Origin of the sequence: Thalassobius sp. Cn5-15 (assembly GCF_022347685.1) — a bacterium.
GTDB lineage: Bacteria > Pseudomonadota > Alphaproteobacteria > Rhodobacterales > Rhodobacteraceae > Thalassobius.
In genome coordinates, this window is the sequence record NZ_JAKRGF010000001.1 from 1 (window position 1) to 56,961 (window position 56,961).

Consider the following 56,961-nt stretch of genomic DNA (forward strand, 5'->3'; position numbering starts at 1 on the left):
CCGAAATCGGCCCCATCGCCGCGCCGGATCTGATCCAGTGGGCGCCCGGCCTGCCGAAAACCCGTTCCGGCAAGATCATGCGCCGCATCCTGCGCAAAATTGCCGAAGATGACTTTGGCGCACTTGGCGACACATCAACGCTGGCAGATCCAAGCGTCGTGGAGGAACTCATCAAAAACCGCATGAACCGGATGGATGACAGGGGGTAAGCGCGATGGATATTGCAGTTCAAACAACCCCTGCTGTCCTGATCCTGCTGGGCCCTCCGGGGGCCGGCAAGGGGACACAGGCCCGCATGCTGGAAGAGAAATTCGGGCTGGTGCAACTGTCCACCGGTGATCTGCTGCGCGATGCTGTGGCACGTCAAACCGATGCAGGTATGCGCGCCAAGGCGGCGATGGACAGCGGCGGATTGGTCAGCGACGACATCGTGATTGCCATCCTGCGGGACCGTCTTGCACAGGATGATTGCGCCAAGGGCGTGATCCTTGATGGTTTCCCGCGCACCACGGTTCAGGCAGAGGCGCTGGATACGCTGCTGGGGGAAACCGGCCAGCGCATCAATGCCGCCATCAGCCTGGAGGTGGATGATGCGGCGATGGTGGAACGTGTCTCTGGTCGTTACACATGTGGCGGCTGCGGTGAAGGCTATCATGACAGTTTCAAGCAGCCGAAAACGGCAGGTGTTTGTGACAAATGTGGTGGCAGCGATTTCAAACGTCGCGCCGATGACAATGCCGAAACCGTCGGTGCCCGTCTGGAGGCGTACCATGCCCAGACCGCGCCGCTGATCACCTATTATGACGCGAAAAGCGCCCTGCAACGCATTGATGCGATGGGGGATATCAGCGCTATCGCCAAAGGACTTGCCGCGATCGTCGAGGGGGCGACCGCGTAAGACACCTGCGCCGTGTCCGGCGCAGTGGAGGAGAGGAGGACCGCAATGGCGGAACAAACGACAACATCATCAAGCGCGCAGGCGTCTGACCAGAACTACTGGTCGGCCAACCTGCGTATCATTTTCATCAGCCTGATCATCTGGGCGCTGGTGTCCTTCGGATTCGGCATTCTGCTGCGTCCGATGCTGGCGGGTATCACCGTTGGCGGCACAGATCTGGGGTTCTGGTTTGCACAGCAAGGCAGCATTCTGGTCTTCTTGGCGCTGATCTTCAACTACGCCTGGCGCATGAACAAACTCGACCGTGAATACGGCGTGGAAGAGGACTAAGGCTTATGGATCAGTTTACCATCAACCTGCTGTTTGTGGGCGCCTCCTTTGCGCTTTACATCGGCATCGCGATCTGGGCCCGCGCGGGTTCCACATCTGAATTCTACGCCGCCGGCCGCGGCGTTCATCCTGTAACCAACGGTATGGCCACTGCGGCTGACTGGATGTCGGCAGCCTCGTTCATTTCGATGGCGGGTCTGATTGCGTTCACCGGCTACGACAACTCTACCTTCCTGATGGGGTGGACCGGCGGTTACGTTTTGCTGGCACTGTTGCTGGCGCCTTACCTGCGTAAATTTGGCAAGTTCACCGTGTCCGAGTTTATCGGCGACCGTTTCTACAGCCAGACTGCCCGTATCGTTGCGGTGATCTGCCTGATCGTTGCCTCCACCACCTACGTGATCGGTCAGATGACTGGTGTGGGCGTGGCCTTTGGTCGTTTCCTTGAGGTGTCTAACACTGCCGGTCTGCTGATCGGTGCCTGTGTGGTATTCGCCTATGCAGTGTTCGGCGGCATGAAAGGTGTGACTTACACGCAGGTTGCGCAGTACGTCGTTCTGATTATGGCCTACACCATCCCAGCGATCTTTATCTCGCTGCAGCTGACCGGCAACCCGATTCCGGGTCTGGGTCTGTTTGGTGATCACGCCGCATCCGGCGAGCCGCTTTTGCAGAAGCTGGACGCGATCGTGAAGGAACTGGGCTTCAACGAATACACCACTCACCATTCCGACACCTTCAACATGGTGCTGTTCACCCTGTCGCTGATGATCGGTACTGCGGGTCTGCCCCACGTGATCATGCGCTTCTTCACCGTTCCCAAAGTGTCTGATGCACGTTGGTCCGCTGGCTGGGCGCTGGTGTTCATTGCGCTGCTGTACCTGACGGCCCCGGCTGTTGGTGCGATGGCGCGTCTGAACATCACCGAAATGATGTGGCCGAACGGCGCATCGGGCGAGCCTGTGTCTGTTGAAACCATTGGGTCCGAACAGCAGTACAACTGGATGGCCACTTGGGAAAAAACCGGCCTTCTGGGGTGGGAAGACAAAAACGGCGACGGCAAAATTGCCTACTTCAATGACAAGGATGCTGACACCGTTGCCAAGATGGAGGCCGCAGGCTGGGGTTCGCAGAACGAACTGACCAAGTTCAACCGCGACATCCTGGTTCTGGCCAATCCCGAAATTGCTAACCTGCCGGGTTGGGTGATCGGTCTGGTCGCCGCTGGTGGTCTGGCAGCAGCGCTGTCCACCGCAGCCGGTCTGTTGCTGGCGATTTCGTCTGCTGTATCGCATGACCTGATCAAAGGCTCGATCAACCCGCAGATCAGCGAAAAAGGCGAGCTGCTGTCGGCGCGTATCGCGATGGCTGTTGCAATTGCTGTGGCGACCTATCTGGGCCTGAACCCTCCGGGCTTTGCCGCGCAAACTGTTGCTCTGGCCTTTGGTCTGGCGGCGGCGTCGATCTTCCCTGCACTGATGATGGGGATCTTCTCGAAGAAGATCAACAACACTGGCGCAGTGGCAGGTATGCTGGCCGGTCTGGTTGTGACCCTGATCTACATCTTCCTGCACAAGGGTTGGTTCTTCATCCCCGGCACCAACAGCTTCACCGATGCTGATCCGCTGCTGGGTACTGTGAAATCCACCTCCTTCGGGGCCATCGGCGCTGCAATTAACTTCGCGGTTGCTTACATCGTCACCGGCATGACCAAGGAGCTGCCGCAGGACATCAAAGATCTGGTCGAAAGCGTGCGAATCCCTCGCGGTGCCGGCGCTGCACAGGATCACTGATCCCCGAGAATGGGCGCAATCCCTCCCGTGGGCGCCCGTTCAAACTGCATCCCGCCTGAGACATCTGGGCGGGATGCTTTTTTGATTGACGCGGTCTGCCTGTTGCGCCGCGCTTTATTAATGAGAAATCCGACCGTTGTTGTTATGCGTCAAAGCACAGGGGGTAAAACCCTGCTAAGGCTTTGAAACCCTGATTGGAGAGCCGCATGACACAATCCCCGACCGCCGCCCCTTTGGCTGCCCTGCAAGAGGTTTCTGCATTGTCACCGGCTGATTTGCATCGTTTCCTAACCTCGCTACATCCTTATGACACCATGTCGGCAGAGGCGCTGGCGCCGTTGCTGGATGCATTTGAATGGCATCGCTTTGCTGCTGGTGAACAGATTTACCAGCGCGGTGAACAACAGATTGGCCTCTACGTGATCCACAAGGGTCAGGTGGAGGTGCGCGATGCCAATGACGTGCCGCTGTCGCTCTTGTCGGTGCGAAACTCTTTCGGTGAACGTGGTCTTTTGCGCGACGGGCTGGCACAAACCTCTGCCCGTGCGCTGGAAGATACCACTTGTCTGATCCTGCCTGCCGCTGAATTTGCCGCACTGATCGCAGGTAATGAACAGGCGCGCCGTTTCTTTGATCGTTCGCGCCAGCGGGTCCAGAAGGATGATCTGGCCTCCACCAGGGTGGCGGATCTGATGACCCGCAACCCGGTTTCTTGCGCCCCTGATGTGACCTTGCAGGCGGCGGCACATTTGATCCGTGAGAAGCGGATTTCGTCCCTTTGTGTGGTGGAGGACGTGCACCTCATCGGCATTGTCACCGTACGCGATATGGCTGGTGTTCTGGCTGATGCGCTGCCGCTGGACACGCCAGTGGCCGAGGTGATGACCCGCGACCCGCTGACACTGGCACCAACCGCGATCGGATCGGATGTTCTGCATGCGATGATGGAACGTCGCATCGGCCACATCCCGATTTGCGAAAGCGGCGCGTTGGTCGGCATGGTCAGCCAGACCGACCTGACCCGTTTTCAGGCTGTCAGCTCTGCTGAACTGGTGTCAGAGATCGCCCATGCCGATACGGCAGAGGACATGGCCGAAGTGACCGCACGTATCCCCCAGCTGCTGGTGCAACTGGTTGGTGCAGGCAACCGCCATGAGGTGGTGACGCGGCTGATTACCGATGTGGCTGACACAGCCACCCGTCGTCTGCTGTCGCTGGCCGAGGAAAAGCTGGGCCCGCCGCCGGTGCCCTATCTGTGGCTGGCCTGTGGCAGTCAGGGACGCCAGGAGCAAACCGGCGTTAGCGATCAGGACAATTGCCTGATCCTGCATGACGATGTGCGTGAGGATCAGATGGGCTATTTCGCTGATCTGGCGCAGTTTGTCTGCGATGGCCTCAACACCTGCGGCTATGTTTATTGCCCCGGTGATATGATGGCGACCAACCCGCGCTGGTGTCAGCCGCAACGCGTCTGGCGCAGCTATTTTGACCGCTGGATCAGCAGTCCCGATAATGAGGCGCAGATGCTGGCATCGGTCATGTTTGATTTGCGGCCCATCGGTGGGGCGACCGCCCTGTTTGAGGATATGCAAGAGGATACACTGGCGCGGGCGGCAAAAAACTCGATCTTTGTGGCACATATGGTTGGCAATTCGCTGAAACACACGCCGCCGTTGGGTCTGTTGCGCGGCTTTGCCACCATCCGGTCGGGCGAACATAAGAACACGCTGGATATGAAACACAACGGCGTGGTGCCTGTGGTGGATCTGGGCCGTGTTTACGCGCTGCAGGGGCAGATTGATCAGGCCAACACCCGCGCCCGTCTGGAACAGGCGGCGGGGGCAGGGGGGCTGTCGCCATCTGGCGCGCGCGATTTGCTGGATGCCTATGATTTGATCGCGGAAAACCGCCTCAGCCATCAGGCACGTCAGATCCAGCGCGGTGAAGCGCCGGACAACTATATGGCGCCATCAGAGCTGTCGGATCTGGAGCGTAGCCATCTGCGCAACGCTTTTGTGGTTATCAAATCGCTGCAATCGGTGCTGGGACATGGACGTGGGGCGTTGAGTTAAATCCGGGGCTGCGGTCCAGGAAAGGAACGAAAGTGCATGATTAAGGAGGGAAAATCATGTTTCTGGAATTGATCGCCACCTTTGTGGCAGGTCTGGCAGCGGCCGGGGGGATGCTGCTGCTGAACAAGATCCTGCGCGGCCGCCTGCCGCGTTGGTTGACCCCTGTTATGGCGGGTTTGGTGATGATCATCACTACCATCAGCAGTGAGTACAGCTGGTATGATCGCACCGTTTCAACCCTACCAGAAGGGCTTGTGGTTGCTAAAAAAGTAGAAAACCGTGCTTTTTATCGCCCTTGGACCTATCCTTTTCCATATGTCAGCCGTTTTATGGCTGTGGATACCCAATCGGTACGGACCCACGCTGCTTTCGAAGGTCAAAACATGGTGGATCTTGCGTTTTTCGGCCGCTGGCAACCGGTGCAACTGCGCCCGGTACTGGTGGACTGCACCCATGCGCGACAGGCGGCACTGGGGGCGGATGCGGCTTTCTCCGAGGCGGGTGAGATTGAAAATGTGACATGGGTAGACTTGGATCGGGGCGAGGGCCTCTATCAGATTGTCTGCGAAGGGAAACGGTAATGCTAGAGAACCTCAGCCTCCGCCTCAGAGTATTTTTGTTTTTTGCCCTGATGGGGCTGGGGGGAATGGTCTTGTTTGGTCTCGCCCTCTATTTCGGGTTCGAGACGGCGCAGAGCGGTGATCTGACGAGTGCTTTTTTACAGGCGGGTATCATCGCTGGCTTTGGGCTGTTGGGCATTGTGATGGGCATCTGGCTGCTGTTTGATGAAAACGTCGCCAAGCCAATTGAACGCGTCGCGGCACGGATGCGGGCTGGCGCCCATGCCGGGGTGAACCACCACATGGACATGGAGGCGGCCAAATACCTTGGCGATCTGGGACCCGCGGCGGAGGCGGTAACGCGCCAGTTGATCGAAGCGTCGATGAACACCGCGGGGGCCATCGCCACCAAAACCCAGAAACTGGAGCTGGAGAAGGAGCGCCTGACCAAACTGCTGACGGAAATCCCGCTGGCGATGATCCTTGTAAACTCCAACCATCAGATCGTTCTTTATGATGGGCAGGCGGCTGCGGTCTTGGCGCAGATCCAGACCCCGCGCCTGAACACTGATATTTTTGACTATTTCGATCGCAAGGCGGTAGAGGCCGCGTGGGAAACCCTGATGCAGACCGGCGAAGAGGTTAGCTTTCGCGCGCTGGGGGCAGCCAAACGGCAGAACTTTGAAATCCGGATGAAGCCTTTGGACAGCGGCACCGGTTATATGTTGATCATTGAATCCTCAGAGGTGGTGCTGGCGCCGGATGCGTCGCGCCCGCTGATCTATGATTTTGGCCTGTTGGAACAAAACGGCGGCACATCGGTGGATGATCTGAAACTGTCGGAGCTGACCTACTGTGTCTTTGACACTGAAACCACTGGCTTGTTGCCCCACAAGGATGAGGTGGTGCAAATTGGGGCCGTGCGCGTGGTGCGTAATTCGATCGTTGTGGGCGAAGAGATGTCATCGCTGGTGAATCCGCAGGTGCCGATCCCATCCGTGGCCACCAACGTGCATGGCATCACCGATGCGATGGTCGCTGCTGCGCCGTCGATTGAGGATGCAACGCGCGAGTTCCATGATTTCGCCCGCTCGACCGTGCTGGTAGCGCATAACGCACCCTTTGATATGGCGTTCATGCACCGTTACGGCAAACGGGTGAACCTTGATTGGCCACATCCCGTGTTGGATACGGTTTTGGCTTCGGCCGTGGTGTTTGGTGCCAGTGAGGAACACACCGTTGATGCGCTGTGTTATCGTCTGGGCGTGGAAATCCCGCCGTCGCAGCGCCATACGGCTCTGGGCGATGCACGGGCCACTGCAGAGGTGCTGTGCCGCCTGATCCCGATGCTGGAAGCGCGGGGCATCGAAACCTTCGGCGATCTGTTGACTCAAACCCGCAAACACGGCCGTATTTTGAAGGATCTCAACTGATCCAAAAGGATGTGTAGGGTGGCGCAAAAGCGTGGTTTCCCAGTTTTTGCACCACCGGCGCTGAAATACCGCCACATTTCACCGTTCTACTATCTGACAGAGCCAGCCCCAAAGCTACCCCCCCAAGGCTCCTCAGGATGAGTGGAAAGGACACGCCATGTTTCAGTTTGCTGCTTCCAGCTTTCAGCCCCGCCACGGTCGGTTGTTTGAACTGATCCGCCAGCAGAACCTGCAGGACCGCCGCCGCCGACTGAGTGAGGACGCGGTGTGCGAAACCACAGCGGACCGGATTATCCGCGTGGCTCAGGCAAGCGTCCTGCCGGCTCCCGGCTGGCAGAAGACCGCGCTTTGATCCCTATTCTCTGACTATGATGAAAGGCGGCCCCGCGGGCCGCTTTTTCTTTTGGCAAAGATCTTTGTTTCACGCCTGTTTTACGCCGAGGGCTGGAAAAGGCGGCAGGGGTGGATTATCAGGCGGCATTGGATTTTTTGGAGACCCGTGATGCCCAGCGATATGCCACAGCCCAGCTTTGTACTGGTGCGCCCGCAGATGGGAGAAAACATCGGTGCGGCGGCACGTGCGATGTGGAACTTTGGCCTCGACCGGATGCGCATTGTTGATCCGCGTGACGGCTGGCCGAACCAGCGCGCGGTTGCGCTGGCCTCTGGTGCGGGGCGTCTCTTGGATGAGGCGGGTGTGCATGCCACCGTGGCTGAGGCGCTGGATGATTGCACCTTTGTCTTTGCCACCACCGCCCGTGGTCGCGGCATGACCAAACCAGTTTATAGCCCCGAGGCCGCGATGGAGCTAGCGCGTCAGAAGATTGCTGCTGGTGAAAAGGTTGCCGTCATGTTCGGCCCCGAACGGTCGGGTCTGGAAAATGAGGATGTGGCGCGGGCCAACGCCATCATAACCGTGCCGGTGAACCCAGAGTTCTTTAGCCTGAACCTTGCCCAATGTGTGCTGTTGACCGCCTATGAATTCCGCCGTCAGTCGGTCGATATCGAAGGTGAACGAGTTGAGATGGCAGGGTCTGAGTGGGCGAGCACCATAGAGGTGGAGAAGCTGGCCGAACACTATGAAGACCGCTTGGAAGAGGCCGGGTTCTTCTTCCCGCCGGAAAAGGCCGAAGGGATGAAGGTCAACCTGCGAAACCTGTGGTCGCGTATGCGGCTGACCCGGTCAGATACGCAGATGCTGCACGGCGTCATGCGCCAGATGGTGCGCTGGAAAGAGCGCAGCGGCGATAAATAACCGCTGCCCGCAACCCTAGCCAAGACAAGTGGTCGCACAGGCATTGCCCTGCGCCCCATATACCCCATATCCTGCGCCGGAACCGGAGGGTGGAATGAGCCAGAAACGCAATATCTTTGAAGAGGTTGGTGAGCAAAGCGCCAGCAAACCCGCGCCCAAGGGCGGCATGATTGATCAAGGACGCGGCGGCGCGCGGCGCGGCATTCGCGCCTGGTTGATGGTGCTGTTTGCGATGGTCGTTGTGATGATCGTGGTGGGCGGTCTGACCCGTTTGACCGACAGCGGGTTGTCGATCACCGAATGGCGCCCCGTGACCGGTGCAATCCCACCTCTGTCCGAGGCGGACTGGCAGTCCGAGTTTGATAAATACAAACAGATCGACCAGTGGGCGATTGATAACCAGTGGATGACGCTGGATGATTTCAAATTCATCTACTGGTGGGAATGGGGCCATCGCCAGATCGGTCGCGTGATTGGTTTGGTCTGGGCTGTTGGCTTCTTCGGCTTTCTCGCCGCGCGAAAGATCCCCGTGGGCTGGACCGGACGACTGGCCTTTATCGGCGGCCTGGGCGGATTGCAGGGGGCTGTGGGCTGGTGGATGGTCGCCTCTGGCGTCACCTCGGGTGAGGGGGTGACAACGGTTGCCTCCTACCGTTTGGCCACCCATCTGGGTTTGGCCTTTCTGATCCTTGGCTGTATTGCATGGTACGTGATGCTCTTGGGGCGTGAAGAGCGGGAGTTGATGCAGGCACGTCGGCAAAAGGAAAAGCGCCAGTTCGGCGTCGCCACCGGCTGGCTGCATCTGACCGCTCTGCAAATCCTGATCGGTGCGTTGGTCGCCGGTATTGACGCCGGGCGCAGCTACAATGACTGGCCGCTGATGGCGGGGCAGTTCTTCCCGTCTGAATCCTTTGACATTGAACCGCTGTGGCGCAATTTCTTTGAGAATCCGGCATTGGTGCAGTTCATTCACCGTATCGTCGGCTATTTGCTGTTGGGTTATAGCGTGATGGCGTGGATGCGTGGGCGCAAATCTGCTCATTCAGCGACGCGTGCGGCTTTCACCGCCGCTTTCATTGCGGTTGTGGCGCAAATCGTGCTGGGTATCTACACTGTTGTGACCGCCGCACCCTGGAACATCGCGATTGTGCATCAGGTGTTTGGCATCCTTGTCTTTGTGTTGATCCTGCGGGCACGGTTCTTGTCGGCGCATCCGATTGTCGCCTCTCTGCGCGGGTGATCCGGGCAAACCTTTGGAGTGATGGAATGAGTAACTTTGAAAATCTGATGTCTTACGCACGCGACACGGCCGCTCTGGGGCAGGTTGCCGGGCGTCTGGGTTGGGATCAGGAAACAGTGATGCCGCGCGGCGCAACAGATCAGCGAGCCGAGGAGATGGCCGCGATGGAAAAGGTGCTGCATGCGCGGCGCACAGATCCCAAGGTTGGTGAATGGCTGGCGGCCATTGATCCCGCTACGCTGGATGAGGTGGGCCAAGCCCAGGTGCGTGAGATTTCCCGTGCCTTTGATCGCGCCAGTAAGGTGCCCGCCGATCTGGCAGTGGAGATCGCCAAAGTCACCAGCAAAGCCCAAGGGCAATGGGCACAGGCGCGCGCAGATGAAGATGTCGCGGCCTTCCTGCCTGTGCTGGAGCAGGTCGTTGCATTGAAACGCCGTGAGGGTGAGGCGCTGGCTGCAGGTGGTAACGTCTATGACGCGATGGTGGATGACTACGAACAGAACATGACGGGCGGTGAGCTGGCCGCAATGTTTGACACCATGCGTCCCCGTCTGGTTGCCCTGCGTGAGGCCGCACTGGCGGCTGAGGCACCGCAGAAACTGTCCGGCCATTTTGACGCCGCCAAACAGATGCAGCTGACCGAGAAGCTGGCGCTGGCCTTTGGTTACAACCTGACCCATGGCCGCATTGATAAGGCTGTGCACCCGTTCTCCTCCGGTTCAGGTCATGATGTGCGTATCACCACCCGCACCAATGAGCTGGATCCGTTCAATTGTTTCTATTCCACCATCCATGAGGTGGGGCATGCCTGCTACGAGCAGAACATCGATGATGCCTACCTACTGACGCCGATCGGCGGTGGGGTGTCGATGGGGGTGCATGAAAGTCAGAGTCGGATCTATGAAAACCAGCTGGGTCGCTCCGCCGCTTTCTCTGGCTGGGTTTATAGCCAGATGCGCGATGTGTTCGGGGACTTCGGGATCGCCAGCGCAGAGGAATTCTACCGCACCGTGAACCGCGTCAGCGACGGCTACATTCGCACAGAGGCGGATGAGGTGCAGTATAATCTGCATGTCATGCTGCGGTTCGACCTGGAACGCGCATTGATGCTGGGCGACCTGTCGGTGAATGATCTGGAGGCTGCGTGGAACGACCGGTTCAAGGCGGACTTTGGCTATGCCGTCGACAAACCCTCGAACGGGTGTTTGCAGGATGTGCACTGGTCGGTGGGGCTGTTTGGCTATTTCCCAACCTATTCCTTGGGCAATGTTTACGCGGGTTGCTTGCATCAGGCGTTGCGTCAGGCGGTGCCGGATCTGGATGCGCAGCTGGCAGTGGGGGACACTGCGGCGGCAACCGGTTGGTTGCAAGAGACCCTGCAACGTCACGGCAGTCTTTATGCGCCGCGTGATGTGGTGCGTCGCGCCAGCGGGATGGAACCGTCGGCAGAACCGCTGCTGGAGTATCTGGAGGCGAAGTTCAAAGGCATCTATGGCCTTTGACCCTACGCAAGCGTATGGAATTCAGCGGCGTCCCTTTGGGGCGCCGTTTTCTTTTCCGGGTCACGAAGTGAACCGGTTCGTGCCCGCCCCCAGGGCGGGTACGAAACTGCAACCGATTGGCAACGCAGACCGTTGCGATTGTTGAACTGAATTCGCGTGACTTAGGCCCGCCTTGGGATTGGTCACGCACCTTCCGTTTCACATCAAAAAGCCGCCCCGAAGGGCGGCTTTCAAGCTTTAGGATGCCTTTCAGATCAGCTCTCCGCCTGATCCTCTGCGCCGTCCTCATCGTCCTGCTCCACCACGCGGGCGACGGACACAACCGTCTCTCCCTTGCCAGTGTTGAACACCCGCACCCCACCAGCAGAGCGGGAGCGGAAGGAAATGCCATCCACAGGCACACGGATCGACTGCCCCTTGGAGGTCGCCAGCATCACCTGATCGTCCATTTCAACGGGGAAGGAGGCAATCAGTGCACCGCCGCGCATGGCCTTATCCATCGCTGCAACCCCAAGGCCGCCGCGCCCGCGCACAGGGTAGTCGTGACTGGAGCTTAGCTTGCCCGCGCCGCCTTCGGTGATGGTCAGGATCAGGTTTTCGACTGCCGACATTTCGGCGTAGCGTTCCTGAGACAGCTCACCCGCAGGCACGTCATCCTCATCACCACCTTCGGCATCGTCCGTCAGACCAGCGACCGCACGGCGCATTTTCAGATAGGCAGCGCGTTCCTCGGATGTGGCGTCGAAATGGCGGATCACCGACATCGACACGACCTCATCATCACCGTTTAGCTTGATGCCGCGCACACCTACTGATGCACGCGAGTTGAACACGCGCACCTCCGTGGTGGGGAAGCGGATCGCGCGGCCTGAATTGGTGACCAGCATCACATCGTCATCCTCGGAACAGATGCGGGCGTTGATCAGGCGGGTGTCGGCATGATCCTCTTCGAACTTCATTGCGATCTTGCCGTTTGATTTCACATTGGTGAAATCAGACAGCCGGTTGCGACGCACGGTGCCGGCTGATGTGGCGAAAACCACCTGCAGGTCGTTCCACTCATCCTCGGCCCGATCCACAGGCATGATCGCGGCAATCGACACACCGGTTGGGATCGGCAGGATGTTCACAATCGCCTTGCCCTTCGCGGTACGGCCACCCAGCGGCAGACGCCATGTCTTCAGCTTGTAGGCCATGCCATCGGTGGTGAAGAACAGCAGCTGCGTGTGGGTATTCGCAACAAAGAGGTTGGTGACAACATCCTCTTCCTTGGTCTGCATACCGCTGAGCCCCTTGCCACCGCGTTTTTGGGCGCGGAAATCGGCCAGTGGGGTGCGTTTGATGTAGCCGCCAGAGGTGACGGTGACGACCATATCCTCGCGCTCAATCAGATCCTCATCATCCATGTCACCGGACCAATCGACGATTTCGGTACGGCGGGGGACAGCGAATTGTTCCTTCACCTCAGCCAGTTCGGCGTTGATGATTGACAGGATGCGTTCGCGGGATGCCAGAATTTCCAGACATTCACGGATTTTTTCGGCCAGCTGTTGCAGTTCATCCGTGACTTCTTTGACGCCGATCTGGGTCAGACGTTGCAGGCGCAGTTCCAGAATGGCGCGGGCCTGAGTTTCGGACAGGTTATAGGTGCCGTCCTCATTCATCTTGTGGGTTGGATCGTCGATTAGCTGGATGTACTCCGCAATGTCATGGGCGGGCCAGCGGCGGGTCATCAGCTTTTCACGCGCCTCTGCTGCATCCGCGGAAGATCGGATGGTTGCAACAACTTCGTCCACGTTGGACACGGCCACTGCCAGACCACACAGGATGTGACTGCGCTCACGCGCTTTGCGCAGTTCAAAGGCGGTGCGGCGGGCCACCACATCTTCGCGGAAGTCAAGGAAACAGGTCAGGAACCGACGCAGGGTCAGTTGTTCGGGGCGGCCGCCGTTCAGGGCCAGCATGTTGCAGCCGAAAGATGTCTGCATGGGGGTGAAGCGGAACAGTTGGTTCAGCACCACATCAGGGGTGGCGTCACGCTTCAGCTCGATCACCACGCGCACACCGTTGCGGTCGGATTCATCCTGCACATGCGCCACGCCTTCGATGCGTTTTTCACGCACCTGTTCGGCGATCTTTTCGATCATCGAGGACTTGTTCACCTGATAGGGGATCTCGTCCACAACGATGGCATACCGATCCTTGCGGATCTCCTCGACGCGGGTTTTAGCGCGGGTGATGACACTGCCGCGACCTTCAAGGTAGGCTTTGCGCGCGCCAGACCGGCCCAGCATGATGCCACCAGTGGGGAAGTCAGGACCGGGCACGTATTGGATGAGCTGTTCACTGCTGAGGTCGGGATCCTCGATCAATGCCTGGCAGGCATCAATCACTTCGCCAAGATTATGCGGCGGAATGTTGGTGGCCATACCTACGGCAATACCACCTGCGCCGTTGACCAGCATGTTGGGAAAACGGGCGGGCAGAACCGTGGGCTCACGGTCCTTGCCATCGTAGTTGTCCTGAAAATCAACTGTCTCTTTTTCGATGTCGGCCAGCACGAAGGCTGCGGGTTTGTCCATCCGCACTTCGGTGTAACGCATCGCCGCCGGGTTGTCCCCGTCCATCGAGCCGAAGTTGCCCTGACCATCAAGCAGAGGCAGCGACATAGAGAAGTCCTGCGCCATCCGCACCAGCGCGTCATAGATCGCGCTGTCGCCGTGGGGGTGGTATTTACCCATCACGTCGCCAACGGGGCGGGCGGACTTGCGATAGGCCTTTTCGTGGGTGTTTCCGGTTTCATGCATCGCATACAAAATGCGGCGGTGAACCGGTTTCAGGCCATCGCGCAGATCGGGAATCGCCCGGCTGACGATCACGCTCATCGCGTAATCGAGGTAAGAATTGCGCATTTCATCAGTGATGGACACGCTGGGGCCGTCAAACGCCATGCGCTCGCGCGGGGTTTCTTCTTCGTTTTCAGGTGTTTGGGGCGTATCGCTCACGTGTCTGCCACTTTGCTTGTTTTGTCTATATTTTGTTGTCCTGACTATAACAGAGGCAGGATGTGGGCTGCAATGCTTGTGTCAAATGGGCTTGTATGGGGGATGGGCAGATTTGCGGGAAATTCCCACTATGAACGGGGCGCAGAGACGGCACTGTCACAAACAGCACATGCGCGTGAATGCACTTAAGCAGGGGTTTCCTTTGGTCTATTGTGCGATCATACAGGGTTTGCGTTGAAATTCCGTTAACCTGTGCCTTGAAAGGCGCTAACATCGTACATAATTTGATGTTAAGCTGATAAACATTACGCGAAGCCGTAAACATAAAACGAGTTGGAATAAGGATCATGAGCAACTACGCAAACCTCCCGGCGCCGAGCCCAGAAGGTGGCCTTAACCGCTACATGCAGGAAATCCGCAAATTTCCCATGCTGGAGCCGGAGGAAGAGTACATGCTGGCAAAACGCTGGGTGGAGGAGCAAGATAGCGCCTCGGCCCACAAGATGGTAACGTCGCACCTGCGCCTCGCGGCGAAGATCGCGATGGGCTATCGCGGCTACGGCCTGCCGCAGGGCGAAGTGATCTCTGAGGCGAACGTTGGCTTGATGCAGGCTGTGAAACGCTTTGATCCTGAAAAGGGCTTCCGTCTTGCGACCTATGCGATGTGGTGGATCCGTGCCTCGATTCAGGAATATATCCTGCGGTCTTGGTCTTTGGTGAAGCTGGGTACCACGTCGGCACAGAAGAAACTGTTCTTTAACCTGCGCAAAGCCAAGGCGCGTATCGGCGCGTTGGAAGAGGGAGATCTGCGTCCGGAAAATGTCGCGCAGATCGCCCACGATCTGGGGGTGAGTGAGGACGAAGTTGTCTCAATGAACCGTCGGATGTCCGGTGGTGATGCATCGCTCAACGCCCAAGTGGGTGCCGAAGGCGAAGGCAGTATGCAATGGCAGGATTGGCTGGAAGACGAAGACGCCGATCAGGCCGGTGACTATGCCGAACGGGATGAGCTGGAAGCACGCCGTGAACTGTTGTCTGAGGCGATGGATGTTCTGAACGAGCGTGAGCGTGATATTCTGGTGCAGCGTCGTCTGGCGGATGAAAATGTCACGCTGGAAGACCTGTCGACGCAATATGACGTCAGCCGCGAACGCATTCGCCAGATCGAAGTGCGCGCGTTTGAGAAGCTGCAAAAACGTATGCGTGATCTTGCATCGGAGCGTGGCATGTTGGCCAGTCGCTGACACGCTGCATCAAGCTGCATCAATAAGTTGATAAAATCCTCTGCTGGTTGAAAATCGCAGAGGATTTTTCATTGTTTGGACACGAAAATCGAATTTAAACACCCGAAAGACGATAGGTGAAACTCTCTTTCGCCTATCTATTCTTCTGACATGTTGCGCTTTGTATCTTGTTGGATACGCTCTTTTTAGTTGTGACTAGTTGGAGATTAATTTTGCAAAACGCGAAAAACGCCAGCTTGCCAGAAGGAGAACCGCAAGCTGTAGCTAAGTATATTCCCCCGCATGTCCCCCGCAAAGAGGAGGGCACGTTGCGGCGTGCTTCTGTTTTATGAGACGCGCGATTGTGCACCTGCCGCCGCAGAAGGCGGCGTTGGCGCATCCACGTGCCCCTGGGGTGGTGGGTGACATTTGTCAGGTGCTGCAACGCTGCGGCCTGGAACCGGATTTCGATACCAAATTTGATATCGCGGCGGGCGTCGACCTGGACCCGGATGTCTTTCACATCCTGCATGCCAGTAATTGCGTAAAAGCGATGCCGCGTGTCTATCCAAATGCGATCTATGCTGCGGCAGCGCCATTGCGGCAATTCTGGTATCTGGATCCGATGGGCGTCTCTGCCTATAGCTCGATCGCGGCAGATGAATTCATACCGTCAGCTTTGCCCGCGGATCGGGTTCAGACCTTCTTTGAACGGCTGCAGCGCCGTTTTGTCCGTGATGGGGTTTCCAAAATGCCCCAATCGCAAGAGCGCCGCGATTTCGGCAATGGCCATTTCGCTGTGTTCCTGAAAAGAGCCGGTCGCGACTATGCGGGTTGCACGGCAAACGAGGTGGAGATCGTGCAGGAGCTGCGCCGTCAGTTCCCGCAGACCCGCGTACTGGTCAACCGGAATCCAGCTGGCGGTGATGCCGAAACCGTTCAGGCGCTGACCGCGCTGGCGGCCGAAGATGCGGCGTTGCGGCTGGTCGATGCCAATGTGCACGATGTACTGGAGGGCGCGCGTGCCTGTATCAGCATTGCCGCTGCCGTAAGTGTCGAAGCGATGCTGCACCGTGTCCCTGCGGTGGTTTTTGCCCGCACGCTGTTTCATCACAATGTAACAACCCTGTCCGATGCCGCCGCCCTGCGTCCCGCGTTGGACGAACTGGCCGCTGAAGGCCCGCGCCCGGATGCAGAATATCTATTCTGGCTGTTGCGACAGAACTGTCTGGACCTGTCTGGTAAGGGCTGGAAGGACAAGGCGCAGAAACAGATTGAAACTGCGCTGCAAGACTGCGGTGTCTTGGTGGGCTGAGGGTGCCGTTTCGGGCCTGTATTTGGGCCTGTAATGTCTTGGCTCATAACGCCATACGCTTGCGAAGGGTGGCCCGTCGGGCCGCCCTGTTTACCGTTTGGATTTGCCAAATGCGGGCAGGCTGGGTCATAGTGAATGCCTCTGGCGACAGACATCAAGAGGATTGTATATGGCAGGTGGCTGGGCGCGCGATGGCGCGGTAGAGGAACAGATAGAAGCCTCGATCAGGGATGAATTGGCGCGGCTAAAATCCCAACGGGCCGAACCGCAGGGCGAAAGCCTGCGCTATTGCGCTGAATGCGAGGAAGAAATTCCAGAGGCCCGCCGTCTGGCTCGTCCCGGTGTGAAACTATGTATCGACTGCCAGCAGGACCGTGACAGCGCCTACAAGATGCGCGGCGGCATCAATCGGCGTGGCTCCAAGGACAGTCAGCTGAAATGAGGCTTGCATGACAGCGCGGTTGTGCAATAGCCTTTTCCCACATTCAGGAACCGCCAAATGAGGGAGGGTTGTATGCACATCAGACGCTATCACGACCGCACCCGCGGACCGGTCCTTGCCCTGCAAATCCGTTTGCAGGGCTGATCAAAGACAGGGTTTCTAAACGGTCCGCTGCTGGGGCAGCGGTGATGTAACACGTCTTTCGATTTGCCCAAATTGCAGCCGATGTGCTGCTGATCTGCGCATGAAAGACCTGAATTATGTCTCTGATTTCCTTAAATAAGGCTGCTGTGACCTTTGCCGCCCCGCTATTTCGCGACCTCTCTCTTACTCTCAACAAAGGCGATCGTCTGGCGCTGATCGCCGCCAATGGACGCGGCAAATCCACGGCTCTTGCGGCCCTTGCCGGTGATTTGGACCTGACAAGTGGCACGCGTACCACAGCGCGGGGTCTGCGCTGTGCCTTGGTCACGCAACATGTGCCGGCTGACCTCTTGCCGCTTAGTCTCTATGACGCGGCACTGTCTGCGCTTGATCCGACGATGGCGGAGTATGAAGGCTGGCGTGTGGAGGTTGCGCTGGCGGATCTGCTGGTGCCGTTTGACGTCTGGCATCGTCCTCTGTCAGAGTTGTCCGGCGGCTGGCAGCGCGTCGCCCTTTTAGCGCGCGCTTGGGTGACGGAACCGGACGTTTTGTTACTGGATGAGCCGACCAACCATCTGGATCTGCAACGCATTGGTATTCTGCAAAATTGGTTGGGCACTGTGGCGCGTCAAGCGGCCTGTGTGATCGTCAGCCATGACCGCGCTTTTCTGCAGGCGGTGTGCAATCGTTGCCTGTTCCTGCGATCAGAGGGATCACAGGACTATACGCTGCCGTATGGCGCTGCGCGTGCGGCATTGGATCAGCACGATCAAGCGTTGGCGCGGCAGTATGACAATGACATGGCCAAAGCGCAGCAGCTGCGCCGTCAGGCGGCGAAGCTGAAGAACACAGGTATCAACGCAGGATCGGATCTGTTGTTGACCAAAACCAAGCAACTCAGCGCCCGCGCCGATCAGTTGGAAGGGGCGGCGCGGCCCGCCTATCAGGATCGCAGTGCAGGTCGCATCCGGCTGGACAGTTCGACCATCGGCAGTCGGGCACTGGTGACGATTGAGCCGCAAGAGGTAAATAAGCCCGACGGAACCCAATTGTTCAGGCTGCCACAGCTTTGGATCAATCGCGGTGATCGGGTGGTTTTACTGGGCGAAAACGGTGCGGGAAAGACGACGTTTTTCACCCAGATTGTGCAGGCCATTCGCACGCCTGCAACCCCTATCCGTATCGCGCCATCAGTGGGGGCAGGTGTGTCAACGCAGGCCCTCGATCAATTGGCGCAGTTCCGCACGCCGATGCAGGCGGTGACGCACAGCACGAATATCGGCGACGATGCGGCGCGGCGTAGTTTGGCAGGGGCGGGAATCGCCCATCAACAGCAGGACCGCGGACTCAAAGAGCTGTCTGGTGGGCAGCGGGCGCGGCTGGCAATGCTGCTGTTGCGGCTGTCGCAGCCAAGCCTCTACCTGTTAGATGAGCCGACGAACCATCTGGATATCGAGGGGCAGGAGGCGCTGGAAGTTGAGTTGCAGGCACCGGATTTGACCGCGCTGATCGTCAGCCATGACCGATGTTTCGTGCGTACTGTGGGTACGCGATTCTGGCAGATTGTTCCGCACCCCACACGCGCAGACGCCCCTGGAACCCTGCGTGAGGTCGGGGATCCAGAGGCGTTCTTTACCGCTCAGATGGCGGCAGGGTCGGGCACTTAGGCGTCCAGAACAGATGGCCAGTTGGCTTCGGCTTTGGCGATGTTGCCGGGGACGTCTTGCAGCCAGACTTTCTGCACCGATTTTGAGAAGTTGAGGTACAGTTTGCCGTCTACAATGCGCCATGCCTCTGGCACGGTGGGGGCGGTGGCGCCTTTGGAGACCGCATAGGCGCAGTAGCCACCGAATTGCGGCGCATAAGCTGCGGGATTGGCGGCGAAGGCGTCGCGGTTTTCCACGCTGGCGAACTGCCATGTGGCGCCTTTCCAGTCATGGGTGATCGACGGTTTGCCTGTCACCGGCTTTCCTTCGGTGAAATAGGCCACCACGTCGGACCCATCCACGGCAATGCCGCCTTCGGTGTAAATTTCAGGTGTGCGGGCAAGCGCGGCGGTTGGCAGGCCAAGGCTGGCGGCAGCCGCGGCTGCAGGCAGGGCGAAAAGGAAAGTACGGCGGGGCAAGGTCATGATGTCGGTCTCCGGTCTGGTTATGACATCAATGTGGAGGAGGGGGCGCCGCAACGCTAGCGCCCTCACGTGGCTGTGAAGCGGTGTCAGTCATCAACGTTGGATGTTACAGAAAATCATGCGGAAAACGGTACGCAGTGGTCCGCGCGTGGGGGTCAGCGCCCCAATTCTTTCATCCCGCGCTCGATACCTTCAAGCGTCATCGGCACCATTCGGTCCTCAAAGATATCGCGGATCATCTGGATCGACTGGGTGTAAGGCCAATGGGTTTCCGGTGTCGGGTTGATCCAGACGTGGTCAGGCCACTGCTGGCGGGCACGTTCCAGCCATGTCTGACCGGCCTCTTCGTTCCAGTGCTCATTTGCGCCACCGGCATAGGCGATTTCATACGGTGACATAGAGGCGTCGCCGACAAAGATACATTTGTAATCCGACCCATAGGTGTGCAGCACGTCCCATGTCAGGGTTTGCTGATCCCAGCGGCGGCTGTTGTCTTTCCACACTCCTTCATAGAGGCAGTTGTGGAAGTAGAAGTGTTCCATGTGCTTAAATTCGGACTTGGCTGCGGAAAACAGCTCTTCCAGCACTTTGATATGGGGATCCATCGACCCGCCGATGTCCAGAAACAACAAAACCTTCACCGCGTTTCGCTTTTCAGGCCGTGTCTGCACATCCAGATAGCCGTGCTCTGCGGTGGCACGGATGGTGCCGTCCAGATCCAGCTCGTCATTAGCGCCGTCGCGCGCCCAGTTGCGCAGGCGTTTCAGCGCCACCTTGATATTGCGGGTGCCCAGTTCGACATCGCCATCAAGGTTGCGAAATTCGCGTTTGTCCCAGACCTTGACCGCGCGTTGATGGCGGCTTTCTTTCTGACCGATGCGCACGCCTTCGGGGTTGTAGCCGTATGCGCCAAAGGGCGAGGTGCCAGCGGTGCCGATCCATTTGTTGCCGCCCTGATGACGGCCTTCTTGTTCTTTCAGGCGCTCTTTCAGGGTTTCCATCAGCTTGTCGAAGCCGCCCATGGCCTCAATCTCGGCCTTCTCTTCTTCGCTTAGGTGCTTTTCTGCCAGCTTTTCCAGCCAGTCGCCTGGGATGTCCACGGCATTCAGCACATCGCCCAGCTGTATGTTTTCCAGCCCTGAAAAGGTAGCGGAAAAGGCGCGGTCGAATTTGTCGAGGTTGCGTTCATCCTTCACCATTGCAACACGGGCAAGGTAGTAGAACCCGTCCACATCATAGGTTACCACCCCTGCCTTCATTGCCTCCAGAAAGGCGAGGTATTCGCGCAAAGAGACAGGAATGCCCGCTTTGCGAAGGTTCTCAAAGAAGGGCAGGAACATCGCAACTTCCCCTTACACAGCAGCGCGGTGGATAAGGATGGTGATGAACAACCCGATGATGGAAAACAGGATCGCATAGGCCGCCGCGTATTGCAGTATGTCCTTGGTCTGGCCCTTGCGCCGTTTCGCCAGCGTTGCCCCGAAAAGAAGCCCCAGAACCAGTCCTGCAATTACGATCATAAGCGCCCGTTTCCTCTGTTGAGCGGGTTTAATGTCGCAATTTCCTGCGCCTTGGCCCGCACTGCCGCGTCTGAGCCAAATCCGTATCGTGCCCAGCCCAGACTGTCCAGCCTGACCAAGCGCGCTTCGGCCGTCAGGCCTTTGAGATCCAGCGCCTCTGCACGTAGCAGCAGAAGGGTCGAAAGCAAGGCCGCATTTTCGTGTTGGCGCACCACAGACAGGTGCGGATCAATCAGATCCAGCGCTGCCTGTGCCTGACCGTTGTGCAGGGCATAGGCGGCAAGATGTTGTGCCACTTGGGCGCGGTGTAATCCAGTGTCAGGGGTCTTGGCATAGTAGCGCTGCGCCGCCAAATAGTGGCTGAGCGAATAGTCCGGATCCTGATACTGCGTGACCCGTGCCAGTGCATAATGGGCATAGGCGCGGCGATGATCCTGCCACCCCTCTGCTGCGGCGATTGTAACAGCGCGTTGGGCGTGATCGCGTCGGGTGGTGGGGCTGATACCGGGGCCAAGGGCGCCGTGGATCGCATCAATCCAGTTGCGCGGGGTGTCGGGGCGGAAATGCGCGCCCTCACTGCGGCCGCCCGGATTCAGGCGCTTCAGAATGTTGGGTAGACGTTGGGCGACCTGCGCTTGTGTCATGCCGGTGCGCAATTCTGGCGCGTAGATCGCGCGCAGCACCAGCATGTCATATCCGGTCAGCACCGTATGAATGTTATCATCGTTAAACACGCTGTCAGGCAGGCGGTAGAGGTCGTTGAGCGGTCCCAAGGCCTGCGCCAGTTCTTCGTGTAGGCAGTCACGCATTTCTTGCGGGGGGGCATCGGCGGGGATAAAGATTGCCAGCCGCTGGCGCGATTGCAGCTGCCGCCAATCTGTGCGCGGGCTGCGTTTTGCGCGGCCAAACTCTGCAAGGCTGGACACATTGGGCGCAACAAAACACGCTGCTGCGGGCAGGTGACGACGAATCTGCGCGTGCGGTACCGCTTCAATTGTAATGTTGGCTGGGGTGTCGCCCGAGGTGACGCGCTTGATGTTGATCCCGGCCTCCCGGCGCAGACGAGTCAGCAGTTTGTCCAGTTCCATAGACAGGCTGACAGAGGTTTGACCTGCAAGGCGCACCGAAACCGGTCCCTCAACACGGGTGAAATGAGTCAGCGGAGCACCGGATTCCAATTTAAACGCCAGATCAATGATATCGCGCGCCAATTCGTTGTTCGAGACGCTGGGCCGGGCCGCAGGCAGGCTGCGGAATGTTTTCATCGGGGGAAGCATGGGCGCCGCAGCGGTCGCAGCCCGACTGGGCTGTTCAACGGTTGCGGGCGCCATGCAGGCCCCCAGGCCCAGACAAAGCGGGACGATAGACAGAAAACGGATCATGCAGCGATACCCCTAACAGGCCAGACCAAGGCCCAACTCATTACCAACTTACACCGTGCAGGCAGCATAACGGCACTCTCTTACGCACTAAATAGCAAACACTAAAATCTGTCGTCACGACTTTGCCGGGACAGTGTCAAACTAGAGGAGGTTTGGGGCAGAAATGCGGCTTTGGGGCGCTGGTTTGGAAACAATGAAAAGGGTTTGTTTACCAGTTTTGCGTCCCACGGCTGATTGGCACAAAACTTAGACAGGTCATAGATCGGGGCGTAAAATGCAAAGCGCCCCGTCAGGTGAGTAGGGCGCTTTGCGTTTTTTGCAGGGCTGTTTAGCGCTGACCACGCGCCATGAAGGCGAGGCGCTCAAACAGATGCACGTCCTGTTCGTTTTTCAGCAATGCGCCATGCAGTTTGGGGAGCGCATTGGCGCCATCACGACGCAGATCCTCTGCGTCCAGATCCTCTGCCAGCAAAAGCTTCAGCCAATCCAGAACCTCAGAGGTCGAAGGTTTCTTCTTCAGGCCACGGGTTTCGCGGATCTCATAGAACTGGGTTAGTGCGGTCGTCAGCAGCTGTTCCTTGACGCCGGGGTGATGGACCTCAACGATTTTGCGCATGGTGTCGGCGTCAGGGAACGAAATGTAGTGGAAGAAGCAGCGGCGCAGGAAAGCGTCAGGCAGTTCTTTTTCGTTGTTCGAGGTGATGATGATCACTGGCCGGTTTTTGGCCGCGACTGTTTCGCCGGTCTCGTAGACGTGGAACGCCATCTTATCCAGTTCCTGCAACAGATCGTTTGGGAATTCGATATCGGCCTTATCGATTTCATCAATCAGCAGGACCACTTTCTTGTCGGCTTCAAACGCCTGCCAGAGCTTGCCCTTCTTGATGTAGTTTTTCACATCATGCACACGCTCATCACCCAGCTGGCTGTCACGCAAACGGCTGACCGCATCGTATTCATAAAGGCCCTGTTGCGCCTTGGTGGTGGATTTGATGTTCCACTCGATCATCTCCAGACCCAATGCGCTGGCGACCTGTTTGGCCAGCTCGGTTTTGCCTGTCCCCGGTTCGCCCTTCACCAGCAGCGGTCGTTCCAGTGTGACGGCGGCGTTTACGGCAACGGTCAGGTCTTCGGTTGCCACATAGGCATCGGTTCCTTGGAATTTCATCCGGTCTGTTCCATCTTTGCTACTTCAGCGTTTCGCGTTGCGGCGACACTAGCGCCATGGCGGGGCCACTTCAATCTGGGGCGTTAAATGACGTGACATTCTCCCGCCTTTCAGTTAGACCGCGCATCGGGAGGCGCCATATGTCAAAGGATATCGCGTTGGCAAAGTTTGGCCTTGATGAGGGAATTGAGATGAAGGCGGAAACCTTTATTTCCGATGATTACCGTCCTGCAGAGGACGAACCATTTATGAATGACAAGCAGCTTGAGTATTTTCGGCGCAAGCTGCTGAATTGGAAAGCGGAACTGTTATCAGACACCCGCGACACGATCGAAGGTTTGCAGGATGGCACCCGCAACATCCCTGATGTTGCAGACCGCGCCAGCGAAGAAACGGATCGTGCACTGGAACTGCGCACCCGTGACCGTCAGCGCAAGCTGGTTGCCAAAATCGATTCCGCCCTGCGCCGGATCGACGAAGGTGAATACGGTTACTGCGACGTGACCGGTGAACCGATTAGCCTGAAACGCCTTGATGCACGGCCCATCGCCACGATGAGCCTTGAGGCACAGGAACGTCACGAACGCCGTGAAAAGGTACATCGCGACGATTGAGCTGACTTAAAGGCGGCAGGATATGATCTTGCACCGCGCGGCCCTGCAGATCCGGCAGGGTGCCAGGCACACAGATTGTAAACGCCGGGGCGTGGCCTCGGCGTTTGGCATTTCAAGGTGAAAACGATGAGCCTTCTGGGCATGAAAATTGTGGTGATCGGCGGTGGCATCGGCGGTCTGGCGGCGGCCCGCGCCTGTGCGTTGCGCGGTGCCTCGGTCACATTGCTGGAACAGGCCGACGCGATCCGCGAGGTGGGCGCCGGACTGCAGATCAGCCCGAACGGTTTTGCGGTTCTGCGCGGCCTTGGTCTGGGCGATGCATTGGCGCGCGACTCGGTGCAGGGGCAGGCAGTGTCTCTGCGTGACTACCAAAAGGGCGAAGTGCTGCGTCTGGACCTCACGCGGCTGGACGATCAACGCTACTTTTTTGTGCACCGCGCGGATTTGATCAACATTTTGGCTCAGGGTGCGCGCGACGCAGGGGTGAAAATCCGGCTGCTGCAAAAGGTGAAAACCGTGCATCCTGGGACTGTGGATCAGCCTGCGCGGGTGTGTTTCGCCACCCCCAGCCATCTGGAAGCAGACCTGATTATCGGCGCCGACGGTCTGCACTCCGTCGTGCGTCCGGTGTTGAACGGGGCTGACACACCCTTCTTCACCGGCCAAACTGCGTGGCGCGCAACCGTGCCCAACACGATGGGACGTGGTCCTGAGGCATGGCTGCATATGGCGCCCGGTCGTCATCTGGTCAGCTACCCGTTGCGCGGTGGTAAGTTGTTGAACCTTGTTGCCGTTCAGGAACGCACAGATTGGTCCGATGAGGGCTGGTCACACAAGGATGACCCCGAAAACCTGCGCAGTGCGTTTGCGGATTTCGGGCCAGAGGCGCAACAAATGCTGGCCGCGGTGGACGACGTTCACCTCTGGGGGCTGTTCCGCCATCCGGTGGCGCCGGTCTGGCAGCAGGGCAACTGTGCCCTTGTCGGCGATGCGGCTCATCCGACCCTGCCGTTTCTCGCCCAAGGCGCCTCTATGGCGCTGGAGGATGCGTGGGCTTTGGCGGATGAACTGGCCGCGTCAGAGGATGTGCCAGCCGCATTGGCGGCCTATCAGGCCCGCCGCCAGCCGCGTGCAACCAAGGTGATCAACGCCGCCAGCGGTAACGCTTGGAAGTACCACCTGCGCTTCCCACCTTTGCGTTTTGCGGCCCACACCGCGCTGCGTTTGGCGGGGCGTTTTGCACCTGACAAGATGCTGCGCCAGTTTGACTGGCTCTATACCTATGACGAAACCGCACGCGGCGGATCATTGTAGTTTTGTTAAGTATTTCCGAACACTGAAACCCTCTCAATGTTCCTTAAATACACAACGTAGCCGCCACGCTGATATTGAAAAAGCCGCCGAGGGGATCCCTTGGGCGGCCTTTATTTATGCACTGACAGAGGGGCTTAGTCCTCCATCGCCTCCAGTTCATCGATCATAGAGGAGATCATGCTGAGGCCCTTGTCCCAGAAGGTCGGGTCAGATGCATCGAGACCGAAGGGCGCCAGCAGGTCTTTGTGGTGTTTTGACCCGCCTGCTTTCAGCATGTCGAAATACTTGTCCTGGAAGCCTTCGGGGTTTTCTTCGTAGACCGCGTAAAGCGCATTCACCAGACCGTCGCCGAAGGCATAGGCATAGACGTAGAAAGGCGAATGCACGAAGTGCGGAATATAGGCCCAGAAGGTTTCATAACCTTCCATGAAATCAAACGCATCGCCCAGGCTTTCGGCCTGCACCGACATCCACAGATCGTTGATGTCATCAGGGGTCAGCTCGCCCTCGCGACGGGCAGCGTGCAGTTTGCATTCAAAATCATAGAACGCGATCTGGCGCACCACGGTGTTGATCATATCCTCGACCTTACCGGCCAGCAGAATCTTACGCTCTTCCTTGGTCTCTGCCTTTTCCAGCATCTTGCGGAAGGTCAGCATTTCCCCGAACACGGACGCGGTTTCTGCCAGCGTAAGCGGGGTGGAGGAGAGCATTTCGCCTTGTTCGGCCGCCAACACCTGATGCACACCGTGGCCCAGTTCGTGTGCCAGCGTCATCACGTCGCGCGGTTTGCCGAGGTAGTTCAGCATCACGTAAGGGTGCACCTCGGTCACGGTGGGGTGGGCAAAGGCGCCGGGCGCTTTGCCGGGTTTCACGCCTGCATCAATCCAGCCCTTGGTGAAGAAGGGTTCCGCGATATTGCCCATGCGGGGGTCAAAGGCATTATATGCCTCCATCACTGTGTTGGTCGCGGCGGACCAGTCTACGATCTTGGTGCTTTCCATCGGCAGGGGCGCGTTGCGGTCCCAGACCTGCATGCGCTCAAGGCCCAGCCATTTCCGCTTCAGCTCATAATAGCGGTGGCTGAGTTTCGGGTAGGCCTCCACAACAGCGTTGCGCAGCGCTTCGACCACCTCGGGCTCCACATGGTTCGACAGGTGGCGGCTTGTTTGGGCGGTGGGCATGTTGCGCCAGCGATCGACGATCTCTTTTTCCTTGGCCAGCGTGTTGTGTACACGGGCAAAGGTCTTGATGTTGGCGCCAAAGACAGTGGCCAGTTCGCGCGCCGCCGCTTCGCGTTTGCTGCGGTCTTGTTCGGTGAGGTAGTTCAGCGTGCCTTCGATATTGTGCGGCTCACCGTCCACCTCAAAGCCGAGGCCAGCGATGGTTTCGTCAAACAGCTTCTCCCACGCATCACCGGTGACCGAAAGGTCGTGCAGGAATTTTTCCAGCTCATCAGACAGTTGATAGGGCTTCATCGCGCGGATGCGGTCAAAGACGGGACGGTAGCGGGCCAGATCTGCGTTTTCCGCGAGCATGGCCTCCAGCGCGTCGTCTTCGATCCTATTCAGTTCCAGCGTGTAGAACACCAAAGGCGTGGTGAAGTTGGTGATCGCTTCCTGACAGTCGGACATGAACTTGGCGCGGTCGGCATCCACGGTCATCTGGTAGTAACGAAGGCCTGCGTAGGACATGACGCGGCCGGCTTTGGTGCTGATCATCTCGTTGCGCTGTACGCATTCCAACAGGCCCGCGGCATCCAGATCCGCCAGCTTGCCCTCATAGTCAGCGGCAAAAGCGGCGCATTCTTCTGCCAGCCAGTCCAGATCAGCCTGCAGTTCGGGTGCTTCGGGGGAAGGGTAGAGGTCGCTCAGATCCCAGACGGGCAGATCCCCCAGATCATTGGCGCCGGTGTCGGCGGTCACGTCACGTAGGGGGAAGGGAAGTTGAAACATGGGGAACCTCTTGGTGTCTGATGCACCAGACATATGCCGCTGGGCGTGGCGCCTCAAGAGGGGGGCACGTTATTGTGCATCGTGATTTGCAAGGCAGCCGTTGTTTTCCATTGCTTTCAGGTAATGGGTGATGATGGCTTTTGCGATCGGGGTGCGGATGTCGGTGCCTTCCATCAAGACCTCATGTTCGCCTTTGGGCACGATCACCAGTTCACCGTTTGACCATCTGGCCATGCGGTCGCGGATGCGCTGGGGGGAAACGATGCGTTCATTAGCGCCCAGATAGGTCAGGCAGGGCTGCGGCGGCGACGGCATGCGTGACAGTTGGCGCATTTCAGTCAACGCTTCATAGAGCCAGTTGAGACTGGGGCCGCCCAGTGACAGGCCGGGTTCGGCGCGCAGCTGGTCTCCCATCAGGTCCCACATCTCACGGTCAAGGGTCAGTGTGTTGTCGTCAAAGGGCGCATCCAGCACATAAGGCGTGGGGGCGGTGTTCGGGGCCATTTGGCCCGACAGGCCCAATGGGCGGCTCAGCCAGCTGGTCGCCCAGGCAAAGGGACGCAGGGCCGGTGCCAATTCGATGCCCCACATCGGCCCACTGAAACTGGCGGCAATCACCGGCAGCCCGTTGAGCATTGCCCGCAATCCAATGCAGCCGCCCATAGAGTGGCCGTGTAGCAGATAGGGTTCGGGCAGTTTCAGATCGCGCGCCGCCTTGAGTGTGGCCTGAACATCCAGTTGGAAATCGGCAAAGCGGCCAACATGGCCGGTCAGTGGTTGATCCAGCAGTCGGTCCGCAATGCCCTGACCGCGCCAGTCCACCGACAGCGTGGCAAAGCCATACGCGGCAAAATCTGCCGCAGTGGGGGCGTATTTTTCGATATATTCGGTGCGGCCGGGAAATAAGAGCACGGTGCCGCGCGGGGCGCCCTCATGATGGTTCGGATCGGGGCGCCACAGGCCGACGCGGATGCGCACCCCGTCTTCGGCAGTAGCCCACCAAGCTTCCCCAACGGGAAAATCAGCGATGATAGAGCCGAAAAACGGGGCTTTTTGCATCAGCGTCGTGCTTTCTTTGTCGCGGTTTTAGGCGAAGGCAGAGGCCAACGCCATTGCCTGACCCATATCACCGTCGATGGTCAGCTTGCCGCTCATGAAGGCGGAAGTGGGGTTCAGGTCACCGCTCATCATCGCTTCAAAGGTGTCGGCATCTGCGGTCATTGTGACGTCTGCGTCTTCTTCGCTGGCGCGTACGCCGTCGCTGTCAACGACGATAGACATCACGCCTTCGACGACAAATTTGGCCGAACCAGAGAAATCGGCGCCGGCCATTTTTTCGGTCAGGGCGGCTACTGCTGCGTCTACTACATCGCTCATGGGGAAGTCCTTTTTATATCGATCCGGTCTCCTCTCCGGATCTTCGGGTTGTCTTTTGCCGAACGGGGCAGTTGATCTCCCCGGGGCAGGTTACACGTCGGTGCACTATGGTCACTGAACGGAACAGTCCCAAGGGTATCGTTGCGGCAAGCATGACGTTATTTGTGTTTACGTCATCGACTAATGGGTCAAACGAAGTCCCGTCAGAGCAGGGAGTGCTTTAAAATTCAACGCCATAATGCAGATCACGGGCGTGGTTACAACTGTCATGACCGATATATGCTGCTGCTTTTAGGAAGATGGCTATTCTCTTGCGCTGATCGCTCTTGCAAAGTACCTCAAAGAACGTTGTAGAGAGGCGCAGCCTTGCCCTGCGACTGCACCGCCCCTAGATCAAAGCCACCTCAGATATCAGGGACAGACCATGCCCCCAAATTCCCGGATCACGGCGGTCCTAGGGCCCACCAACACCGGTAAGACCCACTACGCCATTGAACGCATGCTCGCCTATCGCACCGGCATCATCGGTCTGCCGCTGCGCCTGCTTGCGCGGGAGGTCTATGATAAGATCGTTGCCGCCCGCGGTCCGTCGGTTGTGGCGCTGGTGACCGGTGAGGAGCGTATTGTGCCTGATCGCGCTCAGTACTGGGTCTGCACGGTCGAGGCGATGCCAGAGGGGATGGGCTGTGATTTCCTCGCGGTGGATGAAATCCAGCTCTGTGGGGACCCTGAGCGGGGGCATGTGTTCACTGACCGATTGCTACGTTCGCGTGGCACGCAGGAAACGGTTTTCCTCGGCTCTGATTCGATGCGTTCGGCGATCGCGGCACTGGTTCCGGGGGTGCATTTCATGCGCCGTGAACGGATGAGCCAGCTGGAATACACCGGCTCGCGCAAAATTTCGCGCATGAAACCGCGCTCTGCTGTGGTTGGATTCTCGGTAGATGATGTCTACGCGTTCGCTGAATTGATCCGCCGTCAGAAGGGCGGCGCGGCGGTGGTGATGGGCGCGCTTAGCCCGCGGACACGCAACGCGCAGGTAGAGTTATATCAGAACGGCGATGTGGATTTTCTGGTGGCAACGGATGCCATTGGCATGGGCCTGAACCTTGATATCAGCCATGTCGCCTTTTCCTCCACAGTGAAATTTGATGGCCGCCGGATGCGGATGTTGATGCCAAATGAACTGGCGCAAATCGCCGGCCGTGCGGGCCGTGGCATGTCTGATGGCACCTTTGGCGTCACTGGCGAAGCAGAATTGCTGGACGAAGGTGTGGCGCAGGCGATCATGGATCACCGCTTTGCGCCGGTGCGCAAACTCCAATGGCGGAACGCTCGTTTGCAGTTCGGCACCCCCGATGCGCTGATCCGTTCGCTAGAGGTCGCGCCCGATCATGAGATGTTGGTGCGGTCCCGCGATGCAGATGACCTGCTCGCGCTAAAATCGCTATCGGCAGAGGCAGAGGTGGCCGCGCGCGCCAGCGACGGCCCCTCGGTCAAATTGCTGTGGGACGTCTGTCGCGTGCCCGATTTCCGCGGCATCAGCCACAGCGAACACACGCAGCTGTTGGAAACCATTTTTGGCTACCTGCATGAAAAAGGCAGGGTGCCGAATGAGTGGATGGCGCGGCAGGTTCTGCGCATTGATCGCACTGATGGTGACATTGACACATTATCGAAACGTCTCTCATTTATCCGCACGTGGACCTATGTCGCACAAAGATCCGGCTGGGTAGATGACGAAAGTCATTGGCGTGGCGAAACGCGCGCTGTAGAAGACCGATTGTCGGATGCGCTGCACGAGCGTCTGACCCAAAGATTTGTGGACCGGCGCACATCCGTGCTTTTGCGCCGGCTCAAGCAGAAGGAGGCCCTTTTGGCCGAAGTAAACGATAAAGGTGAAGTGACCGTCGAAGGCGAATTCGTCGGTCGTCTGGAAGGGTTCCGTTTCCGTCAGGATCAGGACGCCAGCGGACAGGAGGCCAAGACGCTGCGTCAGGCCAGCCTGCAGGCGCTCGCGCCGCATTTCTCGCTGCGCGCAGACCGGTTCTACAACGCCCCCGATACCGAGATTGATTTCACCGAACAGGGTGGCCTGATGTGGGGCACTGAGGCGGTTGGTAAACTGGTTGCCGGTAGCGACCCGCTGAAGCCGACAGTCGCCGCCTTTGTGGACGATGAGGCAGGCGCTGATGTGGCGCAGAAGGTGGAACGCCGCCTGCAGCACTTTATCGACCGCAAGATCGCCGCACTGTTTGATCCGTTGCTGGCGCTGGGCCGCGACGAAGAACTGTCAGGTTTGGCCCGTGGCTTTGCCTTTCAGATGGTTGAAAACCTCGGCGTGATCCCGCGCGCGCAGGTGGCTGACGATGTGAAAGCACTGGATCAGGACGCCCGTGGTGCGCTGCGCAAACATGGCATCCGCTTTGGTCAGTTCACCATCTTTATGCCCTTGATGCTGAAACCGGCGCCGACCCGTCTGCGTCTGGTTCTGTGGGCGCTGGCCAAAGGTCTGGATGTTTTCCCCGAAGCACCGCCCCCCGGTCTGGTCACTGTGCCCACCGATGCAGGCGCCCCCGCAGGGGCCGACACCATGTCGGGCTATCGTGCGGCTGGCGAACGGTCGATCCGTATCGATATGCTGGAACGCCTGGCCGATATGCTGCGCGTCGAAGACAGCCGTGGCGGCTTTGAAGCTAAGGCGGACATGCTGTCTATCACCGGTATGACACTGGAACAGTTCGCCGACCTGATGCAGGGGTTGGGTTACGCTGCTGAACGTGGTGAACGCGCTAAGGTAAAGGCTGCACCGGTTGTTGACGCCGCTGCCGAAGCTGCAGAAGCACCGGCAGAAGCTGCTGATGCACCCGCCGAGGAGGTATCGGTAGAAGCCGTAGCCGAAGTGACTGAAGCCGCTGAGCCTGCTGCAGAAAACGCAGAAACCGCTGAAGCGGCAGAGCCTGAGGTAGAAGTGTTCTTCACTTTCACCTGGGGCGCGCGTCGCAATCAGGGTGGCAACCGTGGCCGTGGCCGCAACGAGCGCGGCGGTGATCGCGGTGGCGAACGTGGTGAACGCAAAGGTGGCGGCAAGCCGCGTGGTAAGGGCGGCAAACCCCGAGGTGACGGCAAAGGACGTGGTGCCCCGAAAGGTGCCAAATCCTACGAGGCCCGTCCGCCGAAAAAGGAAAAGGCAATCGACCCCGATAACCCCTTCGCCGCAGCCCTGATGGGTCTGAAAAAAGGCTGATGGGTTTGGCGATCCGCCAAAGCAAATATAAGGGCGGGGGCGCCGCATGAGCGATGCCCCCACCCACACTTCAGCCGCGAAACAGCGCCTTGATAAATGGCTCTGGCATGCGCGGTTTTACAAAACCCGCGGGCTGGCATCGAAAATGGTTTCAGCAGGTCATGTGCGGGTCAATTCCGACAAAGCATCCAAACCGGCGCATTCTGTGAAACCGGGAGATGTCCTGACCTTTCCGCAAGGTGATCAGATTCGCGTTGTGCGGATCGAAAGGATCGGCGCACGTCGCGGCCCAGCCCCCGAAGCGCAAACACTGTACACGGATTTGACCGAACCGCAGGAGAAGGTTCCGCGTAGCCCGAAATTTGAGGGCAAAGGGCGCCCAACAAAACGTGACCGGCGAATGATCGACCTTGATCGTCAGCGAGGCTTGAATGATTCCTCGCAGTGAATTAGCTAATGCGACAAGCCAAAAGCCAGAGAGAAAGCCATGACTTACGTCGTTACAGACAATTGCATCGCCTGCAAATACACCGACTGCGTCGAAGTATGTCCGGTGGATTGTTTTTACGAAGGTGAAAACACGCTGGTGATCCACCCCGATGAATGTATCGACTGTGGCGTCTGTGAACCGGAATGTCCAGCGGATGCGATCCGTCCTGACACCGAGCCGGATATGGAAAAATGGGTCGAGTTTAACCGTAAATACGCGGAGCTGTGGCCTGTGATCATCGAAAAGAAAGATCCGATGCCGGGCTACGAAGAGAAAGACGGCGAGCCGAACAAGCTTGAGAAGTACTTCTCCGAAGCACCGGGCGAAGGCAGTTAAGCTCAAGGAATAGGTGATTCGGCCTTGGGTGGCGGAGGCGGCCCGATTTGGTCGAAACCGACAGAATCTGCCTGTATTCTGTGCGATATACAGCTTTCTGGTCGTTTGGGGCGCTTTCGAGGCGCCCTAAATTATGGTATATTACAGTTACATGACGAAGACTGCCTTATGGCGCTTCACACCCTGATGTTTGCGGTGTGGCGTCGATTTTTGTGACAATAGCTGACTGACGGGCGTACAGAATGTACCTCGGCTGGTCTTTTTGTCTCTAAAACAAGGCATCCTTGCGGAGAAGGATTGCATGAGCAAAGCGAAGAAATCTGAATTTAGCCCGAACGACTTTGTCGTTTACCCAGCACATGGGGTGGGCCAGATCGTGTCGATCGAGGAACAGGAAATCGCCGGCATCGCGCTGGAACTGTTCGTGATCTCGTTCGAAAAAGACAAGATGACCCTACGGGTTCCGACCCACAAAGCCACTGAAATCGGCATGCGGTCGCTGTCCAGCCCCGATGTCGTCTCGCAGGCGATGAAAACCCTGAAGGGCAAGGCTAAGGTCAAACGCGCGATGTGGTCGCGCCGCGCTCAGGAGTATGAGCAGAAGATCAACTCGGGCGACCTGATCGCCATTGCGGAAGTGGTGCGGGATCTGCACCGCACCGACGATCAGCGTGAGCAGAGCTATTCCGAACGGCAGCTCTATGAAGCGGCGTTGGAACGCCTGACCCGTGAAGTCGCCGCCGTTTCCGGCAGCGATGAGGTTCAAGCCGCTCAGAAGGTCGGCGAAGTACTGGTATCGCGTGCAGCCTAACCGTCTGTTATGCTATGCTTAATTAGGAAGGCCGCGCCTGTGAAAGGCGCGGCTTTTTTATGTCTGGCTTTCTTGTGTTTGGGGGCTGCCTGTCAGAGTGCAAAGAGAGCGATGAACATGAAGACCTCGCTACTCTGTTGCGTCGCGCCCAACACATCGCCGGTCTGCCCGCCGATTTTGGCCCGCGCGATCAAGGCTGCCGTGCTTGCAGCCAGCAGGGTTGCCGGCAGTGCGATCCAGATATTTGCGCCCAGGGTCAGGCTGGCGACCGCGATGGCGATGGCAGCAGCAATGCCTGCAGTTAACGCATCAGGACGCCCCTGCGAATGGCTGAGGCCAGTGTCGCGCGCGTGGGGCAGGGCGGCCATCACCGCGCTCATCGCGGCGCGACTGAGCGTGGCGATGGCCACAAGCGCCCAAATCGCACCAGCGTCCAGCAGCTGGGTCAGCCCCCACCAGCGCAAACCAAAGCAGAGGATCAGCGCCAGCACCCCATAGGTGCCGATTTGGCTATCTTTCATAATCTCTAGCCGACGTTCCCGCGTCCAGCCGCCCCAGAATCCGTCAGCGCAGTCAGCCAAACCGTCTTCGTGCATCGCACCAGTGATCAGCACGCTGAGAGAGAGAATCAACAAGGCGGTAAGCTGGGAATCGATTCCCGTAATTACCGCAATAGTAGCAGCGACAGATGCAATACAACCGATTAACACACCCGTAAGAGGATAGGCCCATGCGGCACGCGCCCCACGCTTGAACCACGTCCTATCCAAAGGTATAGGAATCCTGCTAAGCAGCGCCAAAGAAACGCCAATATCGCTTAATGCTAGGCGACGGCTGTCGTTTTCTGTCATAACTGTTCTCATTCTGAACCTTGTCCGACACTAACATTAGGGTAAGTATCCGGCTAGGGATCAGCGATTGGTTTGGGGTGGATATGAGTCATATTTTTCAATCACTTGACGAGTTTCGGGGTGTTCTGTCAAGCTTGCCCGCCGCGCACGACAATGTGCGTCAGGATGCAACGGACCGTAATCAGCAATTGACCAAGCCGCCGGGCGCACTGGGGCGTCTGGAGGATGTGGCGATCTGGTTTGCTGCATGGCAAGGCAATGCAAAGCCGCATCTGCGCTTCCCGCAGGTGCTGATTTTTGCGGGAAACCACGGGGTGACCGCGCAGGGGGTTTCAGCCTTTCCGGCGGAAGTGACGGAGCAGATGGTTCTGAACTTTCAGCATGGTGGTGCGGCGATCAACCAGCTGTGCAAGATTTTTGGCGCGCAGATGTCTGTGCATGCGCTGTCGCTGGACGCGCCGACTGCTGATTTCACCCAAACTGCCGCAATGACCGAAGCAGAACTGTTGGAAGCGCTACAGGCAGGTTGGAGCGCGGTGAACAAGAACGCAGATCTCTTGGTCACCGGCGAGATGGGCATTGGCAACACCACGCCTGCCTCTGCGCTCTGTGCGGCGCTGTTCGGGGGCGATGCGGCCACCTGGACCGGACGCGGTACGGGGGTGGATGACGCTGGTCTGGAAAATAAAACCCGCGTGGTGGCCGAAGGTTTGGCGTTGCATGGCGATCAGGGCGACGGGCTGGAAATGCTGCGTCGTCTGGGTGGTCGCGAACTGGCGGCAATGGCCGGTGCAATTGCGCGGGCGCGGGTAGAACGCATTCCGGTGTTGCTGGACGGGTTCATCTGTTGTGCAGCAGCTGCGAGCTTGCAGGCGGTGAATCCTTCTGCATTGGATCACACGGTGGCAGGGCACGTCAGCGCTGAGGGCGCGCACCCGATGTTGCTGGACCGCTTGGGTAAAGAGCCGCTGCTGTCGCTGGGCCTGCGTCTGGGCGAAGGATCCGGTGCGGCGCTGGCGATTGGTGTGCTGCAAGGCGCCATTGCCTGTCATTCCGGCATGGCCACCTTTGCCGAGGCGGGGGTGTCTGACGGCTGATCTGATCCGTATAATGGACATCAATAGGGGCGTCTCATCATAGAGGCGCCCCTTTGTTGTTCTAGGAGTGGTGCGGGAGGCGGGCGTTAGCCTTTCGCTTTGTCCTCTACAGCGTCTTCGCTGCGTTGCGCTTCCAGTTGGGTCAGAAGGGCGGTTTCCAGCTCTTTCTCCAGCTCTTTGGCGCGTTTGATATAAGCCGCATTGTCAGAGGATCGGACATCAGGGCGCCACAGCTGGGCTAGCTCGCGGATCGCCATCCGGTCGTGCTGGTAGAACACCCGTTCGGCTTCGGCGGCTTCATACTCGTTCAGGCCGATGTTCTCCAGCGCGTAGCGACCAGCACGCAGCGCACTGTCGAAGGTTTCGCGCACGATGTCATTGGCACCAGCCTGATACAGTTCAAACACATGGGTGCGGTCACGGGCGCGGGCGACAATGTGCAGGTCAGGTCGTTCACGCCGCGCAAAAGCCACCAGCCGGGTTGCCGCTGCACGATCATCAAGGGTTACAGCCAACACGCTGGCCTCTTTCAGGCCTGCAGCGTGCAGCAGTTCCGGACGGGTCGGATCGCCGAAAAAACCCTTGAAACCAAAGTTGCGCATCAGTTGGATGGTTTCCAGATCATTGTCCAAAACGACTGTTTTAAAGCCACTAGATTGCACCAAACGGTTCACAATTTGTCCAAAACGTCCAATTCCAGCAATAATCACGGGACCCTGCTCGTTGATCTCATCTGCCTCATGATGTTCGCCCTCTTTCATTGATTTGGACAGGAGATCATAGATGATGAACAACAGCGGTGTTGCCAGCATCGACAGCGCCACCACCAGCGACAGCGTATCGGCCAGCGGTCCCGGCAGAACCTGTTGCTGGCGCGAGAAGGAGAGGAGGACAAAGCCAAACTCCCCCGCTTGGGCCAGTGACAGGGTGAACAGCCAGCGGGCGCGGCCACGGATTTTGAACAGGTGACTGAGGAGGTAGAGGATCGTGCCTTTGATCAGCAGCACCGCCAGCGTCAGTCCCAGAATATCCCCGGGCGCGTCAAAAAACCGGTTGAAGTCTATTCCCGCGCCCACAGTGATGAAGAACAGCCCCAGCAGCAGTCCTTTGAAAGGCTCGATGTCGCTTTCCAGCTCGTGGCGGAATTCGCTGTTGGCCAGAACCACACCAGCAAGGAAAGTGCCGAGCGCTGGCGACAGGCCGACAGCGGTCATAATTGCCGCGATGCCCAGCACGATCAGCAACGCCAATGCAGTGTACATTTCACGCAAGCGGGCGTGATGGATGAAAGCAAAGACTGGCCGCGTCAGAAAGATGCCTGCCAGTACCACAGCAGCAACAGCGCCCAGCGTGACCAGCGTGACGCCCCAACCCGGCAGACCCTCAACCAGTGACACACCACCCGGCGCACCGGCATGGCCACCACTGCCCGCCCCCTGCACATCACCAGAGGGCGCCAGCGCCAGCAGCGGCAACAACGCCAGCATCGGGATCACTGCAATATCCTGCGTCAGCAACACCGAAAATGTAGATCGCCCGCCGCCAGTCTGCATTAACCCTTTTTCCGAAAGAGTCTGTAGCACAATTGCGGTGGACGATAGAGCGAAGATCATGCCGACAGCCAGTGCAGGCTGCCAGGGCAGCCCCAGCGCCATCGACAATGCAGTCATCGCACCCATAGTAAGGGTGATCTGCAAGCCCCCGAGACCAATAAGCCGGTGTCGCATCGCCCATAGAGCGCGCGGGTCCAGCTCCAGCCCGATGATGAACAGCATCATCACGACACCAAATTCGGCGAAGGTCTGCAGGTCCTGCGTTTCAGACCCCACCAGCCCCAGAACAGGGCCGATGATGATGCCTGCGCTCAGGTATCCCAGAACGGATCCCAAACCGAGGCGTGCCGCCAATGGCACGGCAATCACGGCGGCGATCAGGTAGATAGAGGCGGAGAAAAGGAAATCTTGCATGCGTCTCGGTTGGTTGCGGGCTGGGTGCCTGTGGGATTTTGTGTGCGGGAACTGGGCCGTTCCGGGGTGGTCAGGGTTCGGGGCGTTTATGGCGCGTGAGGGTGTCAGATCTGTAACGGTGGTGCCGTGACATCACATCCTGAGCCGTCTGCAAGAACCGATCCATCTCGAGGCAACACCAGTGCATAGAACGCGCCTGCGCTCTAGCGATGGATCCGCTATGCGCCAAGGGGTCGGCAAAGGATGGATTGGCCCGTGAAAAACAGGTCCATTACATGTGAGGATACCGTAGAAATTCGATGCTGCAAGGGGTTTGGCAGATCGACACCAGTACACAGGCCTGTTGTGGCAAAGAGGCCTGCTTGTTGATCATTTCGCGGTGCAGGTGGGGGCGTTAGCCCTTGGGCATTTTCAGAACCACTGTGCGTCCCGAACGGGTGTAGTGCAGGGCGTCCTTGTCAATCGCCTTCACCCGACCACCATCCAGACGGTCGCCGACACTTACGGTTTTCACACGCCCGTTTTTCATCCGCACCAGTGCTTTGCGCGCGCCGGATTTGCCGGTGACACCGATCAGGTTCACTTTGCGCAGGTTCAGCTGGTTTTTCACTGTCGCCTGACGCGCGACCGAGGCAGAAGAGGGGAGTTGCGGCTGTGACCGCGCGGCAGAGGCGACCTGCGTGCCAGTAGCGACCGAAGTGTCGAGGTTTTTGGGGCGCAGTTTTGGTTTCAGTGAGGTGGCCCCAACGGAACTGGCCACCGCATCGTTGATGGCGTCTCGGGTTTCCCCGCTCAGATCCACTAGCGGCTGTGACGCGCTGTTGAGCAAGTCCAGATTATTTGCGGCACCAGCGTTGGCCAGCGCCACGGTTGCGGCCAGATTCTCGGGCCGTAGTTTGGGTCTCAGGTCGGCCAATTCATTTCGGGTGCGCCCGCCCAACTGGCTGCGCTCGTTTTCTTCAATCAGACCTTCGGGCCGTGCTTTAGGGCGAACCTTGGCACGACGAGACAGTTCTTCGGGACTGATTGCGCCCGTTGTAGTGGCCGCAGGGGATGTGCGTTCCGGCAGGTTGCGCGGTCGCAGCGGCGGCGGACCTGCGAAAATCAGGATGCCGTCGGGGGTCAACGCCCCCTCTGCGGTGGCGGTGACCAATCCGCGTTGATCAAAAGAGAAGGTGGTGCCCGCCGCTGCTGGCAGCGATTGCGCTGGCGGTGTGATGTCAGAGCGCACGCGATTTGCATCGGGCAGTGCGACCGCATCGAAGGCAGACACGCTGGGGTCAATTGAGGCAATGTAAAGATCATCCAGCGCTGTGGTTTGCGGTGCTGCAGGCGTTTGCGGTGCCTCTTGCCAGATGCCACTGGCCGCATAGCGTTCGGCGCTAGAGATGTCTACGGTCGCGCCGGAGGTGTCTGATGTGTCAGGTGTTTCGGGCGCAGACTCTGCGGTGTTATCTGCCGGTGCTTCCGGTTCATACTGCAGTTCCGGCGGCAGATCGGTGACCTCGGATGTGTCCGGCGCTGCGCTGATCGCGGTGCCCTCTACGGCCGGTAATGGCGATTCTACTTCGGATGATTTTGTAATATTTTCAGCGGTTTCTGGTGTGTTGTTGCCGTCAAGTGCAACGGTGCCACTGCCGTTTTCCCCAAGGAAGGACCAGCCGAAGACACCGACAAAACCAAGGAGCAACAGCGCCATCAACGACAGGCCCAGATAGCGCGGTTTACCACCGACCTGCTGGCTGTCCTGTGTCGCGAAAACGCTGTTTGCGATTGCATCAGGCTGGGGGGCGGGAGTGTCTGCTGTCGCATCCTGCGGCGTGTTGGTCTTTGCTAGCGCTGTCGCAGGCATCTCCTCTGCGGCCATCGCCAGATCGGCCGCACTGGCTGCAAGGCTGGCGGCCACGGCCAGCGGATCGGTCGGCTGGGCCTCGGCGCTTTTTTCGTCGCTGTCTTCGGCAACCGCGGGAGGGGGCGCCGCAGCAGGGGCTGCTACGCCAGCTGCCTGTTGATCCGGGCGCAGGGTCAGTTTGCGCACACCTTCAAACACCGTCGCGTCGCGGCTGACGCCATTCAGCGCTGGGGCGTTGTTATCTTCACGCGGGGCACGAACACTGGCGAAGGCAAACCCGTTCGCAGGCTGGGCTGCTGTCGCTGCGTCGTTCTGCGGCGCCTCGTCTGTTTGTCCAATTTCCTCATCGTCAGGTCCGTCTGGGGCGGTGGCGAAGAGGTCAGCGGCGGGCGGCAGACCGTTTGTCACCGTTTGCGTTTCGCTATCCTGCCTTTCACCATCCGCTGTATCAGCGATTTCCAGTTCTTCGGCAGAAAGAGGAACGGCAGGGCCCAGCTCATCCTCAATATTCAGCGCCATTTGCGCATAATCAGTGGCTTGCGTGGGCTCAGTGACTGTCGCGCTCTCTGCCGCGCTGTCAGTCACGTTGGCGGGGGCATCCATCAACTCAACAGCCGGAGCGCTGATTGCCTCGATCGGTGCGGGTGTTTCTGGGGCAGGGGGTGGTGTGATCACTGGGCCGATCACAGTCGTCGCTTCAACATCCGGCTCCACCGCGCCGCCCAGCAGTTGGGCTGCGGCATCGGTCGGGCCAAAGAACGGCTCCCCGGGGAAGTCTCCAGTCGATTGAGCGGTGAAGCTCACCGGATTAAAGGCGTGCTCTTGCGCAAAAACTTCAGCCTCTGCCAGCGTCTCTTTGGCGACGGCAGCGATGTGTAGCAGGCTGCCTTTGGCCTGCCAGTCGATGGCCAGATCCTGCAGCGGATAAGGCGTTGTACCATCCAGAGCGTTTTCTGCCGCCATCCTGTACTGCGACGGGCGAAGGCCCTGCAGGGGGATTTCAATAAATTTGACCTGATTTTCCGGCAAGATCAGCTTGGTCGTCAGCCCATCATCGCCCAGCCCTTCGGCCTGAGCACGCAGATTGGTGATCGCAGCGCTGAGATCGGCATCCTCAAAGGACGCATGGCCTACGGCGCGCCAGCCATCAGGCGCACGGTAAAGCAGGTCAATGCCTTCAAACGAAAGCGATAATGCAAAATTCGGCTTCATGGGATTGGCTTACCACTTCAACGTTTGCTGGGGGAGGGGTTTTGCGGCTTTGTTCAGAATAAAGCAGCTTATTGCCGAGGGGAAGATAAGCTGCACACTCTCCCTTGTGATCACGGGCGCCTCAGCCCAAGTATGCAGGCAGATTGTCTGAGGAGAAGACTATGCAATTTATTCCCCAAATCTACGCCTCCGCGTTGGCATTTGCGCTGACAATGACGCCAGTTTCGGCTGAAGTGCTGCGCCAGATCACCGTGACCGGAGAAGGCGTGGTTGCAGCGGCGCCGGATATGGCGACCCTGACATTGGGCGTGCGCGAACGGCACAACGATCCGCAGGCTGCGATGGCAAGCGCTACAGAAGCGGCGCAGGCGGTTGTGGCACGGCTGAAAGAGATGGGGATTGAAGGCGCGGATTTGCAGACCTCGAACCTGTCACTGCAACGGCTGGAAAGCTATGGGTCCAATAACCAGCGCCGTTTTGATGGCTATGAAGTGTCAAACACCCTGCGCGTTCATGTGCGTGATTTGGCCCAGGTGGGGCCGGTACTAAGCGCTGTGGTCGCGGATGGCGCAAATAATTTCAATGGCTTGCAGTTTTCTGTGTCGGAACCTCGCCCACTGGAGGATGCGGCCCGCAAGGCGGCAGTGAAGGATGCATTGGCCAAGGCTGCACTTTATGCTGAGGCGGCGGGCGTTGGTCTGGGCGATGTGATTTCGATCTCGACCGGTGTGCAGCATGGCGCCCCAATACCGATGATGCGTATGGAGATGTCGGCGATGGCGGATATGCCGGTTGAGGCTGGTGAGGTGCAGATGAGCCAAAGCGTGACATTGGTGATTGAGCTGGAGTGAGTCAGCTCTGTCAATGAATGCAAAAAGGCCGGACGCAGGTCCGGCCTTTTCAGGTTCCAACGCGGCTCAACTTAGGCCGAGGCGGTCAGCGCCTGTTCCAGATCTGCGATCAGATCTTCGGCGTTTTCAATCCCGATGGAGATCCGCACGATGTTCGGGCCTGCGCCTGCGGCGATCTGTTGTTCTTCTGTCAACTGACGGTGGGTGGTCGAGGCGGGGTGGATGACCAGCGAACGGGTGTCGCCAAGATTGGCCACGTGGCTGAACAGGTTCAGGGTTTCTACGAACTTCACGCAGGAATCATAGCCACCTTTGAGGGCCACGGTGAACAGACCACCTGTGCCTTTCGGGCAGATTTCCTGCGCGCGTGCCTTATAGGGGGAGCTGTCGAGGCCAGCATAGGTCACGGCCTCAATATGGTCGTTGTTTTCCAGCCAGCCCGCGATCTTCAGAGCGTTTTCGCAGTGGCGTTCCATCCGCAGCGACAGGGTTTCGATGCCCATCAGCGTGTAGTGCGCCGCTTGCGGGTTCAGCGTCATGCCCAGATCGCGCAGACCGATGGCAATGCCGTGGAAAGTGAAGGCCAGCGGGCCGAAGGTCTCTTGGAACTTCAGGCCGTGGTAGGCGGGTTCTGGTTCGGACAGTGATGGGAATTTGCCGCTGGCCGCCCAGTCAAATTTGCCCGAGTCGACAACCACGCCACCGGTGACAGAACCGTTGCCGGTCAGATATTTGGTCATCGAATGCACCACCAGCGTGGCGCCGTGGGCAATCGGGTTGCACAGATAGGGCGTGGCCGAGGTGTTATCAACGATCAGCGGCAGGCCTACTTTGTTGGCAATCGCGGCGATGCCGGGCAAGTCGGTCACATAGCCACCCGGGTTGGCGACCGATTCACAGAAAATCGCGCGGGTGCCGTCATCTACAGCGGCCTCAACCGCGGCTTGATCTTCGAAATCGACGAATTTGGCCGACCAACCGAAGCGTTTGATGGTCTGGCTGAATTGGGTGATAGAACCGCCATAAAGACGGGTGGAGACCACAACGTTGTTGCCCGGCTGCATCAAGGGGAACAGCGCCATCAGCTGCGCGGCGTGGCCGGACGAACAGCATACCGCGCCAACGCCGCCTTCCAGCGTTGCAATACGTTCCTGCAAAACCGCAACGGTGGGGTTGGTCAGACGGGAGTAGATATAGCCAACCTCCTGCAGGTTAAACAGGGCGGCAGCGTGATCGGCATCACGGAACACATAGGCGGTGGTCTGGTAGATCGGCGTCTGGCGGGCACCAGTGGCGGGATCGGGACGCGCGCCTGCGTGGATTTGCAGGGTGTCGAAGCCATAGTTGGGGGCGTCGGTCATGCGATGTTCCTCCTCTAGAACGGTTGGATCTTTGCCCTCAGGGATAGGCGATCACGGAATGGTGAACAACTGTGGCGGGGGGGTCGCCGCAAAGATACGGAAAATGATCCGTTTTCCGGCGGAATTCTGGACCAGAATTCTGCGCCGGCATTATTCGGGTGGTCTATCACCTATCGCACCCAAAGGTTGTGATTCTTCAATCGCTTACGAATCCGGATCTCTTTGGCTGGCAGGTCGTCCTGATCAAACAGCCCGCGCGCCTTGTTGCCCTTGTTCTGGAAAATGAACCGCTTCATCGGATCATAGTCTTTCAACACCCGTTTCACCGGATGGGGGGTGGTGATGTCGTGCAGGAAATCAATCACCGCATCGCTCTCACGGGCAAAAAGTAGCGCCATAAACCGATAGTGGCAGCTGACCGATCCATCCAGCATGCCCTCAGGCAGTGCGCCGCGTCCGCCGCCAAGCGCATGGATCACCAAGGGCAGCACGATCTGATCTAGCCACGGGTTCAGTGGCTGACAGACCAACGTGGCGGGAGGATCATTGCGGATGCTGGTGGCATATTCAGCGAAGAGCGCGCCAAATTCATGTGGGCAGGAGCCGAAGAAGTAGCCGGCATTGAAGTAAAGATAGCGGCGCCAATATTCGTCCGGCTGATCCATATCCAGCGAACTGTCAAAATCCAGATCGAAGCGATCATAGAGCGATTTCCAGATCTCGGTATAGCCGGGACCATAGAGTTCCATCACTGGCCAAGTGCCTTCGACCCGTTCAGACGCACCGGGGCGGTTGAAATCAAACGGCACGGTTGAAAGGTTGTCCAGGATCAGCGTGTCGGTGTCGAAAAATACAAACGGCTTCCCTTTTGGCAGGGCCATCAGCGCCTCGATCTTGTTGCCATAGGGGTAGTCGGCGCCAAAATGCACCGAGGGGAAGCGAATGATTTCGGCGCCGAACCCTTCCAGTAAATCGATGATGCGGGGATCATCAATCATCGGATCACTTGGCCATTTCGGGCCTGCCTCTGGCACCGCGACGAAAAAACGACCCTGAAAATCTGGATTGGTTTTATGGAAGGACGCAGCGAACAGCACTGCCTCATATTGCAGACGGCCCGCATGGGCGACGATCACCAGATTGAAAGACGTTTCCGCAGCGGCACTGCGTGGATTGGATTTAGCCATCGTTAAACTGCCTCAAACAAAAGGGATCGTGTTTCACTGTCATTGTTTTCAGACACTATAGTGGCAGGGCGCGTGTCAAGACAGGGTGGAATGAAGGTTTTTGCCCGATTGGCGTTTGTTGCGATCTGCGCGCGATGGTTGGGGTTGATGTGGCTAATGACGCGCATGCCGCTAAAGGTATCAGCGTTCATACCGTATTTTACCCTAAGATATCTGCTTCGAGTTGAAAGTTGGCCCCGCCTTCAACACGCAACTGTCCGCGTCTATGCCAGCCATGCTTTCTTCATTGTCCAATTTTGTGCCTGTGTGCGTCCAAGAGTACTACTCAGAAAGCTGAGGTTTAAATGCGAATTACGCTTGTCAAAAAACTCTATCTTGCCTTCGCTACGATATTGTTCATCCTGTGCGGCAGTCTGTTTGTGGCAAACACTGCCCTGCAATCGTCTAATCAAACAACACAGAAAATCGGTACAACCGATTCCACCAAATACCTCTACACCAAAGATCTTTTGCTGATGACGCAGCAGATCCGCCTGAATTTGGCGGATATTTTGATCGAATGGCATGGGGATGCGTCGGATGATCCAAAGAGAATTCCGGCGCTTCAGGACGATCTGGAAAAACAGGCCTTCCTAGCGTCCTATGTCACGGGAGAGTTGAAGGGTATGGCCACTGAAAGTGAGGCTGAGATTCTCAGTGGGCTAGAGGCCAAAATTCAGCAATTTCTGACCGAGAGCCAAAAGGCCGTCACACTGTCGCAGCAGGATCCGGCGCAGGCCAAAGAGATTTATCACACCCAGCTGAAAGCGATCATCGAAGAGGCGACCGGACTGGCGACGAAACTGCAGGGGCTTTATGCGGCCAGCCTGTCTGCATCGCTGGTTGCGTCTGATGCGGCCTATCAGGCGACGCGGGACAAATTGATTGTCACAACAGTCATTGCCGTTCTGATTTCTCTCTCTTTTGCCATTTACATTTCGCGTGGCGTGTCGCGGGGGATGCGCAAGGCCGTGGACTTAACGCATCAAATTGCTTCTGGTGATCTGACCCAGAGTCAGCGTGTGGCCGACAAATGTGAAATCACCGCATTGCAGGGGGCGCAGCAAGATATGGTTGTGCAGCTGCGCGACACAATTGGGCGGGTCAGTGCCGCTGCATCCGGTCTGAAGGCGGGATCAAATGAGGTTGCCACCACCTCTGACGCATTGTCCAATGGTGCCAACATTCAGGCAGCTTCGACCGAAGAGGTGTCAGAGGCAGTCGAAGAAATGAAGGCCAATATCTCGGCCAACGCGGATAGCGCCAGCCGGACCGAACAGATCGCCCGCAAGGCGGTCGCGGATGCCCGCTCCTCTAGTGAGGCGGTGATTGACGCGGCCAATGCGGTAAAAACCATCGGTGAGCGCATCGGCATTCTTCAGGAAATTGCCCGTCAGACGGATCTCTTGGCACTGAATGCTGCGGTAGAGGCGGCGCGGGCTGGCGAAAACGGCAGAGGTTTTGCCGTGGTGGCGACAGAGGTGCGCAAATTGGCAGAAAGCTCGCAGCAGGCTGCAGGCGAGATCAGTGCGCTTTCAGCGGAAACGGTAAAAGCTGCAATTGATGCAGGTAAGATGCTGGAGCAGCTGGTGCCCGATATCGAAGAGACCTCGCAGCTTATCACTGATATTTCAGCAAACACGCGAGAGCTGAGCATTGGGTCGAACCAGATCAGCGAAGCGGTGCATCGTTTGGATCATGTGACGCAGGAAAACAAAGAGGCGGCAGAACAGCTGTCGTCGGCGGCAACCGCTTTTTCCGATCAGACGGCGGACTTGTTTGACACCACCTCCTTCTTCAAGATCACGGACACCGGGGAGGGGGCGGATGTTGCGTTCACAGACGTCACCGCTGAACCAGTGGCCGATGAGCAGACTGTTGATCTTTCGGACGATGATCAGGCGGATTTCATTCGGGCAGAGGGTCAGGCGACGCCCCGCGCCGCATAGAATCGCGTGGCGCCTGAGAAAATGTAAAACGCCCCGAATACGCGGGGTGTTTTTTGAGGGGCCGGGAATCACCTGTGCGATTCTCCTGTGTCTGCGGGGCGGTGGCCGGGGGACTACGCTTTGATTCTCCACGCCGATTAGGGGGCTAGGTTTGCCTGCGAGGCTGATCGGGCGTTTGATGAGGTGGGGCAGCTTGGTCGTGACGCCGTTGGATCATCTGCGCTCCAGCGGATGCAATGCGGGGGGAACAGATCTGTCCAGTGTATTTTGTCCGAACAGAATAAGGATGTAGCGGGGATTTGCAGTGAACTGGGGGTGTTGGTTTTTGGGGTGATTGTAGAAATCATATAGAAAACAGCATCTTGTGCTGTGTTCTTACCATCTTTCTGAGGAGGAAGATGGTGGGCGACCTTGGAATCGAACCAAGCGTGCGTCTCCGCGAGGGAGTTACAGTCCCCTGCCACACCTTGCGGCCTGTCGCCCACTTACCAGTCGGCGCTGCCGTCTGGTGAGGGGGTGTTTACGGCGGTCCGCAGGGGGCGTCAACCAGAAAATATCTTGCAGCCGGCACTTCTGCATCGCATTAAGCGCGGCAACCAATGCGGAAAGGTTTTGGGGTATGAAAAAGCCAAAATGGGTGGTCGCCAAAGAACAGACCAAGAAAGCAACAGCGGCAGAAACGGTCTGGCTGTTCGGTCTGCATGCGGTGCGTGATGCGCTACAAAATCCGGCGCGCCAGAAGTTGCGGCTGATCGTGACCAAAAACGCCAGCGATAAACTGGCCGACGCGATCGCCGAATCCGGCATGGCGCCAGAACTGGTCGATCCGCGCAAATTCAACGCCCCCCTTGATCCGCAATCCGTGCACCAGGGCGCTGCCCTTGAGGTAAAGCCGCTGGATTGGGGTAAGTTGGATCATGTTTGCGCTGGTGAACCGGATCTGGTGCCGCGTGTTGTGATGCTGGACCGTGTAACCGATCCCCATAACGTTGGCGCGATTCTGCGGTCTGCCGAGGTGTTCGGCGCCTGTGCGGTTGTTGGCACCCGCCATCATTCAGCACCTGAAACCGGTGCTCTGGCCAAAACCGCCAGCGGTGCACTGGAACGTCAACCCTACCTGCGTATCCGCAATCTGGCCGACGGCATGGAAGAGCTGCGCAACATGGGCTACCTGATTTTGGGCCTGGATGGTGAAGCAGAGGAAACCATTGATCAGGCCGTTGAAGGCAATCGTGATCGCCCCATCGCGCTGGTCATGGGGGCCGAAGGTCCAGGTCTGCGTCAGAAGACCAAGGAAACCTGTGACAAGCTGGTGAAAATCGATTTCGCCCGCGGATTTGGCTCTCTTAACGTTTCAAACGCCGCTGCTGTGGCACTTTATGCAGCGAAACCTTGATTTCACCACAACCAAGACCTTGTGTTTGTGGGCAGAGATCATAAATCTGCCCACATGGCTCATTCACGTAAAATCGCCACCTGCTGCTATTGCGGCCTGCGTTCAGAATTGCTGATCGAGGATTACACCATTTCTCTCAGCTGTGCCTCTTGTGGCGCGCCCTTGCAGCAGATGAAAAGCCTGCCCATTGATAGCGGCCAGATTAAGGGCCGCAAGAAGGACAAAAAGGGCAAGAAATCCAAGAAAGACAAAGTGATCTACGCCGACCCTTACGCGCAGGCGCGTCCGGCGAAGTATCTGCCGCACCCCAGCCGCAAGACCAAGAAACGCAAACCCTGGGGCACCCGTCTGTTCAAAGAGGTGTTTGATGTGGTTGAGGATATTTTCGACTGATCCGTGCTGACGGCAGTGTCACATGTTCTTGAGCAGCCGTTTAAATGTCGACGCCAGTGCCTAGATAGAAGTTCATGAGGCGCGGTTTGGAACCCCCCGCCTCACTACACTGTCCCTCGTTCCGCACTGGCGCCCAACTTGGTTTGGGCGCTTTTTTCTTGTTGGCATCTTTGTTTTGCGGCGGTTGCGCTGCTAGAACGATGGGTATGAGCGAAGAATATAGTGACGACTTCCTGAAAACGATTCTGCGGCGCACCAAACGGGTGGCGGTTGTGGGGGTGTCCGCGAATACGGTGCGCCCCAGCTACTATGTGGCGCGTTACCTGTCGCTGAAGGGCTATGATGTGGTGCCGATCAATCCCGGTCAGGCGGGCAAGGTGCTGTTTGGCAAAAAGGTGGTTGCTTCGCTGGCAGATGTAGAGGGGCCGGTGGATATGATCGACATTTTCCGCCGCTCGGAACATGTGCCGCCGATTGTGGACGAAGCGCTTGAACGCTTTCCGATGCTGCAGACGGTGTGGATGCAGATTGGCGTCGAAAGCGCCGAGGCCGCAGAACAGGCCCGTGCCCGTGGCGTGGACGTGGTGATGAACCGCTGCCCGAAGATCGAATATCAACGTCTGTTTGGCGAATTGCGCATGGGTGGCTTTGCCACCGGCGTGATTTCCTCAAAACTCTGATCTTTGCGCAGGGCAGGGGCTTTCTTGCGCCAGATGCCCGTGTGAAATCTGTTGCAGATTTCGATCACCGATTTGGTTTACTTGGCCCGTGACGCTTTTTCGGCAATGCCGGATTGGCCCTGACGGCGCGCCAGTTCTGCCATCACATCCGACAGCGCCACGTCGCGCGATTGCAGCATGACGAGGAGGTGAAACAACACATCCGCCGCCTCAGAGGTCAGTCCAGCCTTATCGTCCTTTACCGCCTCGATGATGGCCTCTACGGCCTCTTCACCGAATTTCTCGGCACATTTTTCTGGCCCCTTGGCCAAGAGTTTTGCGGTCCAGCTGCTGTCAGGATCGGCTTGCGCACGTTTCGCAATCACGGCGGCGAGGTCGTCGAGGGTCATGCTTCAATCCTCATCTCAATCCCTGCTGCGGCCATGTGTTCTTTGGCCTCGCGGATGGTGTAATCACCGAAATGGAAGATCGACGCCGCCAGCACCGCACTGGCGCCACCCTTGGCCACGCCCTCAACCAGATGGTCCAGATTGCCCACCCCGCCAGACGCGATCACCGGAATGTCCACCGCATCTGAAATTGCACGGGTGAGCGGCAGGTTGAACCCTGCCTTGGTGCCATCACGATCCATCGAGGTCAGCAGGATCTCCCCCGCGCCTTTCTGTTCCACCAGTTTGGCAAATTCCACGGCATCAATGGGGTTTCCATTGCCGTCCAGCGCCGCTTTGCGCCCGCCGTGGGTGAAGATGCCCCATTTGTTCGGGATGCCGTCTGCGTCATGGCCGATGGTTTTGGCATCAATCGCCACCACAATGCACTGGCTGCCGAACTGATCTGCGGCCTCGGCCACCACATCAGGGTTTGCGACGGCGGCAGAGTTGAAGCTGACCTTGTCGGCGCCCGCCAAAAGCAGATTGCGCACATCCTGCACCGTGCGCACACCGCCGCCTACGGTCAGCGGCACATAGCACTGTTCAGCAGTGCGCTGGACCATGTCATACATAGTGCCACGGTTTTCATGGGTCGCGTGAATGTCGAGAAAGCAAATCTCATCCGCGCCCGCCGCATCATAGGCTTTGGCAGATTCAACCGGATCGCCTGCATCGCGCAGACCGACGAAGTTCACACCCTTAACCACGCGACCATCAGCCACGTCCAGACAGGGGATGATGCGGGTTTTCAGCATCTTGGCATCCTCTTTCGCGCACCTGCGCCTTTGCCCAATGCATAAGGGGCAGGGGCAAGGGATGCAATCAGGATCGCGGGCCGCGGAGGATCTCAGGCAGTGGCCTGTGCCAGCCGGCGGATTGAATTGCGCATGATCAGCACGTGAAACGGCATCACCAGTTGCAGATAGATCTGTCCCATACGGTTGTGCGGATGCACCCAGGTCGACATATAAATCCGCCCCTGATCGCGCAGGATGGCGATACGGAAATCAAGGTGTTTGTCATCGGTGCCCAAAATCACCTCATCTGCGCTGTCGTGGGTCACCGGAAACAGGTTGTCCCCCTCTGCCGATGTCTCGGTCTTCAGCCCCAAAGGCTTCACCAAGATATTGCGCAGGTTCAACAGCACTTTGGCCCAAGAGGGCATCGTCAGCGCTTGGCTGGCGGCATCCTGTGGTGCCATGTCGGATGGGCAGCTGTAGCAATCTATGAAATCCCCGTCGCGGTGATGTTGCCAGAGGGCAGATTGCGCGGGCAGTTTGGTTTGAACAAAAAGCATATTGGACATGGGGGCAGGCATGGGCCGATTCCTCGGGACAGCTGACAGACGGCATCACTAACCATGAAAGCACGGGTCCCACCTAGTAGACGCAATGCCGCAGGTGCAAAGGTTGCCTTCTGTCGCGGCCTTCATCGTTCTCCAATATCTATCGTATTGCGCCCGTCAACATGGGGTCTCAACGTTAGCATGGACAAAGAGCGTATAGACGCTGACCAGAGCCCCAAGTTTCAAAATGCTCTTTATCCATGCGATTTCAGCAGTGCAGTCGTTCGTCTCGCGTGCGGCGAATGACAGCTTCGAGCCCAAAGTCTCAGATGCTGCGCAACGCTTGAATGTCTGGTTCTGACGCGAGCGGAGTATGTTGCGAACGGTGGTCTTATCTTTTCTTTACCAATTGTGAATAGAACCTGTCTCGCACGCACTCGGAGGTTCCATGCAACACAGTTTCAGTGATTTCCTCCAGCATGGTGGCGACAGCCAGTACAGAATAGCGCAGCGACATGGTCGTCTGGTTGGCTACCGCTTGGGATTGTCGCTCAAATCCACTTTCCCAGACTACTCCACTTTGCGGGCCGGTTTCAGCGAACGCCTCGATCAAGTGATTGCTGAAAACACCCTGATGCTGCTGAACGCGCTGACGCCGCCTGACTCAGTGCCAACTGTTTCGGCATCCGATTTGCGAGATGTGTCCGATGCAAAGACCGAAGCGCTCAACGCGTGGGACGCGCGGCTTGAGAGCATATTCAACGAATATCAAAACCACCCGCAACGGCTCAGACCGCTTCGTGCGTCCATGGAAGAACGCCTTTTGCGCGCTTTTGCAGGACTGATTAATCAGCTTCGGCAGGAAGAACTTGGCATTGAGGGGTATATTTGGCGCTCGCAGGAAGATGCCAAGGTTCGCGATAGCCATGCAGAATATCACGATCAGATATTTCGTTGGGAGGATCCCCCGGCGGGCGGGCATCCCGGCGAAGCACATAACTGTAGGTGCTTTGCGGAACCGATTGCGCCAACACCTCAAAGCAACGTAGTTCTAGCCGACTTCGACGGCAGCGGTCCCCCACAAGACCTTTCAGTCCATGAAGCAGGTGGGGGCCACACCATAGGCCTGCATGTTGGAAAGAGCGAAGCCTTCCTAATCGGATCGGTTAGCACTCCACGAGGCAAAACGCTTTTCGTAAGCCAATATCGCTGGCGACATGGGACTTTCCCGTCACTTGAAGCAGCTGAAAAGCTAACGAACTCCAATCTTGCGAGAAACTTGGACGTTGTGAACGAGGTCGCAAGTGGGCGATTGCGTAGAGCCTTCATAACAAGTGATTTTGGATCAATAACAGGCTTTGAGGCATATTGAACGACTCAGCGTGCTTCATCCCCGATACGGCTCCGGCGGACATTTGGCGTGGGAACCGTTATTGAACACGCCCCGGACATGCCGCATGGGTTTATCATTATCACATCCTATCCAAGGATTGACTAAAATGACGCCGCCGAAATCATTCTACGACTTCACTTTGCAGTTTCATCAAGACTTAGATGTCGTTCATCCTGCTTGGGCCGACACCCCCGACGGGCGCAACCAAATCTATGAAGACTTTCGACAAGGCTATGGCGATCAAGCCGTGCGGGAATTAGTCACGTACTGCGAAATACTCTTAGCGGACGACGAAACTGATCTCGGTTCACTTTGGTTCAAAGAATCCAAGGCTGACTGGGTTATTCCAGACGAGGGCGTTCGTTTTCTCTTTCGAGACTTTTTGGGCTGGGCGGCTTCACTATCTTAGGCCGCTTTTCGACGAAGAAATTCTCATAGCCGACATTGGGGCAAACGCAGCGAATTCACACTTTGCCCCGCGACTCGCCTCTTCATGCGGCATGCAGCGAAAGTCGTCTCATACCAGAGCGGCCCTTGGGACAAGTCGTGGCGAAGACATCAGGATAGCCTAGAGAGGACCTCTCGGAGTGTTGCTGCAGCGCATGCAGCACGAAATTGGACCTGTCCCGGAATTGTTCTGCTCCGTTGATTTGGCATTTTGCTAAAAGGTAGAAGTGGCATTGCGGATCCTCAGCCTAGAATTGTGCTCTCCAAGGAGTTCGTAATTTCTCCTAAGAGAGCGCATTTCCACTTTTGATTGACTGAAAACCAAACCGCCAAATGTTTGGTGTTTTTTTAATCAAAGGAGACAGGGATGTCTGGATACTCACAACAAGAATTGGATGAAATGGCGGCCGAATTTGCGGCGATGGACGCCGAATTTGCAGAGATGGGCCTTGAGGAAATGGACAGCGAGCTGTCTGAGGCCTTTGCTGAATTGGACACTGAGCTGGAAGCCGCAGGGCTTGGTTCTCTGGGATTTGAAGCTGGTTCGCTGTCTGAGCTGGCAGACAATGACTTTGACGAAGCTTTCATTGGTAAGTTCCTGCGGAACAAGGCAAAGAAGCTGATCGCGAACATTGTGCGTTTGGTGCGTCAGTACGGCGATTGCGCGAAATGTGTGCCCAAAGTGGTTGAAGCGGTCGCGTATTTCAAAACGAAACAATACGCCTCCGCCATTCGTGCGGCCTATGACGCCTACCTTTGTATTCGGTCTTGCACACGCAACTAAGCGCACTTTGCGCGGCGCCGCTCATGATTTAGGCGCCGCCAACTTTGGTCCAGGAGGAATTTATGAACGGCTCATTGAACCGAACAGATCTCGAAGAAATCGATGCATTTTTTGAAGAGTTTTCTGGTGTGGGACCTGAGGCAGGTGAAGTCTCAATCGACACTTTGATTGACCAGTTGGAAGCCAGCTTTGAAACCGTCGAAATCTTGACGGCAAGCCCCGACACACCCGCAGAGCAAAGCGATTTGAATGAACGGGTAGAGGCGCTGGCGCAACAGCTGGACGCCATTGCGACGGAACTTGCACAGATCCACCAACAGCTCAAAGCGGAGGGATAGAATGACAGAGGTCACATCAAAGTCTGCTGGCCCAGAAAAGAAAAAATACCTTATTGGCAAGCCAGACATCACACCGGCACATCTTGACGAGGTCGATCTGGAACGATTGAGCCTTGAAATTGCGCATCGTACGCAAGCGGATTTCGGAACCGCGTCCCTTGAGGGGGGCGATGATCAAGGGCAATTCACGATGGAATTGTTGCGCGATCCTGAAACCAATACGCTTCATACTCTCTCCGTGGAACTGACAGAGCAGCACGTTCACGAGTTGCAAGAGCGCCATCAATCTGCGTTGATTATTGAGCAAGACGAAGAGCTCTTCCTGCAAACACATTCTGGTTTGCAGGAAATGAGCCAGCATCCTGTTTTTGCGCCTGCGAACGCAAAGGAATTGAAGGTTTCGATCAAAGTCGTGGATCAATCCGGTGTCGCGGTACCGGGGGCGCGTGTCGACCTGATGGGAGAGGTCTGGTCTGATCAACAGGTGACCAATACCCAAGGTAACGTCACCCTGCGTCTGTTTGGCGAGACCTTGGACAGCCTCGAAGAGTTGAGGATAAAACCAGCGATTGGGTTCTGGAGTAAGATCATCTTGGATCCCAATCTGGCACTTAAGGACAACATAGTCACGCTGAGTGCTTTGCCAGCATCCTTAAATACACCTCAGTCGGAACTCTGGGGAAACAAAGCGGTTGGAAACGTTGCAATGCCCGCGGGTAATCGCATTCGTGTTGCGGTCATCGACAGTGGTTTTGCCGATGGGCATCCGGATGTTTCAGCGGCTGGCGGGCGCGGTTTTGCCGTTGATGGTAACCCTGACGAGGATTGGAAGCTTGATGACAGCGGCCACGGCACCCATGTCGCGGGGACTATCGGCGCTCTTAACAATGCTATTGGTATGCGCGGCGTGGCTGAGCCGGTCGATATTTTCCCACTGCGGGTGTTTCCAAAGGCAAGCTTTTCAAAACTGATTGCGGCCATTGATACCGCGATCGAACTGAATGTCGATGTGGTTAATATGTCTTTGGGGGGCACTAAGGAGTCTCAGCTTCTGCGTCAGCGCATGCAGGCGGCACGCAATGCAGGTATCCTACTGGTTGCTGCGGCCGGCAACAGTGGAGGGCCTGTCATGTACCCTGCCGCTTATCCTGAAGTTATGGCTGTTGCGGCGATTGGCAAAGTTGGTAGTTTTCCTGCGGACAGCTTTCATAGTCGGCATGTGACGCCCCACAAAAGTCAGGATGGCCAATACTTCTCTGCGGCCTTTACATGCTATGGTCCCGAAATTGATGTCTGTGGTCCAGGCGTGGCGATTATATCCACGCTGCCCGGTCCCGGCTTTGGCAGTTATGATGGAACATCAATGGCATCGCCGCACGTTGCAGGGGTTGCCGCGGCTCTTCTGTCACTGTCACCTGCCATTCAGGGCATGGCGCGCAATGCCGCGCGCTCGCAAGCGCTGTTTGATGCGGTATTGAACCAATGTCAGTCTTTAGGATTACCGGCCGAGCGGCAAGGCAGTGGGCTACCCGTTCTTCGTGCAGCATCTACGCCACCACCCCCATCACCATCGGCGGATGAAAGCTGGGATGCGGTGTCCGACCTTATTCGACGGGCTCTGGAAGCGGCGCGGGCAATCAAAGAGAACGGGTAAAACGGACTGCGATCAATCATCACAGAGGTTGATCGCAGTTGATGTATGTATCGATGAAATAGCGTTGGGCACGTGCTTCTCCATAGATAACTGAAATATCAGCGTTTTCGTCACATATATAATTTCGGCTCTGTCCATCCTGTTTTTACAGCAGCAATGGCCAGAGCCGTTCTATTTTGAGCACCTGTTTTGCGCATGATGGATTTCAGATCTCCCTTCACTGTTGTCAGAGGGAGGTCTAGGCACATAGCAATTTGTTTGTTCTGCTGACCGGTCAACAGCTGTGACAGAACGTTTTGTTCTCGATAGGTCAGTTTCGAGCGCAGGGCTTCTGCGGTTGTCGTTGGAGCTTTTTGTTTTGTGAGTTTTTGCAACATATCAACCGCATCATCCGGTAGGATGCGCTGACCTTGAGACGCCAGCATCAAATATTGTGTGACGGCTTCGATCGGTACGTTTGACGGCAAGCAGCCTACACAGCCTGTGCGAAAGGCGCGTTCCATAACATCCAAGTTAATCGACGGCAGGATCAGAAGAGATTTGAGCTTGGGCCTTTGATGATGCAGTTTTAGTAGCTCTGATACAAAACGATCATTCAACTCAGCCAGTTCAAAGACAGCCAGATCTAGTTGTTTTTCTGGGTGGCGCATTCGCAGCTCAGACACAGAGCAAGCATGAACTTTCACTTCGATGTGTTCGAAGTCCATTGCCGCCATGAATGCATGTGTAAAAAATGTGTTTTGTGAAATCAGAGCAATTCTATGCATTGTTTCCCACCCAGTTGGTCAATGCTGTTTACCCGTGCCCTTGTTAGCCCAACGTCAGGTGGACAACAAAAAAACAATTCAAAAGAGTGTTTTTCCTGAATCGATTCGTGTTTCAGGGCGACCTTTTGAAACCCCCATTCAATGTGTCACCAGCCAATTTAACGCCGCTGTATCGAAATAATTAACGTTTCACTAACGGTGGCTGTTTCATGATGATTCTGCATTTGAAAGGGGTAAGGTGTTCCAATTTTCATGACTCAAGGTTTTGAATATAAAACATTTTCCTCAGCATGCAGAAACTCTCTCTACTTCGAGGGCAGTGGTATAACAGCCAGTGGATCTGCATGCGTAGCACCTGTTCGTAAAACCAAGTCCTTTTCAAATGCACCTGTTCCCAAGCAAGATGCCAGTATGAGCACAACCGCTGCGAATAAGGCCAAGCTCTTTTTACTGGGCCCATTTGCGCTGCACGATGCAGCGGGCAAGAACTGCACGCCTAAAGGTAAAAAGGCTCAGGCGCTGATCGCGATGATTGCTCTGGCACCCCGACGTCAGAGAACGCGGGTTTGGCTGCGCGACAAACTCTGGAGCGAAAGTGACGAGCGCAAATCAGCGACCAGCTTGCGTCAAGTTGTTTTTGAACTCAGACGTGATCTTGGCTGGGCCTTCGATGCCATTTTTGACTTAGACCGACATTCTATCAGCTTTAAGCCCGGAGCCGTTTGGATCGATTATGATGCGTTGCAAGCTGATTTACACCTCTTGGAGACTCTCAATATTTCTTCTGACACCGATCTTCTGGAAGGGATTGATGTCAAAGATGAGGAATTTGAAGACTGGTTGTTGTTAGAGCGTCAGATCTGGCAAGAAAAATCAGAGTGCTATTTTTCCAGAGCCAGCGAGATCACTGAAATACCGCCGCAGAAGTCAGAGGTGTTTCGTCCGGCAGATGTATTGCCAGAGCCCCTGGCACGGTTTTCGATAGGTGTGCTGCCAAATATCGAACAGGGCTGCGACCAAACGACGGCCCACATTGCCGATTTCGTACTGGAAGGCATCGCGAAAAATGCAGCCGAATTGCATCGGATCGATCTGTATGACTTCCGGGATATGCAAATCCCGTCTGAAAGTATTGTCGGCGGGAATGAGGCCGACTTTTTAATGCGGGTGCGTGTTTTACAAATCCGCGCATCTATAACGATCACTTTTTTTCTCTATCATGCCGATCGCATGTCTTTGGCTTGGAGCCAGTCGATTCAGGCAGACATTGAAGATGTGCTGAGTTTTGACAGCTATGTACTCGCCGGGTTTGTGTCTCAGAACGTGGACCGGATGTCCAAGACGTTAACAACCCATCGCCGTGTGATGCGGGATGCAGACGCAGCGCGTGATCTGACTGGTTATACTGCCCTCAACATGATGTTTCGTCTGGACGATGAGGCTTTGAATAATGCCGAGAAGCTGCTGATT

Annotated in this window: 50 protein-coding genes, 1 tRNA gene and 1 pseudogene (1 of these 52 only partly in view); 33 read left to right on the forward strand and 19 right to left on the reverse strand. The window is 57.4% G+C overall.

The annotated features are described in order from the left end of the window. The 11 genes and pseudogenes from MHM86_RS00005 to MHM86_RS00055 all read left to right on the forward strand — a co-directional run. Positions 1–209 (forward strand): annotated as a pseudogene (locus MHM86_RS00005) (acetyl-coenzyme A synthetase); the annotation flags it as partial. 5 nt (positions 210–214) lie between these two features. Further along, the gene (locus tag MHM86_RS00010; protein WP_239194450.1) at positions 215–898 is read left to right on the forward strand and encodes an adenylate kinase; all 684 of its coding nucleotides are present in this window, start codon (positions 215–217) and stop codon (positions 896–898) included. Positions 899–943: 45 nt separating this feature from the next. Beyond that, a complete protein-coding gene (locus MHM86_RS00015) occupies positions 944–1,228 on the forward strand; it encodes a DUF4212 domain-containing protein (RefSeq protein WP_239194453.1) in 285 nt (94 codons plus the stop codon). Positions 1,229–1,233: 5 nt separating this feature from the next. Then, positions 1,234–3,021: a sodium:solute symporter family protein gene (locus MHM86_RS00020; RefSeq protein WP_239194456.1), complete on the forward strand. Its 1,788-nt coding sequence runs from the start codon at positions 1,234–1,236 to the stop codon at positions 3,019–3,021. 206 nt (positions 3,022–3,227) lie between these two features. After that, positions 3,228–5,093: a DUF294 nucleotidyltransferase-like domain-containing protein gene (locus tag MHM86_RS00025; RefSeq protein ID WP_239194459.1), complete on the forward strand. Its 1,866-nt coding sequence runs from the start codon at positions 3,228–3,230 to the stop codon at positions 5,091–5,093. Positions 5,094–5,149: 56 nt separating this feature from the next. Then, positions 5,150–5,674 carry a hypothetical protein gene (locus tag MHM86_RS00030; protein WP_239194462.1) on the forward strand — a complete coding sequence of 175 codons (525 nt, stop codon included), beginning with the start codon at positions 5,150–5,152 and terminating at the stop codon, positions 5,672–5,674. Next, complete coding sequence (locus MHM86_RS00035; protein WP_239194465.1) at positions 5,674–7,086, forward strand: exonuclease domain-containing protein; 1,413 nt, start codon at positions 5,674–5,676, stop codon at positions 7,084–7,086. The genes MHM86_RS00030 and MHM86_RS00035 overlap by 1 nt, the downstream gene beginning before the upstream one ends. A 157-nt stretch (positions 7,087–7,243) precedes the next feature. Then, positions 7,244–7,438, forward strand: a complete 195-nt coding sequence (locus MHM86_RS00040; protein ID WP_239194468.1) for a hypothetical protein — start codon at positions 7,244–7,246, stop codon at positions 7,436–7,438. Between the two features lie 150 nt (positions 7,439–7,588). Continuing rightward, entirely contained in the window at positions 7,589–8,341 is a 753-nt protein-coding gene (locus MHM86_RS00045; RefSeq protein ID WP_239194471.1) for an RNA methyltransferase, read from the forward strand. Between the two features lie 94 nt (positions 8,342–8,435). Beyond that, positions 8,436–9,581 (forward strand): heme A synthase, encoded by a 1,146-nt coding sequence (ctaA, locus tag MHM86_RS00050; RefSeq protein WP_239194474.1) that lies wholly within the window; start codon positions 8,436–8,438, stop codon positions 9,579–9,581. 26 nt (positions 9,582–9,607) lie between these two features. Further along, positions 9,608–11,083: a carboxypeptidase M32 gene (locus tag MHM86_RS00055; RefSeq protein ID WP_239194477.1), complete on the forward strand. Its 1,476-nt coding sequence runs from the start codon at positions 9,608–9,610 to the stop codon at positions 11,081–11,083. A gap of 254 nt (positions 11,084–11,337) precedes the next feature. Here MHM86_RS00055 and gyrA read toward each other — a convergent pair whose 3' ends face one another. Next, positions 11,338–14,088, reverse strand: a complete 2,751-nt coding sequence (gene gyrA / locus MHM86_RS00060) for a DNA gyrase subunit A (RefSeq protein WP_239194480.1) — start codon at positions 14,086–14,088, stop codon at positions 11,338–11,340. Positions 14,089–14,435: 347 nt separating this feature from the next. On the opposite strand from gyrA, the gene rpoH reads away from it, so the two are divergent. From rpoH to MHM86_RS00080, 4 genes are all read left to right on the forward strand, one after another. Next, the gene (rpoH, locus tag MHM86_RS00065) at positions 14,436–15,332 is read left to right on the forward strand and encodes an RNA polymerase sigma factor RpoH (protein ID WP_239194482.1); all 897 of its coding nucleotides are present in this window, start codon (positions 14,436–14,438) and stop codon (positions 15,330–15,332) included. Positions 15,333–15,660: 328 nt separating this feature from the next. Beyond that, positions 15,661–16,626, forward strand: a complete 966-nt coding sequence (locus MHM86_RS00070; protein ID WP_239194485.1) for a hypothetical protein — start codon at positions 15,661–15,663, stop codon at positions 16,624–16,626. A gap of 169 nt (positions 16,627–16,795) precedes the next feature. Beyond that, on the forward strand, positions 16,796–17,068 hold the full coding sequence (locus tag MHM86_RS00075) for a DksA/TraR family C4-type zinc finger protein (RefSeq protein WP_239194487.1): 273 nt from the start codon (positions 16,796–16,798) through the stop codon (positions 17,066–17,068). Positions 17,069–17,328: 260 nt separating this feature from the next. Then, entirely contained in the window at positions 17,329–18,879 is a 1,551-nt protein-coding gene (locus MHM86_RS00080; RefSeq protein WP_239194489.1) for an ATP-binding cassette domain-containing protein, read from the forward strand. Here the strand turns inward: MHM86_RS00080 and MHM86_RS00085 are convergent. The 5 genes from MHM86_RS00085 to MHM86_RS00105 form a co-directional block, all read right to left on the reverse strand. After that, positions 18,876–19,343, reverse strand: coding sequence for a YHS domain-containing (seleno)protein (locus MHM86_RS00085; protein WP_239194491.1), 468 nt, complete (start codon positions 19,341–19,343; stop codon positions 18,876–18,878). The two genes, MHM86_RS00080 and MHM86_RS00085, sit on opposite strands and share 4 nt — an antisense overlap. Before the next feature lie 155 nt (positions 19,344–19,498). Further along, positions 19,499–20,683, reverse strand: coding sequence for a VWA domain-containing protein (locus MHM86_RS00090; RefSeq protein ID WP_239194493.1), 1,185 nt, complete (start codon positions 20,681–20,683; stop codon positions 19,499–19,501). A gap of 12 nt (positions 20,684–20,695) precedes the next feature. Continuing rightward, the gene (locus MHM86_RS00095) at positions 20,696–20,863 is read right to left on the reverse strand and encodes a hypothetical protein (protein WP_239194495.1); all 168 of its coding nucleotides are present in this window, start codon (positions 20,861–20,863) and stop codon (positions 20,696–20,698) included. Beyond that, positions 20,860–22,245: a DUF2927 domain-containing protein gene (locus MHM86_RS00100; protein ID WP_239194497.1), complete on the reverse strand. Its 1,386-nt coding sequence runs from the start codon at positions 22,243–22,245 to the stop codon at positions 20,860–20,862. The genes MHM86_RS00095 and MHM86_RS00100 overlap by 4 nt, the downstream gene beginning before the upstream one ends. Positions 22,246–22,573: 328 nt before the next feature. Further along, positions 22,574–23,413, reverse strand: a complete 840-nt coding sequence (locus MHM86_RS00105) for a MoxR family ATPase (protein WP_239194499.1) — start codon at positions 23,411–23,413, stop codon at positions 22,574–22,576. Between the two features lie 191 nt (positions 23,414–23,604). Here MHM86_RS00105 and dksA point away from each other — a divergent pair, with 191 nt between their 5' ends. After that, a complete protein-coding gene (gene dksA, locus MHM86_RS00110; protein ID WP_239196852.1) occupies positions 23,605–24,027 on the forward strand; it encodes an RNA polymerase-binding protein DksA in 423 nt (140 codons plus the stop codon). Between the two features lie 126 nt (positions 24,028–24,153). Then, positions 24,154–25,341, forward strand: coding sequence for an FAD-dependent monooxygenase (locus MHM86_RS00115; protein WP_239194501.1), 1,188 nt, complete (start codon positions 24,154–24,156; stop codon positions 25,339–25,341). Between the two features lie 134 nt (positions 25,342–25,475). Here MHM86_RS00115 and MHM86_RS00120 read toward each other — a convergent pair whose 3' ends face one another. The 3 genes from MHM86_RS00120 to MHM86_RS00130 all read right to left on the reverse strand — a co-directional run bounded on the left by MHM86_RS00120 (position 25,476) and on the right by MHM86_RS00130 (position 28,673). Continuing rightward, the gene (locus MHM86_RS00120) at positions 25,476–27,296 is read right to left on the reverse strand and encodes a M3 family oligoendopeptidase (RefSeq protein WP_239194504.1); all 1,821 of its coding nucleotides are present in this window, start codon (positions 27,294–27,296) and stop codon (positions 25,476–25,478) included. 69 nt (positions 27,297–27,365) lie between these two features. Then, positions 27,366–28,355 carry an alpha/beta hydrolase gene (locus tag MHM86_RS00125; RefSeq protein ID WP_239194507.1) on the reverse strand — a complete coding sequence of 330 codons (990 nt, stop codon included), beginning with the start codon at positions 28,353–28,355 and terminating at the stop codon, positions 27,366–27,368. Positions 28,356–28,382: 27 nt separating this feature from the next. Then, complete coding sequence (locus MHM86_RS00130) at positions 28,383–28,673, reverse strand: SCP2 sterol-binding domain-containing protein (RefSeq protein WP_239194510.1); 291 nt, start codon at positions 28,671–28,673, stop codon at positions 28,383–28,385. A gap of 424 nt (positions 28,674–29,097) precedes the next feature. Between MHM86_RS00130 and MHM86_RS00135 the strand changes: the two genes are divergently transcribed. The 4 genes from MHM86_RS00135 to MHM86_RS00150 all read left to right on the forward strand — a co-directional run bounded on the left by MHM86_RS00135 (position 29,098) and on the right by MHM86_RS00150 (position 33,557). Further along, positions 29,098–31,920: a helicase-related protein gene (locus MHM86_RS00135; protein ID WP_239194513.1), complete on the forward strand. Its 2,823-nt coding sequence runs from the start codon at positions 29,098–29,100 to the stop codon at positions 31,918–31,920. 46 nt (positions 31,921–31,966) lie between these two features. Next, positions 31,967–32,368: an RNA-binding S4 domain-containing protein gene (locus MHM86_RS00140; protein ID WP_239194516.1), complete on the forward strand. Its 402-nt coding sequence runs from the start codon at positions 31,967–31,969 to the stop codon at positions 32,366–32,368. Between the two features lie 39 nt (positions 32,369–32,407). Further along, the gene (gene fdxA / locus MHM86_RS00145) at positions 32,408–32,746 is read left to right on the forward strand and encodes a ferredoxin FdxA (protein ID WP_239194518.1); all 339 of its coding nucleotides are present in this window, start codon (positions 32,408–32,410) and stop codon (positions 32,744–32,746) included. A gap of 301 nt (positions 32,747–33,047) precedes the next feature. After that, on the forward strand, positions 33,048–33,557 hold the full coding sequence (locus MHM86_RS00150) for a CarD family transcriptional regulator (protein ID WP_239194520.1): 510 nt from the start codon (positions 33,048–33,050) through the stop codon (positions 33,555–33,557). Between the two features lie 92 nt (positions 33,558–33,649). On the opposite strand, the gene cobS is transcribed toward MHM86_RS00150, so the two are convergent. Continuing rightward, positions 33,650–34,420 carry an adenosylcobinamide-GDP ribazoletransferase gene (cobS, locus tag MHM86_RS00155; RefSeq protein WP_370643962.1) on the reverse strand — a complete coding sequence of 257 codons (771 nt, stop codon included), beginning with the start codon at positions 34,418–34,420 and terminating at the stop codon, positions 33,650–33,652. 71 nt (positions 34,421–34,491) lie between these two features. Between cobS and cobT the strand changes: the two genes are divergently transcribed. Then, positions 34,492–35,505 carry a nicotinate-nucleotide--dimethylbenzimidazole phosphoribosyltransferase gene (gene cobT, locus MHM86_RS00160; protein WP_239194524.1) on the forward strand — a complete coding sequence of 338 codons (1,014 nt, stop codon included), beginning with the start codon at positions 34,492–34,494 and terminating at the stop codon, positions 35,503–35,505. Positions 35,506–35,591: 86 nt separating this feature from the next. Here cobT and MHM86_RS00165 read toward each other — a convergent pair whose 3' ends face one another. Together MHM86_RS00165 and MHM86_RS00170 are read right to left on the reverse strand one after the other, a co-directional pair. Then, positions 35,592–37,472 (reverse strand): monovalent cation:proton antiporter-2 (CPA2) family protein, encoded by a 1,881-nt coding sequence (locus MHM86_RS00165; protein ID WP_239194526.1) that lies wholly within the window; start codon positions 37,470–37,472, stop codon positions 35,592–35,594. Positions 37,473–37,866: 394 nt separating this feature from the next. Further along, positions 37,867–40,536 carry a hypothetical protein gene (locus MHM86_RS00170; RefSeq protein WP_239194528.1) on the reverse strand — a complete coding sequence of 890 codons (2,670 nt, stop codon included), beginning with the start codon at positions 40,534–40,536 and terminating at the stop codon, positions 37,867–37,869. Positions 40,537–40,697: 161 nt separating this feature from the next. Between MHM86_RS00170 and MHM86_RS00175 the strand changes: the two genes are divergently transcribed. Further along, a complete protein-coding gene (locus MHM86_RS00175; protein ID WP_239194530.1) occupies positions 40,698–41,387 on the forward strand; it encodes an SIMPL domain-containing protein in 690 nt (229 codons plus the stop codon). A gap of 71 nt (positions 41,388–41,458) precedes the next feature. Here MHM86_RS00175 and MHM86_RS00180 read toward each other — a convergent pair whose 3' ends face one another. Continuing rightward, complete coding sequence (locus tag MHM86_RS00180) at positions 41,459–42,748, reverse strand: O-acetylhomoserine aminocarboxypropyltransferase/cysteine synthase family protein (RefSeq protein ID WP_239194532.1); 1,290 nt, start codon at positions 42,746–42,748, stop codon at positions 41,459–41,461. 170 nt (positions 42,749–42,918) lie between these two features. Next, entirely contained in the window at positions 42,919–43,935 is a 1,017-nt protein-coding gene (locus MHM86_RS00185; protein ID WP_239194535.1) for a hypothetical protein, read from the reverse strand. 344 nt (positions 43,936–44,279) lie between these two features. On the opposite strand from MHM86_RS00185, the gene MHM86_RS00190 reads away from it, so the two are divergent. Beyond that, positions 44,280–45,923, forward strand: a complete 1,644-nt coding sequence (locus MHM86_RS00190; protein WP_239194537.1) for a methyl-accepting chemotaxis protein — start codon at positions 44,280–44,282, stop codon at positions 45,921–45,923. Positions 45,924–46,322: 399 nt separating this feature from the next. Here MHM86_RS00190 and MHM86_RS00195 read toward each other — a convergent pair. Further along, a tRNA-Tyr gene (locus MHM86_RS00195) sits at positions 46,323–46,406 on the reverse strand. 136 nt (positions 46,407–46,542) lie between these two features. Here MHM86_RS00195 and rlmB point away from each other — a divergent pair. The 3 genes from rlmB to MHM86_RS00210 all read left to right on the forward strand — a co-directional run bounded on the left by rlmB (position 46,543) and on the right by MHM86_RS00210 (position 48,392). After that, positions 46,543–47,319 carry a 23S rRNA (guanosine(2251)-2'-O)-methyltransferase RlmB gene (gene rlmB, locus MHM86_RS00200; protein ID WP_239194539.1) on the forward strand — a complete coding sequence of 259 codons (777 nt, stop codon included), beginning with the start codon at positions 46,543–46,545 and terminating at the stop codon, positions 47,317–47,319. A gap of 54 nt (positions 47,320–47,373) precedes the next feature. Next, a complete protein-coding gene (locus MHM86_RS00205) occupies positions 47,374–47,712 on the forward strand; it encodes a hypothetical protein (protein WP_239194541.1) in 339 nt (112 codons plus the stop codon). Positions 47,713–47,918: 206 nt separating this feature from the next. Further along, the gene (locus tag MHM86_RS00210) at positions 47,919–48,392 is read left to right on the forward strand and encodes a CoA-binding protein (protein WP_239194543.1); all 474 of its coding nucleotides are present in this window, start codon (positions 47,919–47,921) and stop codon (positions 48,390–48,392) included. Between the two features lie 77 nt (positions 48,393–48,469). On the opposite strand, the gene MHM86_RS00215 is transcribed toward MHM86_RS00210, so the two are convergent. From MHM86_RS00215 to MHM86_RS00225, 3 genes are all read right to left on the reverse strand, one after another. Further along, positions 48,470–48,781: a phosphoribosyl-ATP diphosphatase gene (locus MHM86_RS00215; RefSeq protein ID WP_239194545.1), complete on the reverse strand. Its 312-nt coding sequence runs from the start codon at positions 48,779–48,781 to the stop codon at positions 48,470–48,472. Then, a complete protein-coding gene (gene hisF, locus MHM86_RS00220) occupies positions 48,778–49,578 on the reverse strand; it encodes an imidazole glycerol phosphate synthase subunit HisF (RefSeq protein WP_239194547.1) in 801 nt (266 codons plus the stop codon). Before hisF ends, MHM86_RS00215 begins: the two co-directional genes overlap by 4 nt. Before the next feature lie 92 nt (positions 49,579–49,670). Further along, positions 49,671–50,141, reverse strand: coding sequence for a DUF2867 domain-containing protein (locus tag MHM86_RS00225; protein ID WP_239194549.1), 471 nt, complete (start codon positions 50,139–50,141; stop codon positions 49,671–49,673). A 415-nt stretch (positions 50,142–50,556) separates the two neighbouring features. Between MHM86_RS00225 and MHM86_RS00230 the strand changes: the two genes are divergently transcribed. The 5 genes from MHM86_RS00230 to MHM86_RS17105 all read left to right on the forward strand — a co-directional run bounded on the left by MHM86_RS00230 (position 50,557) and on the right by MHM86_RS17105 (position 54,724). Continuing rightward, positions 50,557–51,480, forward strand: a complete 924-nt coding sequence (locus MHM86_RS00230; protein WP_239194551.1) for a phage minor head protein — start codon at positions 50,557–50,559, stop codon at positions 51,478–51,480. A gap of 127 nt (positions 51,481–51,607) precedes the next feature. After that, the gene (locus MHM86_RS00235) at positions 51,608–51,910 is read left to right on the forward strand and encodes a hypothetical protein (protein ID WP_239194553.1); all 303 of its coding nucleotides are present in this window, start codon (positions 51,608–51,610) and stop codon (positions 51,908–51,910) included. Positions 51,911–52,315: 405 nt separating this feature from the next. Next, positions 52,316–52,732 carry a hypothetical protein gene (locus tag MHM86_RS00240; RefSeq protein ID WP_239194555.1) on the forward strand — a complete coding sequence of 139 codons (417 nt, stop codon included), beginning with the start codon at positions 52,316–52,318 and terminating at the stop codon, positions 52,730–52,732. Between the two features lie 62 nt (positions 52,733–52,794). Then, positions 52,795–53,070 carry a hypothetical protein gene (locus tag MHM86_RS00245; RefSeq protein ID WP_239194557.1) on the forward strand — a complete coding sequence of 92 codons (276 nt, stop codon included), beginning with the start codon at positions 52,795–52,797 and terminating at the stop codon, positions 53,068–53,070. Between the two features lies 1 nt (position 53,071). After that, a complete protein-coding gene (locus tag MHM86_RS17105; RefSeq protein ID WP_304651005.1) occupies positions 53,072–54,724 on the forward strand; it encodes a S8 family peptidase in 1,653 nt (550 codons plus the stop codon). Between the two features lie 110 nt (positions 54,725–54,834). Here the strand turns inward: MHM86_RS17105 and MHM86_RS00255 are convergent, their stop codons facing one another. Beyond that, on the reverse strand, positions 54,835–55,491 hold the full coding sequence (locus MHM86_RS00255; protein WP_239194559.1) for a response regulator transcription factor: 657 nt from the start codon (positions 55,489–55,491) through the stop codon (positions 54,835–54,837). 411 nt (positions 55,492–55,902) lie between these two features. Here MHM86_RS00255 and MHM86_RS00260 point away from each other — a divergent pair, with 411 nt between their 5' ends. Next, positions 55,903–56,961 carry the 5' portion of a transcriptional regulator gene (locus MHM86_RS00260; RefSeq protein WP_239194561.1) on the forward strand. It continues 666 nt past the right edge of the window, so only the first 1,059 of its 1,725 coding nucleotides appear in the window; its start codon is at positions 55,903–55,905; its stop codon lies off the right edge, out of view.

Excerpts from the sequence above, each read along its gene's own strand:
- MHM86_RS00170 (WP_239194528.1), bottom strand. The coding sequence starts at position 40,536 with ATGAAGCCGAATTTTGCATTATCGCTTTCGTTTGAAGGCATTGACCTG.
- MHM86_RS00115 (WP_239194501.1), top strand. The coding sequence starts at position 24,154 with ATGAGCCTTCTGGGCATGAAAATTGTGGTGATCGGCGGTGGCATCGGC.
- MHM86_RS00175 (WP_239194530.1), top strand. The coding sequence starts at position 40,698 with ATGCAATTTATTCCCCAAATCTACGCCTCCGCGTTGGCATTTGCGCTG.
- MHM86_RS00010 (WP_239194450.1), top strand. The coding sequence starts at position 215 with ATGGATATTGCAGTTCAAACAACCCCTGCTGTCCTGATCCTGCTGGGC.
- rpoH (WP_239194482.1), top strand. The coding sequence starts at position 14,436 with ATGAGCAACTACGCAAACCTCCCGGCGCCGAGCCCAGAAGGTGGCCTT.
- MHM86_RS00080 (WP_239194489.1), top strand. The coding sequence starts at position 17,329 with ATGTCTCTGATTTCCTTAAATAAGGCTGCTGTGACCTTTGCCGCCCCG.
- fdxA (WP_239194518.1), top strand. The coding sequence starts at position 32,408 with ATGACTTACGTCGTTACAGACAATTGCATCGCCTGCAAATACACCGAC.
- MHM86_RS00150 (WP_239194520.1), top strand. The coding sequence starts at position 33,048 with ATGAGCAAAGCGAAGAAATCTGAATTTAGCCCGAACGACTTTGTCGTT.
- MHM86_RS17105 (WP_304651005.1), top strand. The coding sequence starts at position 53,072 with ATGACAGAGGTCACATCAAAGTCTGCTGGCCCAGAAAAGAAAAAATAC.
- MHM86_RS00255 (WP_239194559.1), bottom strand. The coding sequence starts at position 55,491 with ATGCATAGAATTGCTCTGATTTCACAAAACACATTTTTTACACATGCA.
- MHM86_RS00055 (WP_239194477.1), top strand. The coding sequence starts at position 9,608 with ATGAGTAACTTTGAAAATCTGATGTCTTACGCACGCGACACGGCCGCT.
- MHM86_RS00215 (WP_239194545.1), bottom strand. The coding sequence starts at position 48,781 with ATGACCCTCGACGACCTCGCCGCCGTGATTGCGAAACGTGCGCAAGCC.
- MHM86_RS00235 (WP_239194553.1), top strand. The coding sequence starts at position 51,608 with ATGACGCCGCCGAAATCATTCTACGACTTCACTTTGCAGTTTCATCAA.
- cobS (WP_370643962.1), bottom strand. The coding sequence starts at position 34,420 with ATGAGAACAGTTATGACAGAAAACGACAGCCGTCGCCTAGCATTAAGC.
- MHM86_RS00230 (WP_239194551.1), top strand. The coding sequence starts at position 50,557 with ATGCAACACAGTTTCAGTGATTTCCTCCAGCATGGTGGCGACAGCCAG.
- MHM86_RS00120 (WP_239194504.1), bottom strand. The coding sequence starts at position 27,296 with ATGTTTCAACTTCCCTTCCCCCTACGTGACGTGACCGCCGACACCGGC.
- MHM86_RS00180 (WP_239194532.1), bottom strand. The coding sequence starts at position 42,748 with ATGACCGACGCCCCCAACTATGGCTTCGACACCCTGCAAATCCACGCA.
- MHM86_RS00025 (WP_239194459.1), top strand. The coding sequence starts at position 3,228 with ATGACACAATCCCCGACCGCCGCCCCTTTGGCTGCCCTGCAAGAGGTT.
- MHM86_RS00100 (WP_239194497.1), bottom strand. The coding sequence starts at position 22,245 with ATGATCCGTTTTCTGTCTATCGTCCCGCTTTGTCTGGGCCTGGGGGCC.
- MHM86_RS00015 (WP_239194453.1), top strand. The coding sequence starts at position 944 with ATGGCGGAACAAACGACAACATCATCAAGCGCGCAGGCGTCTGACCAG.
- MHM86_RS00075 (WP_239194487.1), top strand. The coding sequence starts at position 16,796 with ATGGCAGGTGGCTGGGCGCGCGATGGCGCGGTAGAGGAACAGATAGAA.
- hisF (WP_239194547.1), bottom strand. The coding sequence starts at position 49,578 with ATGCTGAAAACCCGCATCATCCCCTGTCTGGACGTGGCTGATGGTCGC.
- MHM86_RS00225 (WP_239194549.1), bottom strand. The coding sequence starts at position 50,141 with ATGCCTGCCCCCATGTCCAATATGCTTTTTGTTCAAACCAAACTGCCC.
- MHM86_RS00095 (WP_239194495.1), bottom strand. The coding sequence starts at position 20,863 with ATGATCGTAATTGCAGGACTGGTTCTGGGGCTTCTTTTCGGGGCAACG.
- MHM86_RS00090 (WP_239194493.1), bottom strand. The coding sequence starts at position 20,683 with ATGTTCCTGCCCTTCTTTGAGAACCTTCGCAAAGCGGGCATTCCTGTC.
- MHM86_RS00210 (WP_239194543.1), top strand. The coding sequence starts at position 47,919 with ATGAGCGAAGAATATAGTGACGACTTCCTGAAAACGATTCTGCGGCGC.
- MHM86_RS00130 (WP_239194510.1), bottom strand. The coding sequence starts at position 28,673 with ATGAGCGATGTAGTAGACGCAGCAGTAGCCGCCCTGACCGAAAAAATG.
- MHM86_RS00190 (WP_239194537.1), top strand. The coding sequence starts at position 44,280 with ATGCGAATTACGCTTGTCAAAAAACTCTATCTTGCCTTCGCTACGATA.
- MHM86_RS00240 (WP_239194555.1), top strand. The coding sequence starts at position 52,316 with ATGTCTGGATACTCACAACAAGAATTGGATGAAATGGCGGCCGAATTT.
- ctaA (WP_239194474.1), top strand. The coding sequence starts at position 8,436 with ATGAGCCAGAAACGCAATATCTTTGAAGAGGTTGGTGAGCAAAGCGCC.
- MHM86_RS00205 (WP_239194541.1), top strand. The coding sequence starts at position 47,374 with ATGGCTCATTCACGTAAAATCGCCACCTGCTGCTATTGCGGCCTGCGT.
- MHM86_RS00040 (WP_239194468.1), top strand. The coding sequence starts at position 7,244 with ATGTTTCAGTTTGCTGCTTCCAGCTTTCAGCCCCGCCACGGTCGGTTG.
- MHM86_RS00085 (WP_239194491.1), bottom strand. The coding sequence starts at position 19,343 with ATGACCTTGCCCCGCCGTACTTTCCTTTTCGCCCTGCCTGCAGCCGCG.
- MHM86_RS00045 (WP_239194471.1), top strand. The coding sequence starts at position 7,589 with ATGCCCAGCGATATGCCACAGCCCAGCTTTGTACTGGTGCGCCCGCAG.
- rlmB (WP_239194539.1), top strand. The coding sequence starts at position 46,543 with ATGAAAAAGCCAAAATGGGTGGTCGCCAAAGAACAGACCAAGAAAGCA.
- MHM86_RS00030 (WP_239194462.1), top strand. The coding sequence starts at position 5,150 with ATGTTTCTGGAATTGATCGCCACCTTTGTGGCAGGTCTGGCAGCGGCC.
- MHM86_RS00105 (WP_239194499.1), bottom strand. The coding sequence starts at position 23,413 with ATGAAATTCCAAGGAACCGATGCCTATGTGGCAACCGAAGACCTGACC.
- MHM86_RS00070 (WP_239194485.1), top strand. The coding sequence starts at position 15,661 with ATGAGACGCGCGATTGTGCACCTGCCGCCGCAGAAGGCGGCGTTGGCG.
- MHM86_RS00020 (WP_239194456.1), top strand. The coding sequence starts at position 1,234 with ATGGATCAGTTTACCATCAACCTGCTGTTTGTGGGCGCCTCCTTTGCG.
- MHM86_RS00165 (WP_239194526.1), bottom strand. The coding sequence starts at position 37,472 with ATGCAAGATTTCCTTTTCTCCGCCTCTATCTACCTGATCGCCGCCGTG.
- MHM86_RS00135 (WP_239194513.1), top strand. The coding sequence starts at position 29,098 with ATGCCCCCAAATTCCCGGATCACGGCGGTCCTAGGGCCCACCAACACC.
- dksA (WP_239196852.1), top strand. The coding sequence starts at position 23,605 with ATGAAGGCGGAAACCTTTATTTCCGATGATTACCGTCCTGCAGAGGAC.
- MHM86_RS00125 (WP_239194507.1), bottom strand. The coding sequence starts at position 28,355 with ATGCAAAAAGCCCCGTTTTTCGGCTCTATCATCGCTGATTTTCCCGTT.
- MHM86_RS00035 (WP_239194465.1), top strand. The coding sequence starts at position 5,674 with ATGCTAGAGAACCTCAGCCTCCGCCTCAGAGTATTTTTGTTTTTTGCC.
- MHM86_RS00140 (WP_239194516.1), top strand. The coding sequence starts at position 31,967 with ATGAGCGATGCCCCCACCCACACTTCAGCCGCGAAACAGCGCCTTGAT.
- cobT (WP_239194524.1), top strand. The coding sequence starts at position 34,492 with ATGAGTCATATTTTTCAATCACTTGACGAGTTTCGGGGTGTTCTGTCA.
- MHM86_RS00185 (WP_239194535.1), bottom strand. The coding sequence starts at position 43,935 with ATGGCTAAATCCAATCCACGCAGTGCCGCTGCGGAAACGTCTTTCAAT.
- MHM86_RS00245 (WP_239194557.1), top strand. The coding sequence starts at position 52,795 with ATGAACGGCTCATTGAACCGAACAGATCTCGAAGAAATCGATGCATTT.